Annotated in this window: 44 protein-coding genes, 1 tRNA gene and 1 other RNA gene (1 of these 46 running past the window's edge); 31 read left to right on the top strand and 15 right to left on the bottom strand. The window is 38.9% G+C overall.

What is annotated here, in order from left to right; all coding sequences use genetic code 11:
• The 4 genes from DBR40_RS12035 to DBR40_RS12020 all read left to right on the top strand — a co-directional run.
• A partial coding sequence (locus DBR40_RS12035) for a galactokinase (RefSeq protein ID WP_233603875.1) occupies window positions 1–1,011 on the top strand: 1,011 nt, incomplete at its 5' end.
• Window positions 1,012–1,088: 77 nt separating this feature from the next.
• Window positions 1,089–1,619, top strand: coding sequence for an RNA methyltransferase (locus DBR40_RS12030; RefSeq protein ID WP_124559980.1), 531 nt, complete (start codon window positions 1,089–1,091; stop codon window positions 1,617–1,619).
• A gap of 58 nt (window positions 1,620–1,677) precedes the next feature.
• The gene (locus DBR40_RS12025; RefSeq protein WP_124559979.1) at window positions 1,678–2,340 is read left to right on the top strand and encodes a YdeI/OmpD-associated family protein; all 663 of its coding nucleotides are present in this window, start codon (window positions 1,678–1,680) and stop codon (window positions 2,338–2,340) included.
• 241 nt (window positions 2,341–2,581) lie between these two features.
• On the top strand, window positions 2,582–3,898 hold the full coding sequence (locus tag DBR40_RS12020) for an OmpA family protein (RefSeq protein ID WP_124559978.1): 1,317 nt from the start codon (window positions 2,582–2,584) through the stop codon (window positions 3,896–3,898).
• A gap of 132 nt (window positions 3,899–4,030) precedes the next feature.
• On the opposite strand, the gene DBR40_RS12015 is transcribed toward DBR40_RS12020, so the two are convergent.
• Window positions 4,031–5,329: a DEAD/DEAH box helicase gene (locus tag DBR40_RS12015; protein WP_124559977.1), complete on the bottom strand. Its 1,299-nt coding sequence runs from the start codon at window positions 5,327–5,329 to the stop codon at window positions 4,031–4,033.
• Between the two features lie 341 nt (window positions 5,330–5,670).
• On the opposite strand from DBR40_RS12015, the gene DBR40_RS26700 reads away from it, so the two are divergent.
• The 3 genes from DBR40_RS26700 (at window position 5,671) to DBR40_RS12010 (ending at window position 7,350) form a co-directional block, all read left to right on the top strand.
• The gene (locus tag DBR40_RS26700) at window positions 5,671–5,832 is read left to right on the top strand and encodes a hypothetical protein (RefSeq protein ID WP_158674036.1); all 162 of its coding nucleotides are present in this window, start codon (window positions 5,671–5,673) and stop codon (window positions 5,830–5,832) included.
• A gap of 6 nt (window positions 5,833–5,838) precedes the next feature.
• Window positions 5,839–5,909: transfer RNA gene (locus tag DBR40_RS26695), tRNA-Met, on the top strand.
• A 418-nt stretch (window positions 5,910–6,327) separates the two neighbouring features.
• A complete protein-coding gene (locus DBR40_RS12010; protein ID WP_124559976.1) occupies window positions 6,328–7,350 on the top strand; it encodes an LD-carboxypeptidase in 1,023 nt (340 codons plus the stop codon).
• Between the two features lie 92 nt (window positions 7,351–7,442).
• Here the strand turns inward: DBR40_RS12010 and DBR40_RS12005 are convergent, their stop codons facing one another.
• Together DBR40_RS12005 and DBR40_RS12000 are read right to left on the bottom strand one after the other, a co-directional pair.
• Entirely contained in the window at window positions 7,443–8,759 is a 1,317-nt protein-coding gene (locus DBR40_RS12005) for a nicotinamide mononucleotide adenylyltransferase (protein WP_124559975.1), read from the bottom strand.
• A 193-nt stretch (window positions 8,760–8,952) separates the two neighbouring features.
• Entirely contained in the window at window positions 8,953–9,387 is a 435-nt protein-coding gene (locus tag DBR40_RS12000) for an Hsp20/alpha crystallin family protein (RefSeq protein ID WP_090763600.1), read from the bottom strand.
• A 69-nt stretch (window positions 9,388–9,456) separates the two neighbouring features.
• Between DBR40_RS12000 and DBR40_RS11995 the strand changes: the two genes are divergently transcribed.
• The gene (locus DBR40_RS11995; protein WP_124559974.1) at window positions 9,457–9,942 is read left to right on the top strand and encodes an acyl-CoA thioesterase; all 486 of its coding nucleotides are present in this window, start codon (window positions 9,457–9,459) and stop codon (window positions 9,940–9,942) included.
• Window positions 9,943–9,989: 47 nt separating this feature from the next.
• Here the strand turns inward: DBR40_RS11995 and DBR40_RS11990 are convergent, their stop codons facing one another.
• Both DBR40_RS11990 and folB read right to left on the bottom strand, forming a co-directional pair.
• The gene (locus tag DBR40_RS11990) at window positions 9,990–11,393 is read right to left on the bottom strand and encodes an FAD-binding oxidoreductase (protein WP_124559973.1); all 1,404 of its coding nucleotides are present in this window, start codon (window positions 11,391–11,393) and stop codon (window positions 9,990–9,992) included.
• 1 nt (window position 11,394) lies between these two features.
• On the bottom strand, window positions 11,395–11,763 hold the full coding sequence (gene folB / locus DBR40_RS11985; RefSeq protein ID WP_124559972.1) for a dihydroneopterin aldolase: 369 nt from the start codon (window positions 11,761–11,763) through the stop codon (window positions 11,395–11,397).
• A gap of 112 nt (window positions 11,764–11,875) precedes the next feature.
• Here folB and DBR40_RS11980 point away from each other — a divergent pair, with 112 nt between their 5' ends.
• The 7 genes from DBR40_RS11980 to DBR40_RS11950 all read left to right on the top strand — a co-directional run bounded on the left by DBR40_RS11980 (window position 11,876) and on the right by DBR40_RS11950 (window position 22,718).
• On the top strand, window positions 11,876–13,066 hold the full coding sequence (locus tag DBR40_RS11980) for an acyl-CoA dehydrogenase family protein (protein ID WP_124559971.1): 1,191 nt from the start codon (window positions 11,876–11,878) through the stop codon (window positions 13,064–13,066).
• A gap of 2 nt (window positions 13,067–13,068) precedes the next feature.
• A complete protein-coding gene (locus DBR40_RS11975; RefSeq protein ID WP_124559970.1) occupies window positions 13,069–15,720 on the top strand; it encodes a DUF3857 domain-containing protein in 2,652 nt (883 codons plus the stop codon).
• Window positions 15,707–16,087 (top strand): SRPBCC domain-containing protein, encoded by a 381-nt coding sequence (locus DBR40_RS11970; RefSeq protein WP_124559969.1) that lies wholly within the window; start codon window positions 15,707–15,709, stop codon window positions 16,085–16,087. The genes DBR40_RS11975 and DBR40_RS11970 overlap by 14 nt, the downstream gene beginning before the upstream one ends.
• 601 nt (window positions 16,088–16,688) lie before the next feature.
• A complete protein-coding gene (locus DBR40_RS11965; protein ID WP_124559968.1) occupies window positions 16,689–17,384 on the top strand; it encodes an ABC transporter ATP-binding protein in 696 nt (231 codons plus the stop codon).
• A gap of 12 nt (window positions 17,385–17,396) precedes the next feature.
• Complete coding sequence (locus DBR40_RS11960) at window positions 17,397–19,889, top strand: TonB-dependent siderophore receptor (RefSeq protein WP_124559967.1); 2,493 nt, start codon at window positions 17,397–17,399, stop codon at window positions 19,887–19,889.
• Window positions 19,889–21,346, top strand: coding sequence for a DUF3526 domain-containing protein (locus tag DBR40_RS11955; protein ID WP_199748324.1), 1,458 nt, complete (start codon window positions 19,889–19,891; stop codon window positions 21,344–21,346). Before DBR40_RS11960 ends, DBR40_RS11955 begins: the two co-directional genes overlap by 1 nt.
• Window positions 21,347–21,359: 13 nt before the next feature.
• Window positions 21,360–22,718 carry a DUF3526 domain-containing protein gene (locus tag DBR40_RS11950; protein WP_124559965.1) on the top strand — a complete coding sequence of 453 codons (1,359 nt, stop codon included), beginning with the start codon at window positions 21,360–21,362 and terminating at the stop codon, window positions 22,716–22,718.
• A gap of 252 nt (window positions 22,719–22,970) precedes the next feature.
• On the opposite strand, the gene lysA is transcribed toward DBR40_RS11950, so the two are convergent.
• Window positions 22,971–24,143, bottom strand: coding sequence for a diaminopimelate decarboxylase (lysA, locus tag DBR40_RS11945; protein WP_124559964.1), 1,173 nt, complete (start codon window positions 24,141–24,143; stop codon window positions 22,971–22,973).
• A gap of 318 nt (window positions 24,144–24,461) precedes the next feature.
• Window positions 24,462–25,775 carry an aspartate kinase gene (locus tag DBR40_RS11940; protein ID WP_124559963.1) on the bottom strand — a complete coding sequence of 438 codons (1,314 nt, stop codon included), beginning with the start codon at window positions 25,773–25,775 and terminating at the stop codon, window positions 24,462–24,464.
• Window positions 25,776–26,036: 261 nt separating this feature from the next.
• Between DBR40_RS11940 and DBR40_RS11935 the strand changes: the two genes are divergently transcribed.
• The 10 genes from DBR40_RS11935 (at window position 26,037) to rnpB (ending at window position 34,291) form a co-directional block, all read left to right on the top strand.
• Window positions 26,037–27,773, top strand: a complete 1,737-nt coding sequence (locus DBR40_RS11935) for a phospho-sugar mutase (RefSeq protein WP_124559962.1) — start codon at window positions 26,037–26,039, stop codon at window positions 27,771–27,773.
• A gap of 605 nt (window positions 27,774–28,378) precedes the next feature.
• Window positions 28,379–28,750 (top strand): hypothetical protein, encoded by a 372-nt coding sequence (locus tag DBR40_RS11930; protein WP_124559961.1) that lies wholly within the window; start codon window positions 28,379–28,381, stop codon window positions 28,748–28,750.
• A 172-nt stretch (window positions 28,751–28,922) separates the two neighbouring features.
• Window positions 28,923–29,693: an MbnP family protein gene (locus DBR40_RS11925; RefSeq protein ID WP_124559960.1), complete on the top strand. Its 771-nt coding sequence runs from the start codon at window positions 28,923–28,925 to the stop codon at window positions 29,691–29,693.
• The gene (locus DBR40_RS11920; RefSeq protein WP_233603874.1) at window positions 29,694–30,731 is read left to right on the top strand and encodes a cytochrome-c peroxidase; all 1,038 of its coding nucleotides are present in this window, start codon (window positions 29,694–29,696) and stop codon (window positions 30,729–30,731) included.
• On the top strand, window positions 30,694–31,671 hold the full coding sequence (locus DBR40_RS11915) for a transporter (protein ID WP_124559959.1): 978 nt from the start codon (window positions 30,694–30,696) through the stop codon (window positions 31,669–31,671). Before DBR40_RS11920 ends, DBR40_RS11915 begins: the two co-directional genes overlap by 38 nt.
• A gap of 9 nt (window positions 31,672–31,680) precedes the next feature.
• On the top strand, window positions 31,681–32,112 hold the full coding sequence (locus DBR40_RS11910; protein WP_124559958.1) for a hypothetical protein: 432 nt from the start codon (window positions 31,681–31,683) through the stop codon (window positions 32,110–32,112).
• A gap of 111 nt (window positions 32,113–32,223) precedes the next feature.
• On the top strand, window positions 32,224–32,478 hold the full coding sequence (locus tag DBR40_RS11905) for a YHS domain-containing protein (RefSeq protein ID WP_124559957.1): 255 nt from the start codon (window positions 32,224–32,226) through the stop codon (window positions 32,476–32,478).
• A 99-nt stretch (window positions 32,479–32,577) separates the two neighbouring features.
• Window positions 32,578–33,228: an SCO family protein gene (locus DBR40_RS11900; RefSeq protein ID WP_124559956.1), complete on the top strand. Its 651-nt coding sequence runs from the start codon at window positions 32,578–32,580 to the stop codon at window positions 33,226–33,228.
• Window positions 33,229–33,342: 114 nt separating this feature from the next.
• The gene (locus DBR40_RS11895; protein ID WP_124559955.1) at window positions 33,343–33,765 is read left to right on the top strand and encodes a c-type cytochrome; all 423 of its coding nucleotides are present in this window, start codon (window positions 33,343–33,345) and stop codon (window positions 33,763–33,765) included.
• A gap of 138 nt (window positions 33,766–33,903) precedes the next feature.
• Window positions 33,904–34,291: RNase P RNA component class A (gene rnpB, locus DBR40_RS11890), an RNA gene on the top strand.
• A gap of 4 nt (window positions 34,292–34,295) precedes the next feature.
• Here the strand turns inward: rnpB and DBR40_RS11885 are convergent.
• A complete protein-coding gene (locus DBR40_RS11885) occupies window positions 34,296–35,174 on the bottom strand; it encodes a polyphosphate kinase 2 family protein (RefSeq protein ID WP_124559954.1) in 879 nt (292 codons plus the stop codon).
• 143 nt (window positions 35,175–35,317) lie between these two features.
• On the opposite strand from DBR40_RS11885, the gene DBR40_RS11880 reads away from it, so the two are divergent.
• Together DBR40_RS11880 and DBR40_RS11875 are read left to right on the top strand one after the other, a co-directional pair.
• A complete protein-coding gene (locus tag DBR40_RS11880) occupies window positions 35,318–37,768 on the top strand; it encodes a transglycosylase domain-containing protein (protein WP_124559953.1) in 2,451 nt (816 codons plus the stop codon).
• Between the two features lie 171 nt (window positions 37,769–37,939).
• On the top strand, window positions 37,940–41,092 hold the full coding sequence (locus DBR40_RS11875; protein ID WP_124559952.1) for a peptidase MA family metallohydrolase: 3,153 nt from the start codon (window positions 37,940–37,942) through the stop codon (window positions 41,090–41,092).
• A gap of 75 nt (window positions 41,093–41,167) precedes the next feature.
• Here DBR40_RS11875 and DBR40_RS11870 read toward each other — a convergent pair whose 3' ends face one another.
• Complete coding sequence (locus tag DBR40_RS11870; RefSeq protein WP_124559951.1) at window positions 41,168–41,518, bottom strand: GIY-YIG nuclease family protein; 351 nt, start codon at window positions 41,516–41,518, stop codon at window positions 41,168–41,170.
• Between the two features lie 133 nt (window positions 41,519–41,651).
• Here DBR40_RS11870 and DBR40_RS11865 point away from each other — a divergent pair, with 133 nt between their 5' ends.
• The 4 genes from DBR40_RS11865 (at window position 41,652) to bioD (ending at window position 44,769) form a co-directional block, all read left to right on the top strand.
• A complete protein-coding gene (locus DBR40_RS11865) occupies window positions 41,652–42,428 on the top strand; it encodes an XRE family transcriptional regulator (RefSeq protein ID WP_124559950.1) in 777 nt (258 codons plus the stop codon).
• A gap of 79 nt (window positions 42,429–42,507) precedes the next feature.
• The gene (locus DBR40_RS11860) at window positions 42,508–42,963 is read left to right on the top strand and encodes a hypothetical protein (RefSeq protein ID WP_124559949.1); all 456 of its coding nucleotides are present in this window, start codon (window positions 42,508–42,510) and stop codon (window positions 42,961–42,963) included.
• Between the two features lie 74 nt (window positions 42,964–43,037).
• Window positions 43,038–44,168 (top strand): aminotransferase class I/II-fold pyridoxal phosphate-dependent enzyme, encoded by a 1,131-nt coding sequence (locus DBR40_RS11855; RefSeq protein WP_124559948.1) that lies wholly within the window; start codon window positions 43,038–43,040, stop codon window positions 44,166–44,168.
• Window positions 44,146–44,769, top strand: coding sequence for a dethiobiotin synthase (bioD, locus tag DBR40_RS11850; RefSeq protein WP_233603873.1), 624 nt, complete (start codon window positions 44,146–44,148; stop codon window positions 44,767–44,769). Before DBR40_RS11855 ends, bioD begins: the two co-directional genes overlap by 23 nt.
• Window positions 44,770–45,077: 308 nt before the next feature.
• Here bioD and DBR40_RS11845 read toward each other — a convergent pair whose 3' ends face one another.
• The 6 genes from DBR40_RS11845 to DBR40_RS11820 form a co-directional block, all read right to left on the bottom strand.
• Window positions 45,078–45,776: a GDSL-type esterase/lipase family protein gene (locus tag DBR40_RS11845; protein ID WP_124559947.1), complete on the bottom strand. Its 699-nt coding sequence runs from the start codon at window positions 45,774–45,776 to the stop codon at window positions 45,078–45,080.
• A gap of 25 nt (window positions 45,777–45,801) precedes the next feature.
• Window positions 45,802–46,704 carry a glycerophosphodiester phosphodiesterase family protein gene (locus tag DBR40_RS11840; RefSeq protein ID WP_124559946.1) on the bottom strand — a complete coding sequence of 301 codons (903 nt, stop codon included), beginning with the start codon at window positions 46,702–46,704 and terminating at the stop codon, window positions 45,802–45,804.
• Between the two features lie 21 nt (window positions 46,705–46,725).
• A complete protein-coding gene (locus DBR40_RS11835; RefSeq protein ID WP_233603872.1) occupies window positions 46,726–47,625 on the bottom strand; it encodes a glycerophosphodiester phosphodiesterase family protein in 900 nt (299 codons plus the stop codon).
• Window positions 47,626–47,630: 5 nt separating this feature from the next.
• Window positions 47,631–49,040 carry a calcineurin-like phosphoesterase C-terminal domain-containing protein gene (locus DBR40_RS11830; protein ID WP_124559945.1) on the bottom strand — a complete coding sequence of 470 codons (1,410 nt, stop codon included), beginning with the start codon at window positions 49,038–49,040 and terminating at the stop codon, window positions 47,631–47,633.
• A 77-nt stretch (window positions 49,041–49,117) separates the two neighbouring features.
• A complete protein-coding gene (locus DBR40_RS11825; protein ID WP_166211836.1) occupies window positions 49,118–50,692 on the bottom strand; it encodes a DUF5689 domain-containing protein in 1,575 nt (524 codons plus the stop codon).
• A gap of 32 nt (window positions 50,693–50,724) precedes the next feature.
• Window positions 50,725–50,900 carry the 3' end of a SusD/RagB family nutrient-binding outer membrane lipoprotein gene (locus tag DBR40_RS11820; RefSeq protein WP_124559944.1) on the bottom strand. It continues 1,408 nt past the right edge of the window, so 176 of the gene's 1,584 nt are visible here — the last part of the coding sequence; the start codon falls outside the window, past its right edge; its stop codon occupies window positions 50,725–50,727.

The raw sequence follows: 50,900 nt of genomic DNA, 5'->3' as shown, positions 1-50,900 counted from the left end.
ACCTTAGGCACTTGGGTAGCCATTGCGAGAAATAACGACAATAAATTCAGGTTTAAAAGCTTGAACTTCGACATTGAGACAGAAGTTGATAACCAGTTAAACACTAAAAATGGAGGTGTGTGGGCAAATTACCCAATTGGTATAATTAACGAACTGATTAAAGATGGTAAAGAAATTGGCGGACTTGATTTCTTGTTCTACGGAAATATTCCCATTGGCTCCGGACTTTCCTCTTCGGCCTCAATAGAAATTGCGACAGCATATGCATTAAACAACTTCTTTAACCTGGGCTACCAGCAACTCGAACTTGTAAAAATGGCCAAGCGGGTAGAAAACGATTTCATAGGGTTGAATTCAGGTATTATGGATCAGTTTGCTGTTGCTTTCGGGGAGAAAGATAAAGCCATTGTTTTAGATTGCGAAACCTTAAAGTATAAACTGGTAGATGTTAACCTCGGCCATTATGTACTGGCCATCATTAACACCAACAAACCGCGCGAACTGGCCGATTCGAAATACAATGAACGCGTAGCTGAATGTCAGGAAGCACTGAAACTTTTAAACCAGGAAATTACCCTGCACAACCTTTGCGAGCTGACTGCCGAAAAACTGGCTTTACACAGTCATTTGATTCCAGACGAGGTAATTTTAAACCGTGCAACGCATGTGGTTAAAGAAAACGATCGTGTGCATCTGGCCGCAAAAGCTTTAAACGGAGGTAACCTCGAAGAATTTGGCCGTTTAATGTACGCTTCACATCAATCACTCAGAACTTTGTACGAAGTAAGTGGTAAAGAACTAGATGCAGTAGTTGATTTTTGTACAGGTTATGAACATGTAATTGGTGCCCGGATGACTGGAGCTGGCTTTGGGGGCTGTGCAATTACCTTATTGAAAAAAGGTTACGAAGAAGACTTTGCAAAACATTTAACCGATTATTACGTAGCCCAAATAGGTTACCCTGCCGCCATCTATATCAGCGAAATTGGTAGTGGGCCTGCCAAAATTTAAAACATTTAACCAGATTTTAGCTAAAGATTAAACGTCTTTATCGGTGTAATCCATAAATCTGTGGAATCAATTTAAAAATGAGAAAATTAAAATTAGACGAGTTAAACCGTCCGGATATTGAAGAGTTTAAAGCACAGGAAAAACTACCTGTTGTAGTGGTTTTGGATAATGTGCGCAGCATGCACAATGTGGGTTCGATATTCCGCACAGCTGATGGTTTTGCACTCGAAAAAGTAATACTTTGTGGCATTACCGCCCAACCGCCACACCGCGAAATTGAAAAAACGGCTTTGGGTGCCACACAATCTGTAGATTGGATTCATTACGCCGATACTGTACAAGCAGTTGGTGCTTTGCGCAGTTTGGGGTATGAAATAGTAGCCATTGAGCAAGCTGAAAACAGCACCATGCTGAATACTTTTAAGCCAGACCCCAACAAAAAATATGCATTAATATTCGGTAACGAGGTTGATGGTGTTAGCGATGAGGTAATGGCAAAAATTGATGAGTGCATCGAAATTCCACAATTCGGCACTAAACACTCGTTTAACATTGTGATTTCGGCAGGGATTGTATTCTGGGATTTCTTTGCTAAATTGAGATTGTAGTTCTGCCTGTTTTTTTACCATAAAGCACACGGAGAAAAGTACAGGAAACATAGAGACAATGGAAAATTCATTCTTAAAAAAACTTCAGATCAAACCAAGCTATAAAGTTAAAATAGTTGATGCTCCTGAAAACGCGGCAGCAATATTCGGCGATATTCCGATTGAAATTATAATGCAATACCAGGATACCGCAGATTTTAATGCACTCATTACTTTCACAACCAGCAAAACGCAGCTAAACGCCCAGATTAAAAATAACATTGGGCATATGGAGGCGAAAACGATATGCTGGGTGTTTTACCCCAAAAAGACTTCAAAAATACCCTCAGACCTGGAGTTGATGAAGAGTTGGGAAGAACTGGGCAGTTTTGGCTTAACGCCCTGCGCTTCGGCAGCGGTAAACGAAACCTGGACTGCCCTTCGCTTAAAATTCATTACTGAAGTAAAGCCTTCGGGCATGCGGAACGATCATATTAAAACCAATGAATTTGGCGAATATATCGATCCCGTAAACAAAACGGTTAAACTGCCTGATGATTTGCAAACACTTCTGGCTGCCCATACAGCGGCCTATACTTACTTCAATACCCTGGCCTATTCTCATAAAAAGGAATATTTGCTTTGGATTTTAACCGCAAAACAGGAAAAAACACGCCACAGCAGACTTGAAAAAACAATAGAAATGCTGTTAAACCAGAAGAAGAATCCATCTGATAAATAAAATTTCTTAGATATCCATTCCTTACCTAAACTTTCTTTTTGTATAGAATACTATACAAAAAGAAAGGTAATCCCTTTTGTTGCGTAACTTTTTCGTGAAATGTTTTTTAGCCTCTAATCTTCTGATAAATAGACTATTTATACAAAAACAGTGTCTTTTGGCAAGATTTTTTCTTAATCACAGCAAAACAGTACGATATAAAAACTGTTAAGACACTAAATATTTACAAAAATAGAAAAACATGAATACGAGAATTACTAAATCAACAATGTTGATTGCCCTACTAGGATTATCATCACAATTATTTGCACAAGAAACCCCTACGGCTACTGGCCGTTTCTCTCCTACTAAGTTCCGTACCTGGTCGGTAGGTGTACATGGTGGTTTATTAACCCCAAGAACCATTTTTGGAAATTCAAATCATCAGTTTGAAACTCCTGTTGAGCATATCGGTTACGGCGGTTACGTAAAAAAACAAATTTTACCGCAATTGGGTATTCAGGCTGATTTCCTTGCGGGTAAAGTAGAAGAGCTACGGGCTGCTACAGGTACAGGTACTTTTATCCCGAATACTGGTTATAAAACCAATATCCAATGGTCGGGTGCATTATCAGCGGTGTGGAATGTAGCGAACATTAGCATTAACCAGGAAAACGCCATTTTAACACCTTATTTAAAAGCCGGTGCAGGTTACATGTCATCTGGCGCAACAACTGCCCCAAACACAATTGATGCAGGTTACTACAGAGAAGGTTGGTTTGTGCCAGTTGGCGCAGGTTTAAAATTAGGCGTAGCTAAAGGTATCAATGTAGATTTAGGTTACGATGTTAACTTTGTTAAGTCGGCTAAATTTGACGGTTTCAATGGTCCTACAAACGATCGCTTTGCTTACGCTCATGCTGGTTTGGAATTTGCCATCGGCGATAAATCGAAACCTCAATTGCAAAACTATAGCTCATTAGCTAACCTAAACAAGCAAACTGCTGAAGAAAGTGCCGAATTAAGAAGAGCATTATCAACTGCAGAGCAAAATGCACAACGCGATAGAGAGCAATATGCTAAAGATTTAGGCGATGATGATAATGATGGTGTAGCAAACAAATTTGACAAATGCCCTGGAACTGCTTCAGGCACTGTAGTTGATGGTTCAGGTTGTCCGATTAAAGTTCAACGCGAAGTAATTAAAGAAACCAAAGTAGTAGTTACAGAAGCTGACCGTAAAGTGGTTAAAGATGCAATTACGAACTTAGAATTCGATTTAGGTAAATCAACTATCCGTTCTAAATCATTTGCAACTTTAAACCGTGTAGCAAACTTATTGGTTGAGAAAAACTTCAGTTTAAAATTAGCTGGCCATACCGATAACACAGGTGGCAGAGAATTAAACTTACGTTTATCGAAAGACAGAGCCGAATCAGTAAAAGCTTACTTAGTTTCGCAAGGTGCAAATGCATCAAGAATCGAAGCTATAGGTTACGGACCTGACCAACCAATTGCAACGAACAAAACTGCAACTGGCCGTCAACAAAACCGTCGTGTAGAATTTACATTATACTAGTCATAAATGATAACGACAACAAAAAAGCTCCCCGGATTATTTTCCGGGGAGCTTTTTGTTTTAAACATTAACGTTTAATCATATTCTAAACCGAGAGACGCTGAAAAAAGTTCAGCATAACGAAAACGATATTTACGATAATCCTTTTTTGTTTTTATAAGTCATTTTGGCTTTGGTACCTGCACTATAATTGTAGTTCTTCAGGTTACTGGCTTTCTTCTCGTGAAAAGCTGCACCGCGTTCACTGTTGTCCGCTTCCTCCTCGCCTTTCTTTTTCTTGGCTTTGCTGGCCGCATCAACAATTTTTAAATCTTCAGGCAATTCCATTACCTCTAATTTCTGCCCAATTGCCTGCTCAATCTTTCTTACTTCTATCAGTTCAATATCGGTTGAAAAAGTAATTGCCACCACATCTTCATCACCATGCTTAACAATACGCTGAATTAAGGTTTCTTTTTGCTCTGGCAATTCGAAATGTAAAATAAAAGGAATGCCCTGGATATCCAGTTCACCCAGGTTTTCATTGGCTACTATTAAAACCCTGGCTGCAGCATTTTCCTTAAAATCTTCAATATCGTCATAACCCTTATCGTCAAAAAATAAGGAACGATAAATCGAAATCTCATCTTCTTTGCTATGGTTAAAGTTCTTATAAACCGTTTGGGCAGTTAAACGTGTATTTACAAAAACGACTACTTTATCAAAAACCTCTACATCGTTTAACAGCAAGGTTAACAGATTAAGCTTTGTTCTGAAATTGGGAACCTGATACAACATCTGCTGGTAAACCTCAGCCTGCTTTTCGCTAATTTCATCCACCTCAATAGTTGCTGCCGAGTCTTTCATGAAAGGAGCAATCATGTGGTTTAGTTTTTCGTGCAGTACCTCTGTAAACACTACATGCTGAGATTTATAAGCACTGTTAGCCAGTTCAACAACCGGTAATTGCAAGCCTTTTTTAACTATAAGCTCGGCATTATCTACAATGAATAATTGTATTTTATTGGTATTTAACGCCAATTTTAAATACAACGCACGGGCACGATCGGGTACAGCTACAATAATATCGCAGCCATCCGTAATTTCGTTCATCTGTGTTTCTACAGCACCACGGCTATCAATTCCTAAAATCCTGAAAGTACTGTTGCGGTTCAATAATTTAAACTGCTCCAAAACATGATCAACATGCTCAATATCCGGCACTAAAATTAATGCCCTTGGTGCTTCTTCAAAGGCATATTTCAATTTCATTAAAGTAGCTAAAACGTAGGTAGTTGTTTTCCCAGAACCTTCAGGCCCTACTGCTATAACATCCTGGCCACCTAAAATTCTCGACATTGTTCTGGCCTGGATTTCTTTTGGAGTTAAAAATCCTGCATCAGTCATGGCCGCTACAAGTGGTTTGCTAAGTTTTAATTTATCTAAAGACACAATTCCTATTTTAATGATTTGAAAATGCAAATATCCTTAAAATAATTAGCTTTTAGAGAAAAGCTTTGCAAATGAATACTACCTATACAAGTACAGGCGACTTACAAGAGCCTAATTCCGGATCAGCATGAGCGTTATTTTACAATCTTTTTAAAGTAATAAGTCGTTTTAGACAGCTTAAACCCAATTAACTAAAAAATTAATTAACTCGCTATCAATAGATTAAAAATTATTTCAAAATAAATACTACTAAATCTATAGATATTATATACTTATTTATATATTTGCTCAACATTAATCATTAACTAAAATATGGTGTTAAACAATTAAACGCAAAAACAATGTCAATTTATTTTCAGTTCCCGGCCATTGATGAGTATCCAAATTTAGCCTATCCGCTAAAAACAGAGCTACACGATACGCAGCAAATTAAGGTTGAAGATAATATTGCGCAAGAACAGCTTTCAGAGTTAAAAGATTTTTTATCCTTAAAGCCTGTTTAAAAACATGGCCAGTTGACCGATTGGAAGGTTGGAGTTTCATAAACTTTTTACGATGGTTCGAATCCATTACTAGGCCGCTAAGTGTATTTCATAGCACTTTACACTGATCCTGCTCAGGTCAGTTAAGATTTGGTTATCTTATATTTGTTTTGTTGTTAGCAAAGGCTATCCGCGATGGATAGCCTTAACTTTTTTGTGTCATTCTGAATGCAATGAAGAATCCTTAACCAATTAGAATATTCCTGACCTGCATAGTATCTATGCAAAAATCATAAGAGATGATTCGTTTCACACAGCATGACAAAGTCTCGTATTTTAAAATTTTCAAAACTTTTCATTCCGTTCGTGGTTATTTATATAATTCACATTATACTAATCTTTTACAGATTAATTTGTTTGGTTTAAAAAGGGGATTTATGGATATAAATCCCTTTTCTTTTTCGCCAGAATTTTAAATCCTATATTTAGCCATATCAATTTTACCACTTATTTTAGATGAACAGAAAACATTTCCTTTCTTCGTTTATTGCGGCCACCGCTGTACTTCCGGCCTTTAAAACTTTAGCAAGTACCTTAGAAAATGAAAACTCATCATTTAAAATACCGCCTTATCTAAAAGCCGGCGATACTATCGGTATCACCAGTCCAGCAGGATACATTACGCAGGAACAGATTCAGCCATCTGTTTTACAAATGCAAAGCTGGGGCTTTAACATAAAAGTGGGCGAAACCATTGGCAAACGCGATTTTACCTATGGTGGTACAGACGAAGAAAGGTTAGCCGATTTTCAGCAGATGCTTAACGACCCGAACATTAAAGCGATTATGTGCGCCCGTGGCGGTTATGGTTTTGTGCGGATTATCGATCAGCTCGATTTTTCGGCCTTTAAAAGAAATCCAAAATGGATTATAGGTTTCAGCGATATCACAGTGCTCCACTGTCACCTGGCCAAAAATTTCGGCATTGCTTCTATCCATTCGAAAATGTGCAACAGCTTTCCTGATGATTGGGCTAAAGCCGAGCCTATACAGATTGAGACCATCCTCTCGATAAAGAACGCATTAATTGGTGAACAAATGGGCTATACTGGCCCCTTAAATAGTAATAATCGTTTTGGAAAAAACGATGGGATCTTAGTTGGCGGCAACCTGAGTATTATTGAAACCCTGGCCGGTAGTAATTCCGATTTAGACACCAAAAATAAAATCCTGTTTATAGAAGATACAGGAGAATACCTGTACAGCATAGACAGGATGCTATGGAATTTAAAACGCAGCGGCAAGCTTAAAAACCTGAAAGGCCTTATTATAGGTGGTTTTAAAGTTAAACCCGATGATGCAGGCGAAGAATTTGGCAAAACCGTTTACGATATTGTACTTGAAAAGGTAAAGGAATACATCTACCCTGTTGCCTTCGATTTTCCGGTTGGGCACCAACGCAATAATTTTGCATTAAAATGCGGTGTTAATCATACTTTAATGGTTAACGAAAGTGGCGCAACCCTCAGAACGAATTAATTTTTCCTGATTATTCTTACAGCACTAAAATTATAAAAAACAAAAAATGCCAGGATAAACCAGGCATTGTAATCATTTATAGTAAGCAGAAACTAAACCGTCTTCACTTCATTTTCAGCATAATCCTCAATATCCGTAATATAACCGTTTACCAGCAAGAAATCAAACAAAGGTTTGGCATCTGGCGTAACCGGCATATTGGTGGTATTAATTACCTGGTTAGTCTTTTTATCTAAGAACGGGTAAGCAAATAAACGCACGTTGGTATTAAACATATCGTTTACATAGCTCAATAACTGACCTGAGTAATTATCGCCTTTAAAATTCGACGAGTTGAATACAAATTTCAAGTTGTTGATGTTAGTGGCTAAGCCTACGCTTTTTGGCTTACAACGAGCCAGGTACTTAGCCAAACGGTTATGGCGCGTAAAGTTTGACACGATAACAATATTTCCGGTATCGCACATTTCCTGAGTTCGCTTCGCTACCGCAGCCAGGTCAATATCATCAGGAGTTTCGTGTGCATCGGTTAATACATTGGTGAGTAAAACCTCAATCATAACCGCAAGATTACCTTCTTCTACCTTATTGGTACGCTTAAACTGATCGGTTGCTTTATTAAACAAACTAAAGTTAGGTAACGATTTCTGACCGTATTTGGTCCTTAAAATCATGATATCTTTCTTGTACAACAGATCTTTTGCCTGACGAGGATGTGCATCTGCATCAAAAATTGCTGCTGCCGAGAAATCTTTCATAATCATGTACAGATTAAGCAAAATATTGTCGACACCTTCAAATGCAGGTCCTTTAACGGAAATTAAATCGATTTCTACCGAATCAATTGTTAAGTTATCGGCCAAAGATTCGACCATTAACTTAGGATCCTGGCAATGATAAAAGGCAGCATAAACCAGATTTACCCCAATAATACCCAAAACACGCTGTTGCATATTTACATCTGTATCGAGTAAACGAACGTGGAAAAAGATTTCGTTCGGTAAGCCTCCGGGTTCATTCTGAAAACAAATACCAACCCAACCATGCGGCTCGTTAGTACGTTTATAATTTAAGGTTGTTACCGTGTCGGCAAAGGCAAAAAAAGTACGGCTTTCATACTTCTCGCCCGATAAACGTTCGGTTAACAAGCCAAATTCGTGATCGAGCATTTGCAAAAGCCTGTTCTGACTAACATAACGGCCATTTGCCTCGGCACCGTAAATGGCATCACTAAAAGTCATATCGTAAGCCGACATGGTTTTAGCAACCGTTCCAGACGCTGCACCTGCATTAAAAAAGTTTCGCGAAACTTCCTGACCTGCACCTATTTCGGCAAAAGTGCCATAAATACGCGGGTCAAGGTTTATTTTAAGTGCTTTACGCTTCGTATCCAGAATTTCTCTCTCCATGCCGCAAAAGTACAAATTTTTGAGATTAAGCTAATTTTAAGTGTGTAACTTAAAATCAATCTAAATACTGAATTTTCTCCGTTGAACTCCCAAGAGTCATTTTTAAAAAAATAAGGTTAATGCCATCCAGCATTAACCTTATAAAACCTAAACTTAAACTATTATGAAAAACCCTCTTTCGAGAATATTTTATTTACGATACTACAATTTCTTTATGCTGTAATTTAGCATCGTCTTTTTTGCTGATGTTGATACTTAGAATACCATCTTTGTATTCGGCAGTAATTTTATCGCCATCGGCAGTATCTGGTAAATTGAATGATCTTGCAAATGAGCTGTAATCAAACTCTTTACGGGTAAAATCTTTAGCTACCTGAGTTTCGTCTTTTTTAACTTCTGCCCAAACAGAAAGCGTATCTTTTTTTAAATTGATTTGAAAATCTTCTTTCTTTAAACCTGGTGCAGCCAATTCAATCACGTAAGCAGTTTCATTTTCATGAATATTTACATTTGGCGATTTATCAACCGCTTTGTTTTTAGTTATCGCATCGCTAAACAATGAATCGAAAACATTGTTAAAGTAAGGAGCTGTGTTACGGGTTCTGTTGTTAAAATTTACAAGTGTCATATCTCTAATTTTTTATTTTTTTAATTTGATAATACACCATATTCAACTTACATACCAAACCATTTTTTTATGATTTTTAAGACATTTTGGCAAAAACAAAGCAAAACAAAAGACAAAACGTCAGTTTTAAGCGGTTTTTCAGACAAATTCAACTATAAAACTGATGTACCTTTGCGCTTTATCGACTTCGATATGATGGGACACGTAAACAATTCGGTGTATTTTACTTACCTCGAAATTGCCAGAAGCCAGTATTGGGAAGAAATCATTAAATGGGACTGGAAACAAACCGGAATTGTAATTGCCCACGCCGAACTGGATTACATTTTACCCATTGTAATGCATGATAAAATTGCTATTCATGTTAAAACATCAAGAATTGGGGATACCAGTTTTGATCTGGATTATCAGATTGTTAAACTGAAAGGAAATGAAGAGGTTATTTGCAGTCGGGGAAAAACAGTTTGTATTGCAATTGATTATGCCACCAAACGGCCAACAGCAATACCTGAAGCGGAAAAACAGAAAATGCTGAGTTTTGAGCAATTAACTTAAGTAATATCATCAGCTCCAGAATCTTATCCCGGAGCTGATGATAAAGATTAATCGGGCATTATTTTACCAGGATTTAAAATTCCTTTTGGATCGAAAACCTGCTTAATTCCACGCATTAAATTCAAATGGATTTCGGAATACTTGATTGGCATAAATTCTTTCTGCACCAAACCAATTCCATGTTCACCAGATAAAGTACCGCCCAGAGCTGTGGTGAGCTCGAAAATTTCGGCAATACCAGATTTAAGCTTGTTTTTCCAATCTTCATCGCTCATTCCGGCTTTTATAATATTTACGTGCAGGTTACCATCGCCGGCGTGCCCATAACAAACGCTTTCAAAACCATACCGGCCACCAATTTCCTTAATACCGTTTACCAGTTTAGGTAAAGCAGCACGGGGCACAACAGTATCTTCTTCTTTATAAACTGAATTCGATTTTACCGATTCGGCCATGGTTCTTCGCATACGCCAAAGCTCTTCTTTCTGGCTTGCAGTATCGGCAAACAAAACCTCTGTACACTTATGCTCTTCTAAAACGATATTTGTTTTCTCGCAGTTTTTAAAAATATCATCTAAATCATCGCCATCAAATTCAATCATGAGCAAAGCTGCAACATCATCTTTTAAATCAAACTTTATATCGTCGAATTTAATTACCCACTCCACTCCTTTTCGTTCCATAAACTCTAGGGCTGATGGCGTTACCCCAGCCCTAAAAATAGCTGAAACAGCTGCACAGGCATCTTCGTTGGTACTAAAAGAGCCCATCATCAATACCGATTGTGAGGGTTTAGGCAATAGCTTGGTTACAATTTTGGTTACTACACCCAAAGTACCTTCCGAACCGATCATGAGCTGGGTTAAATTATAGCCCGAAGCATATTTTAAGGTATTGGCACCTGTCCAGATGATATCGCCGTTAGGTAAAACTATCTCCAGGTTTAAAATATATTCGCGAATGGTACCATATTTTACTACACGTGGTCCACCCGAACCATGCGCCACATTACCGCCAATAAAACAAGAGCCCTTACTGCTTGGATCAACCGGATACAGCAAGCCTTTTTCGCCAACAGCATTGATAAATTCTTCGGTAATTACACCTGGCTCAACAGTAGCCTGCAGGTTTTCGGTATCAATATCTAAAATGGCTTTAAATTTTTCCATCGATAAAGAAACACCCCCATAAATAGGCAGAGCAGCACCGCTTAAACCTGTCCCACCACCGCGAGGCGTTACTGGCACATGATGGGCATTACAGATTTTTAAGAGGGCCGAAATTTCTTCGGGCGTGGTGGGTTTCACCACAACCTCGGGCTGGTAACGCAAATCTTCGGTTTCATCGTGACTGTAGTTCTGTAAACTTTCTATATCCGTAAAAACTTTATCCGCCCCCATTGCTGAGGTGATTTCTGCTAAAATTTCGGTATTTATTTTGGTAAAATTCATTTTAATTGGCTGCTGAGTAACTAAGTTTAACAAAAGAATGGCCTATTTGTCCGGGCATTGGCGGATTAAGCTTTTTCATGCTTACCTCGATCTTTTCTACAAAAGGATAAATTTCGATTACTTTAGAAATGATGTTATTCAAAACGGTTTCCAACAGCTTTTGGGTATTTTTCATTTCGGCCCTGATAATGCTGTTCAGCTCTTCGTAATTCACTGTTTGCGCCAATTCATCATCAAATCCAACTGGTGTAAATTCGGTTGTTAAATCTATAATAAAATGATTTCCAGTTAATTGTTCTTCCGGATAATAGCCGTGCAAGGCAAAGCATTTTACATCTTTTAAAGCTACGGTTTGTTTTATTTGGCTCATCTATGTTTTGTATGTTGCAAAATTAAATTTTTATTCACGAATATAATGCCCATTGCCGTAAATTGTTACCTTTGAAATGAACCCAATTGCTTAACCAGATTAGTATATAACCATGAGCAAATCAGCAAAAAAAGACTTATACGAAGCACCAGACTATTATTTATTGGACGAATTGTTAACCGACGAGCATAAACTGATCCGTGCAACAGCGCGCGAATGGGTAAAAAAAGAAGTAAGCCCCATTATTGAAGATTATGCGCAAAAGGCCGAATTTCCCAAACATTTAATAAAAGGACTGGCCGACATAGGCGCTTTTGGCCCGACTATTCCCGTTGAATATGGTGGTGCGGGTTTAGATTATACCGCTTATGGTATTTTAATGCAGGAAATTGAGCGCGGCGATTCAGGAATCCGCTCTACTGCATCTGTTCAGGGTTCGTTAGTAATGTACCCGATTTATGCCTACGGCACTGAAGAACAGCGCAAAAAATACTTACCTAAACTGGCCAGCGGCGAAATGATGGGATGCTTTGGTTTAACGGAACCTGATCATGGTTCGAACCCGGGCGGCATGGTAACCAATATTAAAGATGCCGGAAGTCATTATGTTTTAAATGGAGCAAAAATGTGGATCAGCAATGCGCCATTTGCAGATATTGCAGTAGTATGGGCTAAGGATGAAGCAGGCAAAATCAGGGGAATGGTGGTTGAGCGCGGCATGGAAGGGTTTTCTACACCTGAAACGCACAACAAATGGAGTTTAAGAGCTTCGGCCACCGGCGAACTGGTGTTTGACAATGTGCAACTCCCGAAAGAAAATGTTTTCCCCGAAATAAGCGGGCTCAAAGGGCCTTTGGGTTGCTTAAACCAGGCACGTTACGGCATTGCATGGGGTGCATTAGGCGCAGCAATGGATTGTTACGATACTGCGCTACGTTATTCGAAAGAGCGGGTACAGTTTGGTAAACCGATTGGCGGTTTCCAGCTGCAACAAAAAAAACTGGCCGAAATGGTTACCGAAATTACCAAAGGACAGCTTTTGGTTTGGCGTTTGGGCACTTTAAAAAGTGAAAACCGCGCAACGGCCGAACAAATTTCGATGGCTAAAAGAAACAGTGTAGAAATTGCACTTGATATTGCCCGCAACGCCCGTCAAATGCTTGGCGGAATGGGAATTACAGGCGAGTATTCGATTATGCGCCACATGATGAACCTAGAATCGGTGGTTACCTACGAAGGTACACACGATATACATTTACTGATTACGGGAATGGATGTAACAGGATTAAACGCTTTTAAATAAAAATGATTAAAAAACTTACGCTCTCAATCTGCCTTCTACAAATGATGGTTGGCTTTGCCATTGCACAGAAAGGAAAAGTAGACATTAACCCGCAACTGCCTAATTGGTTACAGAAAGTAAATGTCATGAATAATAAGCCTGCTTATAAAAATATTCAGGACGGGTATTACCTTTTTCTTGTCGAAAAACAAAACAACCTCGAAAGTAAAGAGCAATATTCACATATCATCAGAGAAATCAGTAACAGTACCGGAGTTCAGAATGGATCCGAAATATCGGTTTCTTATGATCCCAGTTATGAAAAACTAATATTTCATCAACTCACGGTATGGCGCAACAATCAACCAATAAATAAACTTAGCTTACAAAATTTCAAAATCCTTCAGAACGAAAAAGAGCTTTCGAGATTCATATACAGCGGCCTATATACAGCTTACCTGATTTTGGATGACATTAGAAAGGGCGACCGCATAGAATATGCCTTTACCATACAGGGCGGCAATCCGGTGTTTCCAAAATATTCTAATACCATTTATTTTGAAGGAAACAGCCAGATTGTTAACGTATACAACAATCTCATTTTTAAGCCGGGCAGAACAATAAGAACAAAAAATTTCAACGCTGTTCCTCCCCTTAAAAAATCAATTGTTAATGGCTTAAATGTTTTCGAATGGCAAAACTCCATGACAAAAACCTATCCTGCTAATGATTTTGAGCCTTCTGATTATGATCCTTTCGCAAGAGTACAGGTGTCTGAGTACAACAGCTGGCAGGAAATTGTTGATTGGGGATTAAGTTTACAACAAAATTATTCGAAAAATTCTGCCATTATAAACGAAAAAGTTGCAGAATTAAAGCTCAAAGCAAAAGGAAATAAGGAAAAATACCTTGAGCTGGCAACCAGGTTTGTACAGGATGAGATCAGGTACATGGGCATCGAAATCGGTGAGTATTCCCATCGGCCAAACAGCCCTGAAAAAATATTAAAGCAACGCTATGGTGATTGCAAGGATAAATCTACCTTATTGTGCCAATTGCTAAAGGCGAATGGCATTAATGCTTATTCAGTATTCCTAAATACCTACCTAAAAAAGGAAACAGCTTCATTATTGCCCAGTCCTAATGTATTTAATCACGAAACGGTGCTTGTAGAATTTGAAGATAGAAAAATATACATCGACCCCACTGTTTCAAACCAGCGTGGCCCAATTTTAAACACCTATTTTCCTTATACGGCAAAGGTATTAGTTTTAAAAGAAGGTAATAAAGAACTAAGCGAAACCAAACAGGAAAATCTTGGCAAATTAAAATCGTTGGTGGTTTTTAATGTTGAAGACACTTCGTCGACCAATAAATCAACACTCACCATTACCAGCGAGTACTCGAATAATTATGCTGATAATTTTAGAGAAGAGCTGAATAACAGCGGTGCTGATAACATTGAAAAAACGTACATAAAATATTATTCAAACCTTTATCCTGGTTTAACGATAAAGGAACCGATTGAAATTAAGGATGATGAGGCTAAAAATATTGTTACCGTTACTGAACATTATGAAATAGACAGTTTATGGACGCGCAGTGAAAGCGATCACTCGAAGCGGATAGCTTACTTTTATGGCGATCTGATTAATGATCAGGTTATATCAATCAAGAAATTCAGGAATGCTCCACTCCTATTAAAATTCCCTTGTACCATCGAACAGGAGGTGAGGATTATCCTTCCCGAAGTTTGGAATTTTGAAGATGAAAACATTACAATAGACAATGATAACTATAGATTTTTATACACAGCCAACGCTAAGTATAATACTTTAACACTGACCTATTATTACCAAAACTTTAACGATTCTTTACAGCCAAACAGCATAAACGACTATATAAAAGACAGTAAAGAAATCCTCAACACCCTATCTTACAGCATTTACTGGAAGGGCGGTACTGCTGATGCTGAAAACAATGGACTAAATCTTCAACTACTCGCTGTTGCATTTTTGGTCTTTTTATTAACCACTTTTATTGCGATTTACGGCTACACCAGAAGAACAGCTTTCGACATCGAATCTATTAAAAATGCATGGAAATTAGGCGGTTGGTTGGTTATACCCGGCATCGGAATTACACTTAATCCACTTATTATTTTGGTTTCTGCAGTAAAAGAAAACCTCTATTCAAACAGGATTTGGGAAGGAATTCAATCAAGCCCACACTCATTCCTGCTTAATGCCAGTGTGATCTTTACCTTAGTATTTAATGTAATCTTGTTTGTTTTTAGCATGTTCATATTGGTTTCATTCTATAAGAGGCGGGATTTTTTTCCGAAATACTATATTATTTTCCTTATTTTTTCTTTTGCAGTAACCTTATTGGATACTGTTGGAAGTATTTACCTACATAAATTAATGAACAAGGAAGCTTTAAATCCTTCAGAATTTCTTTCTGTATTAAGAATTGGTATTTTTGCAGGCATTTGGATTGCTTATTTCCTCAAATCAGAACGTGTTAAACAAACCTTTGTGTTTTCTTATCCCGATAATGACTGGAGAAATGCTGTAATTAAGGATTTAAATGAAAACTTCAGGATTAGCAATCTCGAAAACAATATTACTAATACGCAAGAAACAATAGATATAGACGATCATGAAAGACTTTAAAAAATACACCTATATACCTGCCCCACCCGAAGAAGTTTATTTAGCGCTTACCAAAGAAACCAGCATTAAATTATGGACAGGTGCCGAGGTGGAGTTTGAAGAAGTACCCGGAACTGAATTTTCTTTCTGGGATGGTGATATTACCGGCAAAAACATTGAATTTGTGTATGCTAAGCAAATTGTACAGCAATGGTATTTTGGTGAAGAAAACGAGCCTTCAATCGTTACCATCAAACTGCACGAAGATAAAAAAGGCACCTCATTGGAATTTAAACAAACCAATATCCCCGATGAAGACTACGCCGATTTTACTGAAGGCATACAAGAATATTTTTTAGGTGGATTGGTCGATTTTTTTGATGAATAACGAATAAACTTACATACAAAAAATTTAGTAGCGGGTATTTTGTTCTAATTATACAGAAACAAACAATTACTTCTATACCTGCTCATATTTAAAAATTTTGCAACAAAGCTGCATTTATATTCTTTTTAAATGTAACTTTATTGCGTTGAAGTCGCTACAGCATCCATACCGCAGCAAAATATTTTCCCGCATTTGGGCTTTACTGATATTGGTAATATTTGTAAACGCAACCCTGGTTGAATCACTTCATGACCATCGTGCAGAAAAAAGCAATACTGAAAATCAATACCTAAGTAAAGGACATCCGATAAAACAATTGAGTACACCAAAGTTAAAATGCAAACTTTGCGAGGTACTTAAACACAGAGCACACTTCTTCAATATCCCCTCTCCTACACCTCTGGCATTGCCTATTACGAAACCGGTATTTAAAACCGATGGTTATCTGTTTAAACATACTGTTGTTTTTATTTTATCGTGTAGCAACAAAGGCCCGCCAGCTCTAATTGCTTAAACTGCCATTTATGGCGGTTATCTCTTAATCAATCTATTCATTTCTTTTAATGTGCTGCCACAAGGCCTGCACCTATACCCTTATTTTATGCTTCAAGCTATTTCTTTATCTAAGAATTATCAATCTTTTCGTGCCTTAAATCAGCTCAACTTAACAGTTAACCCGGGTGAAGTATATTGTTTACTCGGCCAAAACGGCGCCGGAAAAACCACTACAATTAACCTCTTCTTAGGTTTTATTGCGCCAACCGAAGGAAAAATACTGATCGATAATGTAGAAGTTTCACCATATGATAATCAGCGCCGCAAGCATCTGGCCTATATACCGGAAGTGGTGATGCTTTATGGCCATTTATCGGCTTTAGAAAACCTTGATTATTTTTCGAAACTGGCAGGTTTCAGCTACGGAAAAGAAACACTCGTTAATTTCCTAAGCCAGTGTGGCCTGGATACCAAAGCACACCACAAACATTTATCGGGCTTTAGCAAAGGCATGCGCCAGAAAGTGGGGATTGCCATTGCGCTTGCAAAAGATGCAAAGATCATTTTCATGGACGAACCTACCAGCGGGCTTGATCCAAAGGCCACCGAAGACTTTACCCAACTGGTAAAACAGCTGGCTAACGAGGGCAAATCGATCTTGATGGCTACGCACGATATTTTTAATGCGGTAAATGTAGGCTCACACATAGGTATTATGAAGCAGGGCGAACTGATCCATACACTCCAGGCCAGCGAAATCAGTGCAGCCGATCTCCAAAAACTGTATCTCCAAACCATTTAATACAATCATTTCATGAAATTGATATCCGCTATTTTTCGCATCATCTTTATTATTGTTTTGTTCCAATTTATCAGCTTCCACATTATGGCACAGGTTAAGGTAAGCGGCAAAGTAATTGATGCTAACCATCAGGCCATTAACAAGGCTAATATTAAATTTAAAAGTGGTAAAGACCAGTTGAATACCAGCACCGATTCGCTTGGTAATTTTGCTTTAATCCTGCCAAAAACAGCCAGTTATACACTTAGTGCAAGTGCAATTGGTTACACTGGCTTTACCAAAAATTATCTCATCAGTAACGACATTAATATTGAGCCGATAACACTACAGTCTTCAAATGAAGAATTGCAAACTGTTGAAGTGATAGGTACCAACAGCCGAAAATATTATGGCAATTATTCTTTTTCGGCTACTAAAACGGCCACTGCAAACAAAGATATTCCACAGGCTATTTCATCGGTTTCGAAAGAGTTAATGGCCGACAGGCAGGCAGCTGTGCTGGCCGACGCGGTAAAAAACATAACCAGTGTATCGCAAAGCAGTTATTACAACCAATTTGCTATCAGAGGAATTAATCAGAATGAAGAAGGTGCAATTATTAACGGGATGCGTACGCGTCAGTATTATTTCAATCAGCCTTTAACCAATAATCTCGAACGCATTGAAGTAATAAAAGGTCCGGCGAGCGCTACATTTTCGAGTGTAGACCCGGGTGGTAGTATTAACCTGGTAACTAAAAAGCCATTGACCGAAAACCGAAAAGAAGTGAGTATCTCGACTGGAAGCTTTAGCACGATACGTGGTGCACTAGATTTTACAGGCCCTTTAAATACAGATAAAACCCTGCTTTACCGGTTAAATATAGGCTATGAAGACGGTAAAAGCTTTAGGAATCTGCAATACAGAAAGGGTTATATCATTGCACCTTCGTTCTCCTACCGCCCATCAGACCGTACCAGTTTAAATGTTGAGGTGGTGATGAACAACAGCAATTCGCGGTTAGACAGAGGGCAGGCTATTTTTGGTGCCATTGCGGGGCAAACAGATTTGAACAGCACGCCCATTACCTTTAACATGGGCGCCAGCAACGATAGGTTTAATACCCAGGATTTGATGTTAATGACCAGTTTTTCGCATCAGCTTAGTAAAGGTATTGCATTTAATGCAGCATACATGAAACAAAACTGGAACGAAGACTTACTGGAACACAGAACAACCAATGCTTTTGGTGTTGATGAAAACAATCAGCCTATACCTACGTTGGCAGCTATGCGGGCAGTACAACGACAACAAAAATGGGGCACTGATAATTTGAGTACTTATTTCAGTATCAATACGCGCACTTTTAGTATTAGCCATAAGCTTGTAATTGGTTACGATAGGATTAACACACAGAAACTGAGAGGCGGAGGAGAAAATTCGGCTCAGGGTTACCGTTTAAAGGATGGCACAATTGCCACACGTTACGATCCTGCCAAAAAGGATTTATATCTTTTTAAAACCATAAACGGTGTTAATGCGCCAGTACCCAATGTAGAACATTTCAATCTGGCTAATCCGGCTTACACGCTTAAAAATTTAAGTGATTACACCTTTACTAAAACTGAAATTCCGCCATCCTATTATCTTGTTAATGGCATTTACGTGCAAGATCAGCTTACTTATGGCAAATTAACGCTTACCCTGGGTTTAAGGCAGGAATGGTACAAAGATTACAGCAATTACCAGCTGGCTACCGAAAAGAGAATTGCACAACACAAACTTTTGCCAAGAGCCGGAATTACCTATGCACTCAATCCAAACATCAATATTTATGCAACCTACCTCCAAGGTTACCAGCCACAAGGCAACACCTCTAGTCTGGTAATTATTCCGCCACCTGCAGGCACTAATTTCAAGCCTTTAGAGAGCGATCTCAGAGAAATTGGTGCAAAATCGGAATGGCTGAACAGGCGCTTAATGATAAATGTTGCGCTTTTCGAAATCAACCAGAAAAACCTGTTGATGAATGCAAACGACCCTTTAGATGTAAACCGTTTAGTTGAACGTGGTGCACAGCGAAGCCGGGGTTTCGAATTTGAAGCTTCGGGCCTTATTAGCGCCAACTGGCAATTTAATGCAGGTTATAGCTATATAGATGCTATTATTAAAGATGACTTTAATCCTCAGTTAATTGGTCAACGGGTGCAAAATACACCAAAGCACAGCGCCAGTTTATGGACGCGTTACAACCTTGAAACCCTAAAATTAAAAGGTATTGGCTTTGGTGCAGGTGTACAATATAGTGGCACCAAGCTTCCGCTTTACATCAGAGATTTCGAATTGCCAGCATACACGCTTTTTGATGCAGCTATTTATTATTCGCCTGTGGGCAGCAAGGTGCAATTGGCTGCAAACCTGAATAATATTTTAAACAAAACCTATTGGGTTGGTGCACAAAATTATTTACGCCTTTTTCCTGGTACCCCCAGAAACATCATGTTTAACGTAACCTACCGTATATAATGTCGAATATTATCACAACAATTGCCAAACAGACCTTTAAAGCAGCTTTTAGCACCAAAGCCACTATGGCCCTCATTATTCTACTGGGTTTATCGCTTTGTATGGCAACTTATGTAGGATGGCAAAATTACAAATCGCAGCAAAACCAGCGCCTGCATTATAAAGAATTGGTTAGGGCACAGTGGCTGGCGAAACCCGATAAACACCCGCACCGGATGGCGCATTACGGTTATCTGGCCTTTCGCGAAAAGCATGAACTGAGTTTTTTTGATTTCGGGATTGAAAGCTTTGCTGGTGTCAGTATTTTTCTGGAAGCACACAAGCAGAATACCGTTAATTTTAGCGAAGCCAGCTTTGCCAATGGCATGTTACGGTTCGGCGAAATCAGCGTAGCCATGGTATTGCAGCTTTTGATTCCGCTGCTCATTTTCTTTTTAGGTTACAACAGCATCTCGGCCGAACGCGAATCGGGCACCTTGAAAATCTTACTTTGCCAAAATGTAAGCTGGAAGCAACTGCTGTGGGGCAAAACCATCGGCATTATTAGCGTCTGCTTATCTATTTTTTTACCGCTCATCTTACTCACCATTTTATTGTGGGCTTCTTTGAGCAATTGGCAAATTAATCCTGATTCGGGCCTCCGCCTGCTGTTGCTAATTTTGTGTTATTCGGTATATTTCTTTATCGTTTCGGCCATTACGGTTTTAGTATCCGCATATCACCAAAGTTCGCGGGCAGCATTAACCACCTTACTGGCCTGCTGGATTTTTTTTATGGTGATTATGCCCCGGGTTACACAAGCTATTGGAGATAAAATCCATCCTTCGCCTTCCAAAATAGAATTTGCCAATGCCATTTCTGCCGATATTAGCAAACAGGGTGACAGCCACAATCCTGATGATACCCATTATGCCTCCATTAAAGATTCTTTACTTAAAGCCTACCATGTAGATGATGTAAAAAAACTCCCATTCAACTATGGGGGCTATATCATGGCCGAAGGCGAAAAAATCAGTTCGAAAATATACAGCAATCACCAGCGCCTACTTAACGCAAATTTTGAAGAACAGAACCGTATAACCATGTTATCTGGTTTTCTGAATCCTTATTTATCCCTCAAAAATATTTCGATGGCACTTACGGCTTCAGACTTTAAAACCTTTGTCGATTTTCAAAACCAGGCAGAAGCCTACCGCTACCAGCTGGCGCAAAAAATGAACAAATTGCAGATCGATAAAATGAGTAACATTTCGCCGGGCAAAACTGATAAACCACTGGCCATTAGCCGATCCAACTGGGCACAACAACCCGATTTCAACTACAAATTTACCCGTTTAGGCACAGTACTGAAAAGCGAAATGCTGGCACTCACTTCATTATTATGTTGGTTAATGGCAGTAGTTGTAATGATTCAATGCACCGCCCGCTGGGTTAAAACTATCCCAAACCAAAATTAAACACTTGCTACAAATGAATAAAAGCATCTATACATTAGAATTTAAGCTGTTTTTCAGAAACACTTCTACATGGATTGGCATCATTATGCTAAGCTTTATGGGTTTTGCAGGCTTATACTTCGGCAAAACTTTCATCAAAAAACAGGAACAGGTAATTGAAAAAGCTGCAAGTTTGCAAAAGCAGCAAACCGCGCAAAATATATCGTATTTTGGCAAGGATATTGGCTTGTTTTTCTATCACAATAAATTTTCTGTGGCCAATCCACCTGGTACCTGGGCAGCCTTTGCTAACGGACAGCGCGATGTAAACCCCTATTTAATATCAGTAACAATGCTTGGCCTTGAAGGTCAGCTATATGATACAGACCTGAGTAATCCGTTAAGCCTGCTTTTAGGTAAAATGGATCTCAGTTTTGTGTTTATTTTTCTGTTTCCGCTGGTTATTATTGCTTTTAGTTACAATCTGCTGTCAGAACAAAAGGAAAGTGGTATTTGGCCGTTGTTAAATGCACAAATCGATAACACTTTTTTAATCATCTGGCGTAAGTTTTTGGTGAGGTTAATTGTAATTTTTCTTCTTGCAATAGTGCTTATGCTGGTAGCCGCTGTTTACCTGAAACTACCGTTTGATGCTACCTTTGCAGTAGTATTGGCTTTAATTCTACTCTATCTGACATTCTGGTTTGCTGTTTCATTTGTTGTTATTTCCATCAACAAATCGTCGAATTTTAACGCTTCAGTACTGATTGCCGTATGGGTGCTATTGTGTATTGTGGTTCCGGCAAGCTTAAATCTATTGCTCACCAAAAAATACCCGGTGCCTGAGGCCTTACAAAATGTGATTAATCAGCGTGAAGGTTACCATGAAAAATGGGACATGGACAAATCAGTAACCATGATACCCTTTTTTAAGCATTACCCTGAATTGAAAAAATATCCTTTCCCGGATGCGAAAACCTTTAGCTGGTACTGGTATTATGGCATGCAGCAAATGGGCGATGATGCAGCTGTAGCAAGTCGTTTGTTAATTGAAAAAAAGCTGGCCTCGCGACAATACTTTACCGAAGTAGTTGCGTTATTTTTCCCAAGCATACAAATGCAATTGGGGGTTAATGTGCTTGCAGGTACTGACTTGGATAGCCACTTAGATTTTCAGCAGGCCATTAGAAAGTATCATGAATCAGTAAGATTGCATTTTTACCCAGCCATTTTCACCAGTGCTGAGCTTAAAAATACAGATATAGAAACTTACAAATTAGAAAAACACACCCCTCAAAATGTTCCTGCTATCTGGATTAACTTATTATCGATAACCACATTAACTGTGATTTTAGCCGGATTGGGTTATTTTTCCTTAAAAAGGAGAATTTAGTCTCACCTTGGATTGTTATCCTGAGTCTGTCAAAGGACTAGCATAAACATATGCAAAAAACACTTCGACAAGCTACCATTGACAGGCCCAATAGAAGATTCGTCATCTCGACTGAAGCGCAGCGAAATGGAGAGATCTTTAAATAGATTTCTCGGCTACGTTGTACTTCGCTCGAAATGACGACTCCGAAGGGGCTGTAACTAATATTGATTTTTATCCAATAAATTAAGCCTCAGGGTGACAAACTTAGTTTTATATCTCGGTACTATAAACCGATCTGATGGCGTCGCGCAAATTGTATTTAGAAGCCATAACCTCACCATAAGCACCTGCGCTACGGATAGCAAAAATATCACCCCTGAACGACTCAGGTTGCTCAACCTCTTTACCAAAACAATCGGTACTCTCGCAAATTGGCCCTACGATATCGTACTTAAATAAGCCTGGAGTTTGGACCTTGGAGTTTGGGGTTTGAGATAAGTTCTCTATTTTGTGATAAGCCTGGTACAATGCCGGACGCATCAATTCAGTCATACCTGCATCTAACACCACAAAATTCTTTTTCTTACCTTTTTTGATGTATAAAGCACGTGTAATTAACGAAGCTGATTGTCCAACCAATGCCCTACCCAGTTCGAAATGTACTTCCTGGCCGGCTTTAACTTCTAAAAATTCATTGAAAATTTTAAAGTAGGCTTCAAAGTCAGGAATCTGGTTATCAGGATTGTGATAATCAATACCCAAACCACCACCAACGTTTAAAACTTTTAGGGTAAAGCCTTTATCTTCAAACCAGGTTGCAAACTCATTTACACGAACGCAAAGGTTTTTATAAACATCTAAATTGGTAATCTGCGAACCAATGTGGAAGTGGATTCCAATGAATTTTAAGTTAGCAGAAGCTTTTAACGTTTCAGCACATTCAGGTAAATCCCACGAGTTGATACCGAATTTATTTTCATCCAAACCAGTTGTAATGTTGTGGTGTGTGTGCGCATCTACATTCGGGTTGATACGGATAGCTACCTGAGCCGTTTTACCCTTTTTAGCAGCCAATTCGTTTAACACTTCCAGTTCCTGGATCGACTCTACATTGAAGCAAAAAATATCAAGATCAAGTGCTTCGTTTATTTCCTTATCTGATTTACCCACTCCGGCAAAAACAATCTTACCGGCTTCAAACCCTACTTCAACGGCCCTTCTCACCTCGCCTGCACTCACGCAATCGGCACCGAAACCAATACCTTTAATCTGTTCAAGCAAAACAGCATTGAAGTTGGCCTTCAACGCGTAATGAATGTGAAACTTGTACGGAGCAGCAGCATCTGCGCAGGTGCGCAAAGTTTTCTGCAACAACTCAGTATCATAATAGTAAAAAGGTGTTTCTATATTGTTAAACTTTGATATATCTTTATCGGCGAACATGTTCAAATTCCTTATTATAATTTTAATTTTATTCTTTGGGCTGGTATATATAGGTAACTACCTCGATTTAAAGCACGGAAGAATTACCCATAAACAATACAATGGCAAAATTCGGTTTTTTATCGTTTTACTGCTCATTGTATTATTTCTCATATTTATCAAAAAATGAAGATAGCAGCAGCCCTATTTATTGTGCTTATCCTTTCGCTTGGCTTATTTAACTCTTGCAAAAAGTATAAAAACGGACTATTACCAGCAAGCTTTCTGGCGGTTCATTTCCTTATCGGATTGCTCGTAATAGCCGGTGCGTTTTTTCTCTTATTCGAATAAACGGTTGTGCAGGCTTCTTAAAGCTTCTGTTTTATATTCGCTTAAAATTAAAAGCGAAACGTTGTAATTGCTGCCACCGTAAGAAATCATGCGGATTGGAATGTGTTTTAAACCTTCCAAAACCCTACTTGCAAAACCATGTTTTTCAGAACCGAAATCGCCTACAACACATACAATACTGTGGTCGGTATCTACTTCTACCGTTCCGAAACTTTCCAGTTCTTCGATAATCTGTGGTAAATGAGCAGTTTCATCAATCGTTAACGATACGGCCACCTCAGAAGTGGTAATCATATCGATTGGTGTTTTATAGCGTTCAAATACTTCGAAAACCCTGCGCAAGAAACCATAAGCCAATAACATACGACTCGATTGGATACGGATTGCCGTAATACCATCTTTGGCTGCAATTGATTTGATTTTGCCTTTTTCACTATCGTGCGTAATTAAAGTACCGGCAGCGGCTGGCTCCATGGTATTTAACAAACGAACCGGAATTTTATATTTCTGTGCCGGAAAAACCGACTGAGGGTGTAAAATTTTCGCACCAAAGTAAGCTAACTCGGCCGCTTCATCAAATGATAACTGGGCAATTGGCTTAGTTCCTTTCACAATACGTGGATCGTTGTTGTGCATTCCGTCAATATCCGTCCAGATTTGAACTTCTTCGGCCAGAATTGCAGCACCCAATAACGATGCAGTGTAATCACTTCCACCACGGCGCAGGTTATCTACTTCGCCGAAACTGTTGCGGCAAATGTAACCCTGGGTAATAAACAGCTTGTTATCTTTATGCTGTTCCAATAATGGCATTAAATGTTTGGTGGTAAAAGGAATATCCGGTTCGTTATCCTCATCCGTTTTCATAAAATCTAAAGCCGGCAGCAATACCGATGGTACGCCGATAGATTTTAAATAGATGTGGTATAAAGTTGTAGATAACAATTCGCCTTGCGCCAAAACAACTTTTTCTTCAATTGAAGTAAAAAGGTCGTTAGCCAAACCAGCTAAAAAGCCAAAGTGGTAATCAATTACTTCATTTCCCTGCTCCTGAAATTCGGCAGCCGGCAAAAGTTCTATTACAAAGGTTTTATATTTTTGGTAAAGGTTTTCAACGCACTCGCTTCCCTTCTTCTTATCACCAGCTAAAAAATGATTTGCAATTTCTACTAAACTGTTTGTGGTACCAGACACAGCTGATAGCACCACAATCTGCTCTTCATTTGGATTAATGATATCCAATAATTTCGTCATGCGCTCGGGACTACCTACAGAAGTACCCCCAAATTTTAATATTTTCATCTAGTTCTTTGTTGTTTTTTCCAGCGAAAAAGCAGCGGTAACTTCTAAGTTTACAACTATTTTAAAAAAGTTACAGTCTACCCACTTTAATACCGGATTTTCTTTATTATTGTATCGGGGCGTGAAAATAAGCAAAACAAGCTTAAAAGCAACATCCTCAACAAAATAAAATTTGGATGAATGAAAATAAATGGGTTTTTAGCCAAACTTCATCCATCAAAATTTGTTCAATACCAGATATTAAATTTAAAAAACAGCTCAATGCAAGCAATTGATCAATCAACGCAAGCCACAATTAATCAGTGGTTAAGTGGAAATTATGATGAGAATACCAAGGCCGAAATTCAGGCTCTTGTTGATAAAGATGCAACTACCGAATTAACAGATGCCTTTTATAAAAGTTTAGAGTTTGGTACCGGTGGTTTACGAGGTATTATGGGGGCTGGTTCAAACCGCATTAACAAATATACCATTGGTACAGCTACACAGGGCTTGGCCAACTATTTAAACAATAAATACCCTAACGAAAAAATTAAAGTTTCCATTGCGCACGATAGCCGCAACAATTCTGACTATTTTGCTAAAATTACTGCCGATGTTTTCTCAGCAAATGGCATTCACGTTTATTTCTTCTCTGCATTAAGGCCAACTCCCGAATTGTCTTTCGCAGTGCGTCATTTCGGCTGCAAAAGCGGTGTGATGTTAACCGCATCGCACAATCCGAAAGAGTATAATGGCTACAAAGCTTATGGTGCTGATGGTGGCCAGTTTACTTCTCCTGATGATAAGCTAGTAATTGATGAGGTAAATAAAATCAAAAGCATTGATGAGGTTAAATTTGACCGCGTAGATGCAAACATCGAATTAATTGGTGAAAATGTAGATAAACTGTATCTGGATGGTATTACTGCCTTGTCGATCTCGCCAGCAGCCATTAAAAGACAGCACGATTTAAAAATTGTGTTCTCTCCTATCCACGGAACCGGTATTACCCTGGTACCGAAAGCACTTGAGCAATTTGGTTTTACCAATGTAACGGTGGTTGAAGAACAAAGCAAACCGGATGGAAATTTCCCTACGGTTGTTTATCCAAACCCTGAGGAAAAAGAAGCCCTTACTTTGGCCATGAACAAGGCGAAAGAAATCGATGCCGATTTGGTTTTAGCTACCGACCCTGATGCCGACCGCGTGGGTATTGCCGTGAAAGACAATAATGACGAGTGGGTATTATTAAACGGTAACCAAACCGGTTGTTTATTAATTAACTATTTATTATCTGCCTGGCAGGAAAGCGGAAAACTGGATGGCAATCAATTTATCGTGAAAACAATTGTTACCTCTAACCTGATTGAGGAAATTGCCAAAAAGAAAAACGTAACCTACTACAATACTTTAACCGGCTTTAAATATATCGGCCAGTTAATGACTGAACTGGAAGGTAAAAAATACTTTATTGGCGGTGGCGAAGAAAGCTATGGTTACCTGATTGGCGATTTGGTACGCGACAAAGATGCGGTAGTTTCTGCAGCGTTTATTGCCGAAATGACCGCTTATTATAAAGATAAAGGTGCCAGCCTATACAATGCTTTGTTAGATATGTATGTAGAGTACGACCTTTATAAAGAAGACCTGGTATCCTTAACCAAAAAAGGAAAAACCGGTGCTGAAGAAATTAAAGCCATGATGGTTAAATTCAGAGAGAACCCTCCTGCCAGCCTTGGTGGTTCTAAAGTTTCGGTACTTAAAGATTACGAATTAAGTCAGGAAACGGATTTAGCTACTGGTAAGGTGACCAAACTGGATTACCCAACCTCTGATGTTTTACAGTTTATTACTGCCGATGGAAGCATTGTTTCTGCCCGTCCGAGTGGTACCGAACCAAAAATTAAGTTCTACTGCAGTGTAAACGCACCTTTAGCCGATAGAAAAGATTTCGAAAAAGTAAATACGGCTTTGGGCGATAAAATTAAAGCGGTAATGACTGATTTGCAGGCATAAAAAAAATTAATTTAGATAAAGTGCTAGCCTTTCAGGCGGCGATAAACACAGATGAATAGTTTTTCATCTGTGTTTTTTGTTTAAGCCGTATTAATGTTTGGCCACAGATGTACAGATTATCACTGAGAAATAACGATAAAATGACAGGAGAATTTTCTGTGTGCTCTGTGAATCCGTGGCAAAAAAACAAATGCACATCTGCGACTGGTTAGCCAAAGATGCACCGATTAATGCGGAGGAATAGCGATAAAATGAAAGGGAAATTTTCTGTGTGCTCTGTGAATCCGTGGCAGAAAAACACATGTAAATCTGCTACTGGTTAGCCAAAGATGCACCGATTAACACTGAGAAATAAAGATAAAATGACACGAGATTTTCTGTGTACTCTGTGGATCCGTGGCAAAAAAAACATATATGCATCTGCGACTGGTTAGCCACAGATGCACCGATTAACACTGAGAAATAAAGATAAAATGACACGAGATTTTCTGTGTGCTCTGTGAATCCGTGGTAGAAAAAACATATGTTCATCTGCGACTGAATAATTCAATCTGTTTTTTCTTTGCTGCAACCAATTTCTTTAATACTTTTGCAGCTCAATACCCATGTTCAAAAGAATTCTGATATATCTTTTAGTAATCTGTACAATTTCCAATTGCTACATGCAGTTAATTGTGTACTCGGGTTACCAAATGAATAAAGAATATATTACGAGTGTATTTTGTATTAACAATGCTCACCCTGAGCTACATTGCGATGGTCAGTGTTTCCTGGCTAAAAAATTAAAAGATTTAGATGGTAAGAACAAGCAGGCACAAGAAAACCTGAAACGGGTTGTTGAGGCCGAACCAGGCTTTAAGCTTGTTGTACTTAACCATACTATCCCATTCTTTATCATAAAATCAGAAAGTGGTTATCTGGAAAAACCAGTTAAAGACCTTTCTATTTCTATTTTTCATCCACCGAAAACGGTTTAAGTATTTTTTAATTCGCGGTTTTTGTTTGTCATGCTGAGCGCAACGAAGCATCTCATTAAGAACGGCCAAATCTGTTATTCCATGTAATATTAATTTCTGCCAATTATTCCAGAGATTCTTCATTGCATTCAGAATGACAGTAACATTTTTTTACTTATCCAATTTTCTTAAAATGAAATTAACAACATACTTATTGACATTATTGTGCCCTGCCCTACTTTTAACTTCCTGCAAAAAAGACAACAATGAAACCGCTACAGAAACTAAATCAAATTTCACTATCGAGTTCGACAACCAGGTAAACGGAAGTACTTTAGTTTTAAATACTGCAACTTACAAAAATGCTAAGGGCGAAGATTTTAAAATCAATGTATTTAAATACTACGTTAGCAATATTAAATTAAGCAAAGCCGATGGCAGCAGCTATCTTATTCCGGAAAGCTACTTTTTAATCGATGCTTCAAAAGCAGAATCTACAAACATTACCTTAAAAGATGTACCAACCGGCGATTATACCAAAATCGAATATACCATTGGTGTAGATTATGCCCGTAATTTTGCAGGAGCCCAAACGGGTGCTTTAGATCCAATAAATGGCATGTTCTGGACCTGGAACAGTGGTTATATCTTTGTGAAACTGGAAGGTACATCTCCACAATCTATAGCGGCAAACAATGCACTTACCTTTCATATTGGCGGTGTAGTTGACCCAAACAACACCATCAGAACATTTGCTACCGAAATTAATGCAGCCAATCCACTTCGCGTTAGAACAGACAGTAAACCCAAAATGCACTTTATTGTAAATGCTGCAGCTTTGTTTACCGGTAAAACCGATGTTAGTTTTTCTGCATTGAACTTTACAATGGGTGGGCCAAATTCGGTAATTGTGGCAAATAATTATGCCAGTGGATTATTCCGTTTAGATCATATCCACAATTAAATGCTGAGGAAAACAACCGTCTTCGCAATGCTTGTTTTAAGCATTGCGTTGATGTATGCCTGCAGTAAGAACGAGGATGAGGCAATTCCGCAAGAAACTAAAATTGCTTTCAGCGTTCCTTCAAATTTCCCTGCTCCGGCATACAATTTCGAAGATAACAAGCTAACCAATGCTGGTTTTGCATTGGGCAAGAAACTATTTTATGATGCCCGCTTATCGGCAGATAAAAGTGTTTCGTGCGGGAGCTGTCACCAGCAATTTGCGGCTTTTACGCAACTCGATCATAAAGTAAGTCATGGCGTAAACAATTGTCAGGGCAAGCGCAATACGCCGCCTCTGGTTAATCTGGCCTGGCAAAAAGCGTTCTTCTGGGATGGTGGTGTAAAAAACATCGAAACTTCGCCGTTAAATGCCATCACCGATGCCTGCGAAATGGGTACAGATATCCAAACCATCGTTGCTTTTTTAAAAGCCACCGCGCCATATCCAGATATGTTTAAACAGGCATTTGGTTCAACTGAGATTAATTCGCAACTGATACTGAAATCCATTACCCAGTTTACCGCCATGCTGGTTTCGGCCAATTCAAAATACGATCAGGTAATGCGCAAAGAAGGTGGCGCTGCTTTTACGGCGACCGAGCAGGCTGGTTATACGCTTTTTAAAGAAAAGTGCAGTTCTTGTCATGCCGAACCTTTTTTCACCGATTTGTCTTATCGCAGCAACGGTTTAGATTTGGTGAGCGCTGATGAGGGCCGGTCGCATATTAGCAGCGTAAAGACTGACTTTGGCAAATTCCGTGTGCCTACGCTACGTAATATCGAATATACCAGCCCTTACATGCACGATGGCCGTTTTTACAGTCTTGATGAAGTACTAAACCACTACGATTCTGGCGTAAAAGCAGCCGAAAACCTGGATGCTTCCTTAAAAAACGGCATCCGGTTAAATAGCTCAGAAAAAGAGCAGATTAAAGCATTTTTAAAAACATTAACAGATCATGAGTTTATCAAAAATACACTATTTAGCGAATCGTAAATTATTCATTCTAGCTTTCCTGCTGTTAGGCAGTAAGGCTTTTGCATGCGATATTTGTGGCTGTTTTATGGGCATTACCCCCTATTACAACCGCAATAGCATTAGCCTGCTATACCGCTACCGCTCATTTAACGGTTACGAAGGGCAATCACATTCGCTGTTTCCAAACGGTGGAAAATTCTTTATTCCGGCCCGTAGCCAGGATTCACCAATTACCGGCCATGCAGGTAATCCGAACGACTACGAATTATACCGCTCGCTGGAAGTGAGAGGTAAATATTTTATTGGCAACAGATTAGAAGTGAATGCTATTTTGCCTTATGTTTCTAATAGCGAGCGTTATAATGGCTATACCTCAACCATTGGTGGTGTAGGCGACATCAACGTATATGCTGGTTATCATCTGGTGCAAAAGCTTGATGCCAACTTTAAACAACAGCTTATTGCAGGTGCCGGAATTAAATTGCCTACCGGAAAAAATGATTTCAAAAATTCAGCCGGTATCCGTTATTCTTCGCTTATGCAGGCCGGAACCGGCAGTACCGATGGTTTTATTTACCTGAACTACCTCGTTGGCCTGGGTAAATTTGGCGCAAGTTTAAATACATCTTACAAGGTAAATGGCACCAACAGTCGCGATGAGGGAATTGCCAACAGTACAACTAGTTTCCTTAACATTTTCTATAAACAAAGCATTGGCAAAGATTGGCAGGTTATGCCTTCGGCACAGTTCTTTTACGAGTATTCGGCCGGCGAAAAATACAAAGGACAAAAAACTGGTGAACACGTAATGAACAATTTAATGGGCGGTATAGGTGCAGATATCTTTTATAAAAACGTTGCATTAAATATCGGGGTTCAGAAAAATATCTGGGAAGCCGAAACCGACCACCCGATGAGTGCCGGCAAGGCTTACGTTGGACTTACTTATAATTTTTAATCCATAAAAATGAAAAAACAAATAACGTTTGTAATGGGTGCCTTAACGATCTTTTTCACTGCCTGCAAAACGGAACCCAATGCCGAAGCCGTGCGTAAAGAGGTTTTAAACATCCACGATAAGTTAATGATTGACGGGGAGAAAGTTGTAAAAAACAAAATGAAGCTCGATACCCTCTTGCTTTCCGATAAATTTAAAAAATCACCAGATTCTGCAATTTTAAAACAAAATGTAAGGGATTTAATTGTTCGCTTAAATGCATCCGACGAAAAAATGATGGATTGGATGCATTATTTCAAAGATGATTTTAAAGGTAAAACCGCGCAAGATGACTTGGATTATTACAAATCACAAATGATCAAAATCCGTGAGGTGGAAGATGGCTATATTAAAGTTACCCGCCAATCAGATTCGGTTTTAAAAGTTTATAATATTAAGTAGTCAGAGGTCGGGAGACGGAAGTCGGAAGATATGATGCATGCTGGTAAGCGAGTATATGCATCTTCACTTCAGTCTTCTTACTTCCGCCCCCGGACTTTATAAAAAATAGATATGAAAAAATTAAGCATTTTAATAATCCTGATGGGATTAGGCTCATTCGCTGTAAATGCGAATCCGATTATCACGAAGCAAAAAGAGGCAGTGGTTGATTCTGCTAAAAAAGTAGTAACAGACCTGGTTTGCAAAATGAAAATAAAAGCAGCATCGGCGAAAACTACCGTTTACAATAAAGAAACCTACTTTTTTTGTTCCGAAAGCTGCAAACAGAAGTTTATAGCCGAACCAGCGAAGTATGTGAAGAAGTAAATCCAGGGTATCACCTTAAAGAGATGCTGAAATAAATTCAGCAAGACGATATATCAAGCAAACTAAGGATCGTATATTTACATTTTTTAAATTCAAAACATGAATAAAATCATTTCTTATGCAGCAGCCGGCCTGTTGTTCGTTTCTATATTTACCGCTTGCAAACAAGAAAAAAAACTTCCATTCTATGGCGAACGCCATGCAGAGATAGTTAAAGATGCTGCCGGAGTAGAAAAAATTGATACAGTTTACCAAACCATTCCCAACTGGGCTTTTTTAAACCAAGACAGTGTTTTAACCACCAATAAAGCAACGGATGGAAAAATTTATGTTGCCGATTTCTTCTTCACCTCTTGCACCACCATCTGCCCTACCATGCACCGCAACTTAATGACGGTTTATAACGATTTTAAAAGCAATCCGGATGTGATGTTCGTTTCGCATACCATCGATTTTAAATACGATAAACCATCCGCATTAAAAAAGTACGCTAAAAAACTAGGGGTTGATGGCCCGAAATGGCAATTTCTTTATGGCAGCAAAGACAGTGTTTACACGCTGGCCGAAAAGAATTATTTAGTTGCTGTTGGTGAAGATAGCACTGCAAAAGACGGCTATATCCATCAGGGCTATCTGGTTTTAATCGACAAAGATCGCCGGATCCGGGGCGCTTACGATGGAACCAAGGAAGACCAGGTGGAGCAACTAAAAAAGGACATTCCGGTTTTACTGGCAGAATACAAAAAATAATAATCTAAATCGTCATTTCGACTGAAGCGAAGCGTAACGGAGAAATCTATCCTTATAGATTCCTCGGCTCTATTTCATTCCACTCGAAATGACGATCATCACAACAAAACATCCATGCGCAAGTACATCATCAACTCTATTTTTTTGCTTTCAGTTATTGCTGTTATCGTTTCCTGCCAGAATCAGGAAACCATCGATCTGCAAAATTACATGTCGAACGGAAAAGACATTTACAAGAGCAGGTGTCAAAATTGTCATGGCGAAAATGGTGAAGGCTTAGGCGAACTTGCCCCACCTTTAACCGATTCGGTTTTCTTAAAAACAAATAAAGCGCGTCTGGCTTGTTTTATTAAAAACGGTGCTAACGAAACTTTAGTTATTCACGGCAAGGAGTACAAAGAAAAAATGCCTGCCTTCCCTGAACTGGCCGATATTGATGTAGCGCAAGTAATGGTTTACATCACCAATTCTTTTGGTAATAAGCAAGGTTTTGTACCCTACCCGGAAGTTTCGAAGCAATTGCAGAATTGTAAGTAAAGTTATGCTAAAGCTAGCTCCCAACCTTATTTTTTTAGATTTATTGAGATGATAAAATAAATTCTGCATAACGAGCATCTCTATTAAAATTTTGCATTCTTAGCACCTTTCTGCTTAAAAAAACACATCTTTGCGCAAAATGCAGGTTGTTCTATCGCTGTCCCGATTTATCGGGAGAGAGGAAAGTCCGGGCAACGCAGGGCATCCCGCTTTCTAACGGAAAGGGGTTCAGGATTGAAAACCTGAATTACGGAATAGTGCAACAGAAAATATACCGTTCCGAATCCGCTTGCGGCATCGGAATAAGGGTGAAAACGTGCGGTAAGAGCGCACGAGCGTTGCAGGCGACTGCAGTGGATTGTAAACCCCGGGAGTTGAAAGACCAAATAGGCTAACGCATGTAGGGCTGCCCGTCCGATGTTAGTGGGTAGGTCGTTAGAGATAAACGGCAACGTTTATAGTGGATAAATGATAGAAGTCTTGAGCAATCGAGAAACAGAACCCGGCTTATAGACCTGCATTTTTTTATTTTATTCCACTAATAAAGCTGCTTTCGTTTCACCCAGTTTTAAGGCCTCTTCATCGCTCAGTACCGGAAACTTTAAATCCAGATTTTTCAATCTATCTTCAATAATTTCGCTAATAGCTAAACGGGCAAACCACTTTTTATCTGCTGGAATAATGTGCCACGGCGATTGGGCTGTACTTGTTTCATTAATCGCATCCTGATAGGCTTCCATGTATTTATCCCACAAAGCCCTTTCCTTAATATCGCCGGAAGAAAATTTCCAGTTCTTGGTCGGGTCTTCTATCCTATCCAAAAAGCGCTGTTTCTGTTCATCCCTGCTTACATTTAAAAAAAATTTAAGAATTACAGTACCATTTGCGGTTAAATGTTGCTCAAAATTCCGGATGCTTTGATAACGCTGGTTCCAAAAGTCTTTATTGATCTTTTTCACCTCAGTTATCCCCGGAATATTTTCACTCAATACATATTCGGGATGTACTTTACATACCAGCACATTTTCGTAATGCGAACGGTTATGTATCCCAATACGCCCACGCTCTGGTAAGGCTTTATAATGTCGCCACAAAAAATCGTGCTGGTACTCTTCAGATGTAGGTACTTTAAAGCTATACACCTGGCATCCCTGCGGATTCAGTCCGCTCATAACATGTTCTATTGCGCTATCTTTTCCTGCAGCATCCATCGCCTGAAAAATAATCAGAACCGAATGTTTTCCCGAGGCATACAGTTTCTCTTGTAAATGATCGAGCTCTATCTTGGAATTTACCAACGCATCTTTTGCTTTTTCCTTATTATAACCCCCAGTAAAGTCGGTTTTATGGTTTTTTAATGAAAATTTCTTGTCCCCTTGTACAATTAATCCCTTAAATTCGTTTTTCATACCAATACATATTTTAAATAAACAGGTGCATCAATAATTTAAATATAGAACTAAAAAATAAGTAAATTAAATACGTTAATTTGCATACAGAGTTTTTTTATATTTAGCGCCTTAGCATTTACTACAAGATCATCTTAACCAATATGTTTAAAGAGATAAAAAACAAGTACTTACGTTATTTTTCCATTGTTCTATTTTTTGTAATAATTTTCTTTTCTGCGCTTCAACTTAATTTTTTGTGGCTATTTGGCTATTCTCCCAGTGTACGCGACATCAAAGCGCCAACCCTCCGTGTTGGTTCAGAGCTTTACACTGCCGATGGTAAACTAATTGGCCGCTACTTTAAAGAGAACAGAACCCCCGTAAATTACGAAGAAATTGCCCCAAGTGTAATACAATCATTGGTGGCTACAGAAGATGTACGTTTTTACAAACATTGGGGAATTGATGTACAGGCTGTAGGCCGTGCAGTGGTTGGTTTGGGTAAAGATGGTGGTGCCAGTACCATTACACAACAACTGGCCAAAAACCTCTATCGTACCCGCTACAACAAATCGCAGGGCTTATTGGTAAAAATACCCTTGGTGCGCACTTTAATTGTAAAATTAAAAGAATGGATGACAGCAGTAAAGCTCGAATCTAACTATTCAAAAAACGACATCATTACGATGTACCTCAATACGGTTTCCTTTGGTAACAACACTTATGGTATTAAAACAGCCAGCAGGATTTATTTTGATAAAGAAGCCAAAGACCTAAGCACAACCGATGCAGCCATGCTGGTAGGGATGCTCAAAGGAACTACCCTGTACAACCCAACCAAAAACCCCGCAAAGGCACTTGAAAGAAGAAATGTGGTGCTTGCCCAGATGAACAAATATAAATATCTGAGCAAAGACAGCTTAGCCCAGCTATCAAAAGAGCCTATTAAACTGAAAGAAGGTAAAATGCAGGATGGCAGCGATGGCGATTCTTATTTAAGGGCAGCTGTGGCTAAATACCTCGAAAAATGGTGTACCGATAACGGTTACGATTTATATGAAGATGGTTTAAAGATTTACACCACCATCGATTCTAAACTTCAAAAATACGCTGAAGAAGCCGTTGCCGACCAGATGCGAATTTTGCAACGCAGGTTTTACAACGTATGGGGTAACGAAGATCCCTGGTACGATTCGGAGAAGCAAAAAGTAGATTATCCGGATAGGGCCATGAAAAACCTGCCGATTTATGCAGCGTTGCAAAAGAAATTCCCTAATAATCCAGATTCTGTCCTGGCCTATTTTAATAAAAAGAAAAGGATGCAGATTTTTACCTATAAAGGCGATCGAGATACACTCTTTTCTACTTTAGATTCGATCCGTTATTATGGAAAGATCATGAACACGGGTATGATGACCATGGAACCTGCCAGCGGAAAAATTAAGGTTTGGGTGGGCGGAATTGACCACAAATTTTTCAAATACGATCACGTTAACCAGTCTAAACGTCAGGCGGGCTCTACTTTTAAACCTTTCGCTTACCTTACAGCTTTAGAACAAGGCATGAGTCCTTGCGATAAGTTTACCGATAAACCGGTTAAAATTGCTTACCAGGATAAAGGCCAAACCAAATACTGGGAGCCTAAAAATGCCGATTACAGCATCACATACCGCGAAATGAGCTTAAGATGGGCCATGGCCAGATCAGTAAATACTATTACTGCACAGGTTACCGAAAAAGTAGGCTGGGATAATGTAGTAAAATATGCACACGAATGCGGTATTGATAGCCATTTAGAATCTGTTCCATCGGTAAGTTTGGGTTCAAACGATGTTACTGTTTATGAAATGGTGAAGGCTTATGCCACTTTCATGAACAAAGGCATTAAAACCGATCCGATATTAGTTGAGAAAATTACCGATCAGGATAATAATGTAATTGACGAATTTAAGCCTAAAACCAAAAGGGTTTTAACAGAAGAAATTGCCTGGTTAATGACCTACATGTTCCGTGGTGGTATGGAAGAACCCGGAGGAACTTCTCAGGCACTGTGGGAATGGCCAAACTTATTCAGAAAAAACAATCAGATTGGCGGTAAAACAGGAACTTCATCTGATTATGTAGATGCCTGGTATATGGGCTTAACCAAAGATTTGGTAACAGGTGTTTGGGTGGGTTGCGACGAAAGAACTGCACACTTTAAAAATGGCGAACAAGGAGAAGGTTCGAGAACTGCATTACCTATTTTTGCCAAATTTATGGAAAAAGTTTACCTCGATCCTAGTACTGGCTACACATATGGTCCTTTCCCAAAGGCTACAGTTGATATTACCCGTACCTACAACTGCCCTAGCCCGCAAATTGTTAGAGATACCACTTCAACCGATAGCGTAATGGTTGACTCGACTGAATTTATAGTACCAGAAACTCCGGAAACAGCTACCCCAGTAGTCGTTGAACCTGAAGTTAAAAAGGAAGAAAAGAAACCAGAACCAGTTCAAACCCCACCTGCAGCAACTGTGCCCCTAACCAAAAAAGAGGAACGCGAACTGAGAAGGAAACAACGCCAGGAAGAACGGGAGAAGAAAAAAAACGAGAATAACAACAATTAAAGGATTTTCCTGCAATAAACTTTCGGCTAACCCAATATTTTGGGTTAGCCGAAAACCTTAAAAAAATGTTAAAATTTCTATAGTATTTTAAACAATTGCTATTTTTATTTTCCAAATCTCATACCATTTCATTTTCGTAAATTATTGAACATCGATACTAAAACTACACATATGAAAATAGGCTCTACTTTATTAAAGCGATATGTTACTTTATCGCTCCTGCTTATTCTTTCACTCTCTGTAAAAGCCCAATATTTTGGCCAAAATAAGGTAAGGTATAAAAAACTCGATTTTGAGGTCCTACAAACACCCCACTTCGAAATCTACTACTACATTAAAAACCCTAAGCTGCTAAAACGCTTTTCGCAGGATGCCGAAACCTGGTATAAAATGCACCAGGAGATTTTCAGAGATACTTTTTTAAAGAAGAACCCGATTATCTTATACAATAACCACCCTGACTTTCAACAAACTACTGCGCTGAACGGCGAAATCGGAATTGGTACCGGCGGGGTTACTGAGGCCTTAAAAAACCGCGTTATTATGCCGGTTATGGAGCTGAATAGCCAAACCAGACACGTTTTAGGTCACGAGCTGGTTCACGCTTTTCAATATCACCTTTTACTGGAAAAAGACTCGATTAGCCTGGAAAATGTAGGTCAAACACCACTTTGGATGGTTGAAGGGATGGCTGAATATCTTTCTATCGGGAAAAAAGATGCCTTTACCTCGATGTGGATGCGCGATGCGATGTTAAACCGCGATATCCCTTCGCTAAAAGATTTAACAAATTCTAATAAGTATTTTCCATATCGCTATGGACAGGCATTCTGGACTTATATTGGTTCTCAATATGGCGATACGACTATTGTTCCGTTATTTAAGAATACGGCAAAATATGGTTACGAAAATGCCATCAAATATACCTTTGGTTACGATGATAAAACCTTATCCGGCCTTTGGAAAAACTCGATCGATGCGCATTACAAACCCATGCTAAAAGCAGATAGTTCGCAGATTAAAATTACGGGAACTAAAATTATCGATAACAAAAATGCCGGTAACATGAACGTTGCCCCTGCCCTTAGCCCTGATGGCAAATACCTGGCGTTTATGTCAGAAAAAGACCTCTTTGGTATCGATTTGTTCCTTGCCGATGCCAAAACCGGAAGAATTATCAGAAAACTTAGCAGTCAGATTTCTAATGGCCACATTGATGATTTCAACTTTATAGAATCAGCCGGGGCATGGTCGCCAGATAGTAAACAGTTTGCCTTCAGTATTTTCAGCCATGGAAAAAACCAAATGATGGTTATTGATGTAGCAACTGGTTCTACTGTATCGCAAACGGCAATGGGAAAAGTGCAGCAATTTGGCAATTTAACCTGGTCGCCTAACGGAAAAGATGTAGCATTCTCAGGTATGGTTGAAGGTCAGAGTGACATCTTCTCTTACAACCTGGATACGAAAGTTGTAACCCAAATTACCGACGATGTGTATTCTGATTATGCACCGAGCTACTCTCCTGACGGTAAAAAACTGGTATTTTCGTCTGATCGCGCAGCCATTCAGGCCAATACTGTAAATGCTGTACTTCCAATTAATTTAGCAGTTTACGATATCTCAGCAAAAACGGTAACCAACCTGGATGTATTCCCAGGTGCAAATAACCTTAATGCGCAATTCTCTGCTAACAGCCAAAACATTTATTTCCTATCCAACAGAGATGGTTTCAGGAATTTATACAAATACAACTTTGCAGATAATACCGTAGATCAGTTAACTGATTACTTCACCGGTATCAGTGGTATCACCGAATTTTCGCCTGCCATTTCAGTATCTGCAACCGATGATATTGTTTACAGTTACTATCGTTACCAACGTTACACCCTATATAATGCTAAATTAAGCAGTTTTAAAGCCAAACGTATTGGCAATCAGGAAGAAAATTTCGATGCCGCTATTCTGCCGCCAATGGAAAATATTGGCGTTAACATCATCAATTCGAACCTGAACAATTTCGACCGTTTCGAAAAAACGGTAGCCGATTCGATGAAAGTAGTTCCATACAAACCAAAGTTCAGGTTAGATTATCTGGCAAATAGTGGAGTTGGTGTATCAACAAGCCGCTTCGGAACAGGTATTTCTGGCGGTATTGTAGGTATGTTTAGCGATATATTAGGAACAAACCAGATTATCGCAAACCTTTCGGTTAACGGAGAAATTTACGATTTTGGTGGCCTGGTTGGCTATATCAATCAAAAAAGCAGAATTAACTGGGGAGTTGCAATATCACACATCCCTTACGTTTCGGGTTTTAGCTCATACGGGTTTGAAAAACTACCTGCAAACAATAATTCTTCTACAGATGCCATTAATTACCGTACCGATATCATCAGGACTTTTGAAGATCAGGTTCAGATTTTTGGAGCCTATCCTTTTAGTAAAATACACCGTTTTGAGTTGGGTGGCGCCTTTTCACATTATAGTTATCGCATAGATCGTTATAGCAACTACTATAATCCTGGTGGTTTTTATCTTGGATCTGACAGAAGCAAAATTTCAAATGATCAGGCTTCCCTGGATTATGGGATTCCATTTAATTCTTTCACTTTATATCAGCTAAATGCTGGCTTTATCGGTGATAATTCTATTTTCGGTTTAACAGCACCGCTTGATGGCTTTAGGTACCGAGTAAGTGGAGAAAAATACCTTGGAACCTATAATTTTGCTGGCGTAACGGCCGATTTGCGCAAATACTGGAGAGCTAAACCGGTTACTTTTGCAGTAAGAAGCTATAACACTTTAAGAATCGGTAAAGATGCAGATAAGCTTTATCCAATGTACCTGGGCTATCCATACCTCATCAGGGGTTATGAATCTAACTCGATCTATAAAACAACATCTGCAAGAGCGTCAGAATCTTTTGATATTAACCAGTTAAGTGGTAGTAAAATCGCTGTAGTTAACTTTGAGATACGCCTGCCTTTTACCGGACCGAAAAAACTGGCAGCGGTTCCTTCTAAATTTCTATTCTCTGATTTAAACCTTTTCTTTGATGCAGGTGTAGCCTGGACTAACGATACTAAAGTAGTTTTCAAAAGTGAACCAACTTATACAGATGTTCCTGTAAAAGATGATAACGGTAAGGTTATTGGTTCTTACCAAACCACAAACGAACGTGTACCGGCTTTAAGTGTTGGTGTATCGCTACGGGTAAATGTTTTTGGCTATTTTGTATTGGAGCCTTATTATGCCATTCCTTTTCAGCGTAAAGATGTTAAAGCCGGTGTGTTTGGCTTAACCTTTGCACCGGGCTGGTAATCATTAATTAAAAAGCACTAGTTATAAAAAAAGCGATCGGGTTACTGATCGCTTTTTTTGTAGGATATGTTTTTATTAAGATAGGCTATTGAATGATAACTTAACCTGGTTGGTTATGTTTCGGTGTAAAAGGATATTTTCGAAATCCAGTCCAATGGTTAAATCAATCCAATCTGGATTACATGATCGCACTAAACGTTCTTTTTGCATGCGGGTAAACCTACTAATTGCTTTAAAACGAACCAAAGCCTGGGCTTCTGATTTAAACTCTTCAAAATAAACTAAACGGGTTAATTGCATTCCATTATCAAAGAATAAGTTTGGCATCTGTTTGTAGAAATCTAATGTCTTAATCAAATCAGAACTCATGCCTACATGCATGCTGGTGCGATTTCTGTCGGTAACGATATAAACAAACTTTTTCATGATCTTATGTTTAAAAATTAAAACTAAACTATTTAGTATATCTTCTTGCAATTAAAAATAATATTACTAACTTTATGAGCATAAAATTACTAACTATTTTAGTAATTCCAAATTTATTTTAAAATTTATTTTTATGTCAAATATTTCAAATAATTTAAAGTACCTCAGGAAGAAAAAAGGCCATACACAGCAAAATTTCGCTGATATTATGGAAATTAAAAGATCTTTAATCGGCGCCTACGAGGAAGACCGTGCTGAGCCTAAATATGAATTACTAAAAAAAATAGCAGAATATTTTGACTTAACCATTGATGAATTCATCAATGAAAAAATTTCGGACAGCTGGAAACCAAAGCCAAAAAGCCAGGGATCGAACCTACGGGTACTGAGTATTTCAGTAGATCAAAACGATCGGGAAAACATCGAGCTTGTGCCGGTTAAAGCCAGCGCTGGTTACCTGAATGGTTTTTCAGATCCACAATATATAAGCGACCTGCCAAAATTCCAGCTTCCTCTGCCTGCTTTAAGGCAAGGTACTTTCCGCGCATTCGAAATTATGGGCGATAGCATGTTACCTGTTCAACCGGGCAGTGTAATTATTGGCGAATACCTCGATAACTGGAACGAAGTAAAAACTGGCGAAACCTATGTCATTATTAGTAAAAATGAAGGTGTAGTATATAAAAGAGCTGGTAACCGTTTTAAAGAAAACAAAGACCTGAAATTAATTTCAGATAATAAGGTTTACGATGCTTACACCATTGCTGCTGAAGATATTTTAGAAATCTGGAAGGCAAAAGCCTATATTTCTACTTCTTTACCAGAGCCTGCACCAGACCCAACAATGGAAACCCTGACCCAAATGATGGCCCAAATGCAGAAATCAATTTCGCAGTTGAATAAAAATTAACATTTTTTTAACAAGCTCCGATTAAACCGTTTACATTTTTTTACATCTATCAGTTTAACAAACACATAAAAAATTAAACATGAAAAGAGCAATTTTAACCATAGCAATTGCAGTAATGGGCTTAACAGCTGCATTTGCTCAACAAGACACTACAAAAAGGGCAAGAAGACAAATGCCTAAAATGACAGCTGAACAGCGTGCTGAAAGAGTTACCGCTAAAATGGAAAAAGAGCTAAGCTTAACAGCCGATCAGAAGTCGAAAATTTATGCGATCCAACTGGAAAATGCAAAAACCATGGATACCTGGAGAAATGCAGACCAGGGCGATATGAAAGATAAAATAAAAGATCGTAAAGCAGCTATGGATGCGCAAAAAGCCAAAATAGATGCCGTTTTAACTGCCGATCAAAAAACCAAAATGGATGCTTTCCGTGCAGAAGCCAAAGAAAAAGCAGGTAAAATGAGAAAAGGATTGGGCGGTAGAGGTAAAAAAGACAAAGAGCCCGTGGTTTCTAATCCACCTTCGCAGGGATAAATTGAGTAAAACGTAATTAATTATATTTTTAAAAGCGTTCCGGTTATTCGGAACGCTTTTTTTACTTTTGACCAATGCGTAAAATAGAGCAGTTCCTTAACAGCAAACTCCAAGAACGGAAGGATAACCTTTCGATCAGAAACCTGTCTACCAACCTCCCTCCTGTTGATTTTTGTTCTAATGATTATTTGGGTTTTGCGAGATCAATCGAATTACAGCAACTTGTTTCTGATCTAAGCAGGCAGATACCTAATTATAAAAATGGCTCTGGAGGTTCGCGCTTATTGAGTGGCAACACTGCTTATATAGAAGAAACCGAGCATTTCATTGCAAATTTTCACGGTGCAGTAAGTGGCTTAATCTTCAATTCGGGATACGATGCTAATGTTGGGCTCTTATCAAGCATTCCACAGCGTGGCGATACCATTATTACTGATGAACTGGTTCATGCCAGTATTATAGATGGTTGCCGTTTAAGCCATGCTACACGTTATAAATTTACGCATAACGATATAAATGTGCTCGAAGCGAAACTCAAAATGGCGCAAGGAAACATCTTTGTGGTAGTAGAAAGTGTTTATTCGATGGATGGCGATACTGCTCCTTTAACCAGTATGGCTGAACTTTGTGCGCAATACGAGGCTAATTTAATTGTCGATGAAGCGCACGCTACTGGTATTTTTGGCGAAATGGGTAAAGGCCTGGTACAACAACTCAATCTTACCGATCAGGTATTTGCAAATGTAGTTACTTTTGGCAAAGCCATAGGCGCTCATGGGGCAATAGTACTGGGTAGCCCAAACCTGCGCCATTACCTTATTAATTTTGCGCGGTCGTTTATTTACACCACCGCAGCGCCCATTCATAATATCGTTACTGTAAAAGCAGCCTACCAGTTATTGGGTAAAACAGATCACACTATCATTCATCAAAAGATTGCGCTTTTTAGAAAGTTACTTAAAGAAAAAAACATACAGGCCTTAAACAGTGAAAGCGCTATACAGGGCATTTTATTTTCTTCGAACGAGCAGGCTAAACAAGCAGCAACAGCCTTACAACAAGCAGGCTTTGATGTAAGGGCTATTTTAAGTCCAACTGTTGCGTTGGGCAAAGAGCGACTACGCATTTGCCTCCATACTTTTAATACTGATGAGGAAATTACCTCGCTGGTTAATCACCTAAATGAATTTCAACTTAATGGCTAAATATTTTATTACCGGCATTGGCACCGGCATTGGCAAAACACTGATTAGTGCAATAGTAACCGAAAAACTCAAGGCCGATTACTGGAAACCAATCCAATCGGGCGATCTTGATACCAGCGACAGCCTAACCATTGGCAGCTTAATTTCAAATACTAAAACTGTCATCCATTCTGAAAGCTACCGTTTAACTCAGCCCTTGTCGCCGCATTTATCGGCCAAACTGGATGGAATTGAAATTGACCTTAATCAGATTAACATACCCGTAACAGCAAATAACCTGATTATTGAAGGCGCTGGTGGTTTAATGGTTCCGTTAAACGAAACCGAACTGATTATCGATTTAATCAAAAAACTAGACGTTGAAGTAATACTGGTTTCGCAAAACTACCTGGGCAGCATTAACCACACTTTACTATCGCTCGATCTGCTCAAACAATATCATATTCCGGTTAAAGGAATCATTTTTAACGGTGATGAGAATGCGGAAACTGAAAGATACATTCTGCAGTATAGTCAGGCAAAAAAGCTGGGCTATGTACCACAATTAAGCCAGATTGATCGGGAGCAAATCGTATTAGCTGGCGAATATATTTCACTTTAAGAACTTAAAAAAACTAATATCTATTGTCATTCTGAGCCTATCGAAGGACTTCAATAAGCTATTTTGAAGCATTTCGACAGGCTACCATTGACAGCCCCAAAAGAAGAATCGTCATTTCGACCGAAGCAACGGGTTTTTCACCGGTAGCGAAACGGAGAAATCTATAAAGACAGATTTCTCGGCTACGCTGCACTTCGCTCGAAATGACGAATCCGAAGCGGCAGTCGCTAATATTGATTTTTATCCAATAAATTAACCCTCAACGTGACAATCTTGAAAATAAATTGTGCTATGGGGCATCCTCCCAATTAACGTTCAGTTAAATAACCACTCTTTTTAAGAAAATCTGCCCATACCTGATAGCCTGCAGGAATAAGGTGCAAGCCATCTTTAGTGAGCTCGGCTCTTAAATGTTTATCCTGATCGGTAAAGTTCGGATAGAGATCGATAACGGTTACGTTTTTTGCCGCAAATTGCCTGATCTGATCATTCAGCCACAAAATATGCTCGTCTTTACCATAATGATTTCTAAATTTTTCGAAAGAACTGTTTACAGGTAAAAGGGTGTTGAAATAGATGTGGGTTTTCTTCGATCCCTTTCTTATTCTGCTGATGATGCTTTTATAATTCCTTAAAATCACACTATCCGGAATATTCCGCGAAATATCGTTAATACCAATCAGGATGAAAACTTTAGCAGGTTTGCCATCAATTACATCCTGCAAACGTTCCAGTACCCCAAAGGTAATATCGCCTGAAATACCCCTGTTTTTAGCCTGTGGCAGATCTAATAATTTAGCCCAATCGGTACCAGCGGTAATGCTGTTGCCCAGAAAAACAAAATCCTTTTTCGATTTCGGATCAGCTTTAAATTTTGCAACCAGCTCTACATATTTACCCGGACGATAAGTGCTATCCCATTTTACTACCTGGGCCTGTACCGGCTTAAAATTTAACAGTATGAGCGCAAAAGTAAAAACCAGTAACCTGTTTAAAAATGTTTTCATTTAATTTTTATAAAAGCCTAAAATACTACTTTGCCTGCACTAAAATATCTGGATAATCAGAAATAATACCATCTACATTCAAGGCTTTCAACTTCTGAACATCGGCCAGGGTATTGGCTGTCCACGGAATAATTTTAACTCCATCGGCATGCGCCTTTGTTACCAACTCTTCGGTAACCATTTGCCACACCGGACTTAAAATAAATGGCTTAAAGCCTAAATCGGCAATATTTTCTTCATAAGTTTTTTTATTGGCCACAAGGAAAGAAGTTTTAACGGCCGGGTACTTTTGATGAATCAACTGAATTGTTCGCTTATCAAACGATTGGATAACCACAAATGGAGTAATTTTCTTATTGTTAATTACTTCCATTAAAAGTTTAACAAAAGTTTCGGGATCGGGATTGGTTACGCCATCACCCTTTTCGCTGCATTTGGTTTCGATGTTGTAAAAAAACTGTCTACGTTTATTGGCTTTAATATCGCGTTGAACCGCATCAATTAAATCGCCTAGCAAAGGCAGCTGTGTTTTTTCCTTTTTCTGTTGTGGAAAAAGCGCATAATATTTGCTCCCAATGTCGAATTTCTTAATTTCATCGTAATTCATTCCAAAAATCTGGTATTTACGTACGTCCGATTCCGGAATTTCTTTTCCTTCGGGAGTAAGCATAAATGCAGGACTTAAATAATCATCGTGCGTAACTACTACCTTGCCATCTTTAGAAATGTGGGTATCCATTTCCAAAGTAGTTATCCCTTCTATCTTCATTGCATTAAGCATGGCAGCAATGGTATTTTCAGGCATTAAACCACGACCACCACGATGTGCTTCTGCACTGAATTTAGGGAACTCTGCTGTTTTTTGGGCAAACACGCTGCCTCCGAATAAAGATACCGCAATAAATACGGCTGATACATTTAATTTCATAGTTATATTGTTATTTCTATTTCAAAAAAGGTTCGGATAATCGGTCATTATTCCATCTATTTTTAAAGCTTTTAACCGTTCTATTTCAACTTTGGTATTAACCGTAGCCGTTAAAACTTTTACCCCATCTGCATGTGCCTTACCAATTATTTCGGGATTAAAATCTTTGTAAGATGACCCGATGATAAAGGGCTTAAAACCCAGTTCTTCAATATGCTCTTCGTAACTTTTATTGTTGTTAACCAAATAGTTTAGCCTTACCTCAGGGTATTTTTGATGGATAAACTGTAATGCCCGCTTATCAAAAGACTGGATAATGGTATAATTCAATATCCCTTTTCTTTTAATCACCGCCAACACCAACTCGGCGAATTTTTCGGGTTTTGGGTGTAGCACATCATCTCCTTTTACGGTCGATTTAATTTCAATATCGTAAAAACATTGTTTTTTGTGGTTGCTCTTTATACAGTGCTGAACAGAATCGATCAAATCGCCCAATCGTGGAATATAACTTTTAACCTGCTGCTGTTGTGGAAATGCGGCATAAGGTTTTGCTCCCACAATAAAGCTTTTAAGGTTATCGTAATTGAGTTGATAAACCGCGTATTTCTTTGCATCTGCTTTCGGTATTTCATTGCCGTTGGGCAACAGTATAAAAGCCGGGCTCAAATAATCGTCGTGTGTTACCACCACTTCGCCATCTTTGGTAATGTGGGTATCCATTTCCAAGGTAGTTACCGAGTAGTTCTTTAACGTAAAGAGCATAGCCGGAATGGTATTTTCGGGCATTAATCCCCTGCCACCCCGATGCGCCTCTGCACTAAACGCAGGATATTGGCCCAATTGGTCAGGCATTTTAATTTGCCAAACCGATAGCGCCCCCACCAAAACCAAACCAGATAGCGATACGAAGATTTTCATTGATTCTATCCTTTAAATTCAGCTTCAAATTTCTCACCAAAACGATCAGTAGCCACCACTTTCACGTTTTTAACCTCAGGGCCGAAATGCGCCATAAATAAATGATCTGTTGCAATTGGCTCTACAAACGGACGTGGGTTAGGTAGTTTATCTCCCTGATACAATTTAACTGCCAAGGGGTCAAAGCCATCCTGCTGTACTAATGCTCCCATTGGTTTCCCATCCAAAAAGTATTCAACCTTCCATTCGGGATCGTAATTCCAAACGTTTGCAATCAATCTTTTCTGGTTGGTTAAGGTTTCTACATCAATGCTTACCTGTACTTTGCGATCCTGTTCCGTTGATTTATAATACCACTTTAAATCTGTGCCACTTACCTCGTAGATACCGTATCCACGTGGTGTTCCGTCTCCACAAATCGGGCCCGTCCACCAACCGCCACAAACCGTACCGTGGTTATGCTCAAAAATACCATCCTTAATTACATTTTTATTAAAATGGGTATGGCCAGACATGATGTGTACATTTTTAAATTCCTTAAGTAAGGCATAAAAATCACTGTTATTCTTTACCGAATTATGGATGGGAATATGCGTATTGATAATTAACAAGGCATCCTTAGGCACAAACATTAAATCTTTGGCCAGCCAATCTAACTGGGTTTGTGAAATAAAACCATCGTAGGTACGCTCTACACCCAGATAACGCACATCATCTAAAACTACATAGTGTGCCTTACCACGGTTAAACGAATAGTAGGTCGGCCCGTAATGCGCTTGAAAAGTGTGGTCAGAAGTTTCATCGTCACCCATACGGTAATCCATATCGTGATTACCAAGGCACTGAAAAAAAGGAATACCCATCTCAACCACGGCCTGGTTATAATCAGCAAACAGTTCGTGGTTATCCCAAACGATATCGCCTACCGTAATGCCGTGCACAGGGATATTACCCATCGCTTTTATAGCCTTTTTGGTATCAGGTACTGAAGTTGCCATCATTTGAGCAACATCTTTTTTGCTTTTTACCTGTGGATCGGCCCAAACGATAAAATTGTGTCTGCTGTCATCAACCTTCATTTTTTTCAGTTCGAAATTCAGTTCAGCTTTGGCTCCTGGTTTTTCATAATATTTAGCCAGAAAGCTATCGGTTGTAAATTCGTAACCTGCAGGTGTACTAATCCAGATAAAGCGCGCAAGTTCGTGCACTTCGAAATTGTACACACCGCTTTTATCAGTTTGTACCACATTGTATCCATCAGATACGACAACATTTGCAACCCCTTTGCCTTTACTGGTAATTTTACCTGTAATTTTCTTATCGCCTGCTAAAAAAGAAAATGAATGGCTTTTTAAGCTCACAAATAAAGTTGTAGCCAATAATCCACCTTTTTGTATAAAAGATCTTCTGTTCATTGTCGTATTTAAAAATTTTGCAAAAAACAAGGCTAAGGGCAATTACTCCTTAGCCTTGTTACAAATTCATTTTATTCTTATTTTATCTGTGTTGCCGGCACACCTAATGGATTATCAGTAGTTGGGGCTGGAAAAACACCTTCTATTTCGGCAAGAGTTGATGTTAGCGTTAACAAAATATTCGTTTGTGTTCTGGCTTTAACCCATTTACCTAAAGTTACACTGTACACACCGCCAAACTTATAATAATAACCTGCATCTGAAGGTGTTGTATACGTAAAGTTGATGGTATTTGTTCCTTGACGGTAGAAAGGCTGAGCTGCCAGGGTTATCGGATTTACAATATCGTAAATATCGTTGTTCGCAATGCGATAGCCTATTGCCGGAGGACCCGCAGAATAAAGTAAACCGCCTGACCCTACAAATAAAGCATCAATTGGCGTACTTGCTTCGGTTACCGTTGTTCCTTCGAATACTGCTACACCGTAAGCATTCCCACTGTTCGCCAGCAAATTGGTGGTTTTGGTTCCAAATCCATCGCCTGCAATAGTTGAATAATCAAATGATCTAATCCAGTTTGAAGAAGCTATACTGGTAGAATTAACACCAGCAACTGCCGAATTAATTAATTTCTTGGCTCCACCAACATAAAAATAGGTTCCCTTTGCTGCTTTACCTGAAGTTAAGTTAAACTTATAGGTTCTTAAATCGCCCAAAGCCCATCCATTTGTTGGATTAATTGCGGGTGTAGATGCACCTGCATTGTTTGTAGTTACCACAGAAAACGGTGTTACCGAAAAGTCGATATCGCGGGTAGCCAAAAATTGGATATACTCGTTATTCGCATCTGTACCTTTTGGATCGGCAATCCAGCCACTTATTATCATTGCCGGAATACTAACAGTACTACTTAAAACCACTACATCAGATGCGGTACGCAATCTATGTTGAGGAATTAACTTCCCGTCAGCACCTGCTTTATTAAAGATAATACCGTAAAAATTAGCTAAAAATGGCAAGGTTTTACTTGCAAAAGCTGCTGTCGGCTCAGTATGAAGTGTGATGTTATCAAAACCATCGTTTACCAATCTATCGCCCGAAAAAGTATCCGTTGGTGCTGGCACAGGATCAAAACCTCCTTTTACAATGGCAACCAAAGTACTTTCATATGCTTCTGGATTGGCCAAAATATAACTACTCGGTACGCGGTTAGGTGCAATGGTTACTCCACTGGCTAATTTAGTAATATTGGCAGGTACTACATTCTTAACTTGTAGCACACCGCTTTCGCGTGTTAAAATACAGCCGTTAATATCTACTGCAATCGAATCGCCCGGTACATATTTTGCTGCATCAGCACCTATATTAACTGTAATACCGCGTAATTTCGATAATCTCTTTTTATCTTGAAGCACCAAATAACCAGCAGGCATGTTTCCTCCGGAATGATCAGAGACTACCACTCCACTAATTTTGGTCGAACCAAACATATTATCGGCCGATAAGGTAAGATCACTTCCTTTGTATAAACTTCGCAAATCTAACATTGGAATGTAGGGACCTACCGTTCCTGCCGGATATTTAGTTTTTTTGCAAGCAGCAAATGCAAGCACTGCAAACAAAATAAAACTATAGCTTAAAATTCTTTTCATGTTATTTAAATTAAAATAGTTAGAAACACACATTAAGGTTTTTGCCACCAAACTTGTGTATAAATCTCATCCGCTCCCTGAACCTCTACTGCTTTTTTATAGTTTGTAGGATTAGCTGATTGAACGTAAACCGGATAGGTTAAACGGGCTGGCATAATACCTCCATTTTTTAAACCAGCTCCTTTTGGTAAAACCGGATGACCCGTAC

Origin of the sequence: Pedobacter sp. KBW01, from assembly GCF_003852395.1 — a bacterium.
Taxonomy (GTDB): Bacteria; Bacteroidota; Bacteroidia; order Sphingobacteriales; family Sphingobacteriaceae; genus Pedobacter.
Note: the sequence above shows the minus strand (reverse complement) of the source record. Positions and strands in the feature narration are given on the sequence as shown.

What these genes read in the sequence shown, in the direction of transcription:
- DBR40_RS12030 (WP_124559980.1), top strand. Translation starts at nt 1,089, where the DNA reads ATGAGAAAATTAAAATTAGACGAGTTAAACCGTCCGGATATTGAAGAG.
- DBR40_RS12025 (WP_124559979.1), top strand. Translation starts at nt 1,678, where the DNA reads ATGGAAAATTCATTCTTAAAAAAACTTCAGATCAAACCAAGCTATAAA.
- DBR40_RS12020 (WP_124559978.1), top strand. Translation starts at nt 2,582, where the DNA reads ATGAATACGAGAATTACTAAATCAACAATGTTGATTGCCCTACTAGGA.
- DBR40_RS26700 (WP_158674036.1), top strand. Translation starts at nt 5,671, where the DNA reads ATGTCAATTTATTTTCAGTTCCCGGCCATTGATGAGTATCCAAATTTA.
- DBR40_RS12010 (WP_124559976.1), top strand. Translation starts at nt 6,328, where the DNA reads ATGAACAGAAAACATTTCCTTTCTTCGTTTATTGCGGCCACCGCTGTA.
- DBR40_RS12005 (WP_124559975.1), bottom strand. Translation starts at nt 8,759, where the DNA reads ATGGAGAGAGAAATTCTGGATACGAAGCGTAAAGCACTTAAAATAAAC.
- DBR40_RS12000 (WP_090763600.1), bottom strand. Translation starts at nt 9,387, where the DNA reads ATGACACTTGTAAATTTTAACAACAGAACCCGTAACACAGCTCCTTAC.
- DBR40_RS11995 (WP_124559974.1), top strand. Translation starts at nt 9,457, where the DNA reads ATGATTTTTAAGACATTTTGGCAAAAACAAAGCAAAACAAAAGACAAA.
- DBR40_RS11990 (WP_124559973.1), bottom strand. Translation starts at nt 11,393, where the DNA reads ATGAATTTTACCAAAATAAATACCGAAATTTTAGCAGAAATCACCTCA.
- folB (WP_124559972.1), bottom strand. Translation starts at nt 11,763, where the DNA reads ATGAGCCAAATAAAACAAACCGTAGCTTTAAAAGATGTAAAATGCTTT.
- DBR40_RS11980 (WP_124559971.1), top strand. Translation starts at nt 11,876, where the DNA reads ATGAGCAAATCAGCAAAAAAAGACTTATACGAAGCACCAGACTATTAT.
- DBR40_RS11975 (WP_124559970.1), top strand. Translation starts at nt 13,069, where the DNA reads ATGATTAAAAAACTTACGCTCTCAATCTGCCTTCTACAAATGATGGTT.
- DBR40_RS11970 (WP_124559969.1), top strand. Translation starts at nt 15,707, where the DNA reads ATGAAAGACTTTAAAAAATACACCTATATACCTGCCCCACCCGAAGAA.
- DBR40_RS11965 (WP_124559968.1), top strand. Translation starts at nt 16,689, where the DNA reads ATGCTTCAAGCTATTTCTTTATCTAAGAATTATCAATCTTTTCGTGCC.
- DBR40_RS11960 (WP_124559967.1), top strand. Translation starts at nt 17,397, where the DNA reads ATGAAATTGATATCCGCTATTTTTCGCATCATCTTTATTATTGTTTTG.
- DBR40_RS11955 (WP_199748324.1), top strand. Translation starts at nt 19,889, where the DNA reads ATGTCGAATATTATCACAACAATTGCCAAACAGACCTTTAAAGCAGCT.
- DBR40_RS11950 (WP_124559965.1), top strand. Translation starts at nt 21,360, where the DNA reads ATGAATAAAAGCATCTATACATTAGAATTTAAGCTGTTTTTCAGAAAC.
- lysA (WP_124559964.1), bottom strand. Translation starts at nt 24,143, where the DNA reads ATGTTCGCCGATAAAGATATATCAAAGTTTAACAATATAGAAACACCT.
- DBR40_RS11940 (WP_124559963.1), bottom strand. Translation starts at nt 25,775, where the DNA reads ATGAAAATATTAAAATTTGGGGGTACTTCTGTAGGTAGTCCCGAGCGC.
- DBR40_RS11935 (WP_124559962.1), top strand. Translation starts at nt 26,037, where the DNA reads ATGCAAGCAATTGATCAATCAACGCAAGCCACAATTAATCAGTGGTTA.
- DBR40_RS11930 (WP_124559961.1), top strand. Translation starts at nt 28,379, where the DNA reads ATGTTCAAAAGAATTCTGATATATCTTTTAGTAATCTGTACAATTTCC.
- DBR40_RS11925 (WP_124559960.1), top strand. Translation starts at nt 28,923, where the DNA reads ATGAAATTAACAACATACTTATTGACATTATTGTGCCCTGCCCTACTT.
- DBR40_RS11920 (WP_233603874.1), top strand. Translation starts at nt 29,694, where the DNA reads ATGCTGAGGAAAACAACCGTCTTCGCAATGCTTGTTTTAAGCATTGCG.
- DBR40_RS11915 (WP_124559959.1), top strand. Translation starts at nt 30,694, where the DNA reads ATGAGTTTATCAAAAATACACTATTTAGCGAATCGTAAATTATTCATT.
- DBR40_RS11910 (WP_124559958.1), top strand. Translation starts at nt 31,681, where the DNA reads ATGAAAAAACAAATAACGTTTGTAATGGGTGCCTTAACGATCTTTTTC.
- DBR40_RS11905 (WP_124559957.1), top strand. Translation starts at nt 32,224, where the DNA reads ATGAAAAAATTAAGCATTTTAATAATCCTGATGGGATTAGGCTCATTC.
- DBR40_RS11900 (WP_124559956.1), top strand. Translation starts at nt 32,578, where the DNA reads ATGAATAAAATCATTTCTTATGCAGCAGCCGGCCTGTTGTTCGTTTCT.
- DBR40_RS11895 (WP_124559955.1), top strand. Translation starts at nt 33,343, where the DNA reads ATGCGCAAGTACATCATCAACTCTATTTTTTTGCTTTCAGTTATTGCT.
- DBR40_RS11885 (WP_124559954.1), bottom strand. Translation starts at nt 35,174, where the DNA reads ATGAAAAACGAATTTAAGGGATTAATTGTACAAGGGGACAAGAAATTT.
- DBR40_RS11880 (WP_124559953.1), top strand. Translation starts at nt 35,318, where the DNA reads ATGTTTAAAGAGATAAAAAACAAGTACTTACGTTATTTTTCCATTGTT.
- DBR40_RS11875 (WP_124559952.1), top strand. Translation starts at nt 37,940, where the DNA reads ATGAAAATAGGCTCTACTTTATTAAAGCGATATGTTACTTTATCGCTC.
- DBR40_RS11870 (WP_124559951.1), bottom strand. Translation starts at nt 41,518, where the DNA reads ATGAAAAAGTTTGTTTATATCGTTACCGACAGAAATCGCACCAGCATG.
- DBR40_RS11865 (WP_124559950.1), top strand. Translation starts at nt 41,652, where the DNA reads ATGTCAAATATTTCAAATAATTTAAAGTACCTCAGGAAGAAAAAAGGC.
- DBR40_RS11860 (WP_124559949.1), top strand. Translation starts at nt 42,508, where the DNA reads ATGAAAAGAGCAATTTTAACCATAGCAATTGCAGTAATGGGCTTAACA.
- DBR40_RS11855 (WP_124559948.1), top strand. Translation starts at nt 43,038, where the DNA reads ATGCGTAAAATAGAGCAGTTCCTTAACAGCAAACTCCAAGAACGGAAG.
- bioD (WP_233603873.1), top strand. Translation starts at nt 44,146, where the DNA reads ATGAATTTCAACTTAATGGCTAAATATTTTATTACCGGCATTGGCACC.
- DBR40_RS11845 (WP_124559947.1), bottom strand. Translation starts at nt 45,776, where the DNA reads ATGAAAACATTTTTAAACAGGTTACTGGTTTTTACTTTTGCGCTCATA.
- DBR40_RS11840 (WP_124559946.1), bottom strand. Translation starts at nt 46,704, where the DNA reads ATGAAATTAAATGTATCAGCCGTATTTATTGCGGTATCTTTATTCGGA.
- DBR40_RS11835 (WP_233603872.1), bottom strand. Translation starts at nt 47,625, where the DNA reads ATGAAAATCTTCGTATCGCTATCTGGTTTGGTTTTGGTGGGGGCGCTA.
- DBR40_RS11830 (WP_124559945.1), bottom strand. Translation starts at nt 49,040, where the DNA reads ATGAACAGAAGATCTTTTATACAAAAAGGTGGATTATTGGCTACAACT.
- DBR40_RS11825 (WP_166211836.1), bottom strand. Translation starts at nt 50,692, where the DNA reads ATGAAAAGAATTTTAAGCTATAGTTTTATTTTGTTTGCAGTGCTTGCA.